Genomic DNA, 57,671 nt, shown 5'->3' on the forward strand with positions numbered 1-57,671 from the left:
AGCTATGAAAGACAACAAAGACTTCAAACAAGTATTAATTGATAATGATGTTTATAAATATATTTCAAAAGAAGATTTCGATAAATTATTTAATCCAAACTACTTCTTGAGAAATGTTGATGAAATGTATAAAAAAGTAAATAATTAATCGTTAAGCAACCTTGAAAAAGGTTGTTTTTCTTTGTAAATAACCAATTAGAAAATCACAAAGAAGTATAATTAACTTAACAAAGAAACGAGGTATTTTTTATGAATAAAAAATGAACCAAAGAAGAGTTAGACAACATCTGAGAAGCTTATGTTGGTAACGGAGATTACATGGCAGAAATTGATAGTCAATTTAGACTAGATTTAGGAAAATGACATTTCGCTACTGAAGCTCCATGTTCTTGATGTGGAGAAGCAATGCTAAAAAGCGCTTATGGAACTACAACTTCAGAACAAGAAGAACCTTGTGCTTGAGATGTTGATTACTATAATAATGATAAAGAAGATGACGAACTACCAAATCTTCAACCAATGCATCCTTGATGTATTAAAGAAAAAGAAAATAATTAATGATTAACCCAAACAACGTTAAATTAAAAAGAGCCTATGAACCAGCTGATAGTAGTGATGGTTTACGATTTTTAGTCGATAGATTATGACCCAGAGGGATTAGCAAAGAACGTGCTGATTTAACTGGTGGTTGATTAAAAGATATTGCGCCAAGTACTGAACTTAGAAAATGATTTAATCATCAACCAGATAGATGAGATCAATTCCAAGTTAAATACAAAGAAGAATTAAAAGGTAGTTTAGAACAACAAGCTTTAAATCAATTAAAAGAAGCTGCAGAAAAACAAGTTATTACTTTAGTTTATGGAGCTAAAGATGAAACTGAAAATGAAGCTGTAGTCATAAGAAATGTATTAATAGAAAAGTAGAGAATTAATTAATATGATTGCTAATTCAGCAGCTGGATTGATATTTTTTATTTCTGGAGATTTAGTCTATAATTTAGCACTTTTAGATGATATTAAAACTAAAAAAAGTGATGCCAAAGCTAAGGCTCGATTTCAAGATGCAATTGATGTGCCGATAGATTCACATGAGGAACTAATTTTAAATAGTATAAAATATGGCTTCAATATAATTAGTTCAGAAAAGCATGAATATCTTGATTGAGAATTTATCAAGTTCCTCAATTCTATAGTTGAAAGAGACGTTGTGAATTTATCAGAAGATAATGGAAGATATTTTATAGCAGTTAAATGAGGGAAGAACGACATTTCTCCTTTAGAAGAAAAAGAAGTTAAAACTAAAATAGATAATCTAAATAAAATTAAAGACCCAAAAATAAGAGCTATAGAATTCCTTTTATATTCATTAACATCTAAACTTTTTGGAGAAGGCAATAAAAGGATGTCTTTCTTAGTGACCAACTCAGTTTTAATTTCTAATAATATCGGAATTTTAAGTGTACAAAAAAAGAATATTAAAAAATTTAATACAGCTTTAAAAAAATATTCTAATGATAAGAACGAAATTAATAAAAACAAACTTTGAGAAATCTTGGATAGAAGCATTATCACCGCAGAGCATTCTGATTATTATGTGTACTAGATATAGTCAATTTTTAGCAAATAAAACCGCCTAATTTCTTTATTGGCTATTTTTGGTAAAATTATAACGTTTATATAAATAGGAGTGAAATAAAATGGGCAAAAAATACAGATTAAGATATGCACCAAGTCCTACAGGATATCTACATATCGGTAATACAAGAACTGCATTAATGGATTATTTATTTGCAAAACACTATGACGGAGATTTTATTGTAAGAATCGAAGACACAGATATAGCAAGAAATGTTGACGATGCAATTGAATCACAATTCAGTAACTTAATGTGATTAGGAATTATTCCAGATGAATCAATCGTTGAAGAACAATCACCAATTACAAAAGAACAATATAAAGAATTAAGTGATAAATATGGGCACTATCAACAATCAATGAAATTTGATCGTTATGTAGAATTAGCAGAAAAACTTATACACGAGAGAAAAGCTTATAAATGTTTCTGTACTACAGATGAATTAGAAAAAGATCGTGAAGAACAAGAAGCTAAAGGAAATCCTTCTCCACAATACAATTTAAAATGTTTTAAATTATCAAAAGAAGAAGTAAAAGCTAAAGAGGAAGCTGGAGTTCCTTATTCAATTAGATTCCATGTTCCAGAAAACAAAGAATACATTATTAACGATTTAGTTCGTGGTGAAGTTAAATTTGAATCTGAAAACATCGGAGACTTTGTAATTGTTAAACAAAACGGAATTGCAACTTACAACTTTGCTGTTGTTGTTGATGATCATGATATGGAAATCACAACTGTGGTTCGTGGAGAAGAACATATTTCTAATACCCCACGTCAATTAATGATTTATGATGCTTTTGGATGAAGTTATCCAGAGTTTGCTCACCTTTCATTAATTGTTGATGAAACACATAAAAAACTTTCAAAACGTAGTGGTAATGCTTTATTCTTCATTGAACAATACCGTAACCAAGGATATTTACCACAAGCAGTATTTAACTACATTGCTTTATTAGGATGATCACCTGTTGGTGAACAAGAAATTCTTTCAAAAGAAGAATTAATTGCTCAATTTGATGAAAAACGTTTCAGCAAATCTCCATCTACTTTTGACATGGTAAAAATGAAATGAATTAATTCACAATACATGAAATCAATTTCAGAAACTGAATATTTAACTTTCATTAAACCATTTATTGATAATTCAAGATTCAATCTTGAAAACGTTGATGAAAATTGATTAAACCAAGTTCTATTATTATTTAAAAAAGAAATTGAATTTGGATTACAAATCAACGATCACTTAGACTTATTCTTCAATGACATTAAGGTTAGTGAAGATGCTTTAAACCAATTAAAAGAAATTGGTGATTATGATAATTTAATTAACATCTTTGAAAACAACTTAACAAACATCACTGATTGAACTGTTGATAACATTCAACAAGTGATTAAAACTTCTGGTAAAGAAGCTGATAAAAAAGGAAAAGCTATGTTTATGCCAATCCGTATCTTTGCTACTAAATCAGAACATGGACCTAGTTTAGCTGAAGTAATTTACTTACTAGGAAAAGAAAAAGTATTAAACAATATTAAAGAAGTTAAAGGAACAATCAATGCAAAATAAAGAAATCAAAACTATTAGAGATGCGGTTCATGGAGATATTAAATTCTCAGACCCAATCTTCTTTGAATTAATTAACACACAAGAATTCCAAAGGCTGAGAAGAATTGCTCAACTTGGAGGAGCACAATTTGCTTATCCAAGTGCAACGCACACCAGATTCACTCACTCAATCGGGGTTTACTATGTCTTAAATCAATTTTTAGAAAATCCCTCAATTGCTAATGCTTTATCTGATGAAGATAAAACTTTAGTTTTAATGGCTGGATTATTACATGATATTGGTCATGGGCCTTTTTCTCACAGTTTTGAAAGAATCACAAACGGACATCATGAAGAATATTCTCAAGCAATCATTACTAATGAAAATGGAAACATTGCTAAGATTATTAAAGCTCATGGCTATAATCCAAGTGATGTTGCCAACATCATTAAAGGAACTTATAAAAACCCAATTGTAAATCTTTTAGTTAGTTCGCAACTTGATGCTGATAGATTAGATTATTTACAACGTGATTCTTATTTTGCTGGAGTTGACTATACATCTTTAGACACTCCTTGGTTAATTAATAACGCAAAGATTATTGATAATAAAATTGTTTTTAACAAAAAAGCAATTTATGCTGTTGAATCATATCTTCTTGGACGTTATCACATGTTTAGACAAGTTTATAATCATAAGATTTCATTAGCTTTTGATGCTATGATTCAAGTTTGATTTAAACGTTTAAAAGACTTATACAATAACAACTTTAATTTTAAAAGTGAACGTTTAAAATATTTCTTCTCAGACATCTTAGAAGGAAAAGATTTACCATTAGATAAATATCTTCAATTAGATGACTTTACAATGGATGATCTTTTTAAACAATCACAATTAGAAGATGACAAAATCTTAAATGATTTAGCAACAAAAATTTTAAATAGAAATTTCTTTGATGTTTATTTAATGGAAAACATTAATTTAGAAAAAGAAAAAGAAAATCTAGTTAAAAAAGGTTTAGATCCTAATTATTACTTATTAGAAGATAAACCAAAAAAACCTTATGTTTATCAAAACGGAATGGTTGATGGTAAAGATGAAAAGATTTATTTCTTTGACTCAAAAGACAACAAAATCCTTTCTTTATCTGACCTTTCAGAATTAGCTGAAGCCTTTGAAAATATTAATAAAGAAAAAACAAGAGAAATTGTTTTTATTTCAAAATAATTAGTGTAATATAAGTAAATGATTTTATATATTAAAAGGAGCTAAAAGAATGGCAAAATTATCAAATGTAGAAGTTGCTTACCAATTTTTACAAGATAAACCTAATGGAGCAGATTTTAATACTGTTTGAAATGAAGTTGCTTCAAACATTCATGCTGACAATGACGATAAATCAAAATTAATTGCTGATTTATACGCCGACATGGTGTTAGACAACCGTTTCGCTTTAACTAGCGATGGTAAATGAGCTTTAAAAAGTTCACAAAGTCTTGACGACTTAAAGAAAAAATATGACTTTGTTGAATCATTCGACTTCAACACTGATTTTGACGACATCGAAGATGACGCTAAAAGTGATGAAGACGAAGACGAAACTGAAGATGAGGAAGACGACGAAGACGAAAGCACAATGTTCGTTTCAGATGAAGACTCATACGACGACGAGGATAATTAAAAGTAGTTGTTAGATTAATTTTTAACGACTTCTTTTTTATTTTAAGGATTTAAAAGGAGATTAAATTTATGAAAAAGAATTCAAAATTTGTATTTGTAACTGGTGGAGTAGTTTCTGGATTAGGTAAAGGAATCACAGGTTCTTCACTAGGTTTATTATTAAAAAATAGTGGTTTAGATATTTTCATGCAAAAAATGGATCCATATCTAAATATCGATCCTGGAACTATGTCACCATTTGAACATGGTGAAGTTTATGTTACTAATGATGGTGGAGAAACTGATTTAGACTTAGGACACTATGAAAGATTTATTGATACTAACTTAACTAAACAATCATCAACTAGTGCTGGAAAAATTTATGCTGATGTTTTAGAAAAAGAACGTAAAGGTGAATGAGGTGGAAAAACTATTCAAGTTATTCCTCATATTACTGATGCAATTAAAGCAAAAATTTATGAAGGTGCAGAAACTTCAAATGCTGATGTTGTGATTACTGAAATCGGGGGAACTGTTGGAGATATTGAATCTCAACCTTTCATTGAAGCAATTAGACAAGTAAGAATGGAACAAGGAAAAGAAAATGTTTTATTCATCCATGTTGGTTTATTACCTTACTTATCAGCATCAAAAGAATATAAAACAAAACCAATCCAACATTCAGTTAAAGAATTATTAGGAATGGGAATTCAACCAGATGTAATTGTGACTCGTTCAGATAAACCAGTTGAACAAGATTTATTAAAGAAAATTTCATTATTTTGTAATATTCCAGAAAAGAATGTTATTCAAAATACTAATGCTGAAACTATTTATGAAGTTCCATTAGAATTAGAAAAACAAAACTTACAAGATATTGTAATTGACCAATTACAACTACAAGATCGTACTCATAAGTTAGACATGACTGATTGAAATAATTTTATTAAGAAAATTAAAAACTCAACAGAAGAAATTGAAGTTTCAATCGTTGGTAAATACATCGATTTACCAGATGCTTATCTTTCAGTAATTGAATCATTAAAAATTGCTGGTTATGACAATGACAGAAAAGTAAAAATTAAATGAGTTCAAGCAGAAGATATCACACCAGATAACGTTGATTCAATCTTAAAAGATTCTCAAGGAATTTTAGTTCCAGGAGGATTTGGATCACGTGGAGTTGAAGGAATGATTACAGCTGCTAGTTATGCTAGAAAAAATAATATTCCTTACTTAGGATTATGTTTAGGAATGCAAGTTGCGACTATTTCTATGGTTCGTGATTTATTAGGAAAAACTCAAGCGACTTCAACTGAATTTGATGCTCAAACTAGTGAACCTGTATTTGATTACATTCGTGGAGTTGATAAAGAAAACATTGGTGGAACTTTAAGATTAGGAAACCAACCAACTAAACTATTAAAAGGTAGTTTAGCAGAAGAACTTTATCAAGCAGATACTGCTCATGAACGTCACCGTCACCGTTATGAATTTAACGCTCCTAAATATCGTGAAGCATTAGAAGATAAAGGAGTTTTATTCTCAGGAATTTTTGAAGAAAAAGATTTATATGAAATTGTTGAAATTCCAGGACATAAATTCTTTATAGCTTCTCAATACCACCCAGAATTTACATCAAGACCAAACAAACCAAACCCATTATTCAACGGATTTGTTAAAGCTATTAAAGCTGATCAAGATGCTAAAAAATAATATATATTAAAGAGAATTCACAATTAGTGAATTCTTTTTTTAATTTTTCAAGTTTTTTAACTAGTCGCTTCCTTTAAAAAGAGGGGTGGATTGTATACAATATTAAAGTTATATTAGATTATGCAAATAGACTGGAGCACCAAACTAGGATGGAAATGCTACTAACACCTGAAGATCTTGAACGCCAGACCGATCAAGTTAATGAAGGTAAGAAAAAAGTAGAGAAAGTTGAAAAGAAGATGGCTTCTTGACAACAATCCCAAGTTGACGATTTACAAAGACAATACGACAAAGCTGTAAAAAAAGTTGAATATGCTCGTGACAAGAAAAAAGACAAAGTCGAACTTTCAAAAGCACGTAAACGTTCAAAAGAATCTTTAGCTGATGTTGATAAATACCAAGATAAAATCTTGAAAGTCAAAATCGATAACGAAAAAAGAATTCTTGATAAAGCTAAATACGAACATAAAGTTCAAATCGCTGATATTAAGAAAGCTGAAAAAACAAAATTAGATGAATTTAAAAATGCTCATGATAAAAAAGTAACAAGCATCAAAAATACAAAAGATGAAGCAACTGTTATTAATTTAATTGAACAAAAATTCGCTGAAGAAAACAAAAAAATTGAAACTCAAAAAAAAGTTAGATTAATTAATGCTGATAACTATCATGAACAACAATTAGCAAACGCTAAAAAAGTTAAATGTCATAAAACAAAATTAGCACAAAAAGAAAATCTTTCAGAAGTTGAGATGACTAAACGCTTAGGGGAAATTAAAACTAATTACTCTAAAAAAATTGCTCAAATTGAAGAAGACACTACTGCTCGTATCAGTAGAGCTGAACAAGAAGCTACTGAAAAACATGCAAGTGTTGAAAACAGAAAAGCAGATGCAATTCAAAAAGCAAAATCACGTTCTTATGGTGATTGCAAAGATTGTTTAGTAAACACAAACAGTGAGTATCAAACAAAAGTTGACAACATAAAAGCAAAAAGTGCGCATAAAACTGAAAAAGCTGATGCTACTTTAGCAAAAGCTCAAAGCAAATATGATGAAAACGTTTCAAAAATTGAAGCTAAACATCAAGAAAGTGCCAAAAAAGCACATGATAAATTTGCTGCTAAAAAACCTTTAAGTGCTGATAAATTAAAAGCTTTAAAACATAAAAATGACGTAATCATTGCTGGATTAACTTCTTATCAAAAAGATAGAGTTGCTGAATATGATCACGAAATTGATTTATTAACACAAAACCTTAACCAAGGGGTTATTGATATCAATGATGGAGCAAAATCAAACATTTCTCAAGCTGAGAAAACTAATGTTGATGCTGTTTCTAGAAAATATGATAAAAAGAACTTCAAATTAAACTTCAAAAAAGAAGCTCGTAAATTAATTTCTGAAGATGAATGAAATCATAAACAACATCATAAACTTGTTAGAAATCTTTACGATGAATCAAATAAAAACTATACACCAACATCAGTTATCTTTGCTGATTTCTTTGTTAATCAAAAAGATCATGCCGAAGATTAATGATTAAACACTCAAACTAAATTTGCTCGTTGTAGTGAATGAGGAATTAAAGAGTGATTAAACGTTAAAATTTGAAAAATGCCTATGTACATTTACATCGTATTATTAGGTATTGCTATCGCTGTTATTGCTACAGGATATGCACAAATGAACATGTTATACCCAATGTTTATTCTATTTACCATTGCGATTATTGGGGGAGAAATCTTCTCAAGAATTCCAATCTGAAATAAATATTTAGGTGGAGCTGTTATGGGATGTATGTTTATTGGTGCATTCCTTGTGTTCTTTAACGCAATTCCAAAAGATTGAATGGTTTATGACTCAATCAAAACTTGATTTAACGGACAAGGATTCTTAGACTTCTATATTTCTGTTATCTTAATCTGTTCTGTTTTAGTCGTACCAAGAAAAATCTTGATGAAAGCCTTAGGAGGATTCATTATTATTCTTGCTATCGGTTCTGTAGCTGGTGCTGGATTAGGAATCTTAGGAGGATTAATCGTTGGGGTTGATGCTAAATCAACAATTATTAACTATACTTTACCTATTCTTGGGGGAGGTAACGGAGCTGGAACTGTTCCAATGTCTCAAGTTATTTCTCAAAACTATGGAGATAAAGTTGGAGGAGATTGATACTCAGGAGCAGTTGCTATTACAGTTATTGCCAACATCTTCTCAATTCTATTTGCTGCTATCTTAGCAGGTGTAGGAAAATCTAAACCTGAACTTTCTGGTGGAGGAAACTTAACAAAAAGTAACATCCACGTAATTGAAGATAAAAAACCTTTAAACGATAGAAACATTGCAGCTTCTCTTGTTTTAACTTTAGGAATTTATGTTTTATCAACAATTATTTCAAACCAAATCTTAACAAAAGACGTTATTAAAATTAACTTACCAAACTACGTTTGAATGATCGTAATTTGTTTATTATTAAACGTTGCAGATATCTTACCAAGTGATATGAAACAAGGAATGGCAAAAATCCAAACTTTCATCTCTAAACAAACTACTTGATTAGTTATGTTAGCAATCGGTATTACAAGTATCGACTTATCTGCCTTTGTTAAAGCTTTAACAGGACAAACAATCTTTATTACATTATTAACTGTAATGGGATGTGTATTTGTGCCAATGTTATTAGCTAAAGCATTCCAATTCTACCCAATTGAAGCTGGAATCACCGCTGGATGCTGTATGACTGCACAAGGGGGAGCTGGAGTAATCGCAGTTCTTGGTGCTTCAAACAGAACCGAATTAATGCCTTACGGACAAATTTCTACTCGTATCGGAGGAGCTGTAGTCTTGATCGTTGCATCAGTCTTATTTGCTTCTTGAAACCCATCAATGTATATGATGTAGGTTGAAGATAGACAATTTGTAAAAGACTAAAAAGACATTGAAAAATGTTTTAAAATTAAAGTATACAAAGTGAGGAAAATACTAATGAAAATTACAAAAAAAGCTATGGCTGGTAGTGTTGAATCAGGAGATATCCTGGTTACTTTAGAACCATCAACCACTGATAAGCTAGATATTGTTTTAACTTCTACTTTTGATAAGCAATACCATAAAAATATTTTAGATGTAGCTGAACAACAATTAGCTGCTTTAAATATTACTTCTGGAAAAGTAATCTTAAATGATCAAGGTGCATTACCTGGTGCTATTCGCGCTAGAATAATCACTGCTGTTGATAGAATGGGAGATGCTCAATAATGAACGGTTGAAAAAGAACTACACCACGTAAAAGTATGTTATTCGTTCCTGCGAATAAACCTGCTAACTTCCGCGATTTACCAATCTACAAACCAGACACTGTAATGTTTGACTTAGAAGATGCTATTTCATTCTCAGAAAAAGATGCTACTCGTATCTTATTAAGAGAAATGTTAAAAGAAATCGACTATAACGATTATGGAATCGAAGTTTGTGTTCGTATTAACGGAATTGATACTCCATGATATGAACAAGATATTGCCGCTGTAATTGAAGGTGGAGTTGACATGATTCGTTTACCAAAAACTGAATCTGCTGATGACGTTTTAAAAACAGTTGCTTTATTAGAAAAATACGAAAAACAATTTAATAAAGGTAAAACTTTAATTGCTGCTGCAATTGAATCTGCACAAGGTGTTTTAAAAGCAGAAGAAATCGTTGCTGCTTCAGACCGTGTTCAAGTTTTAGCATTAGGAGGAGCCGACTATCTAGTCGATCTTCATGGTTCTAAAATTCCACCACACCGTACAGAATTACTATACGGACGTCAACATTTAATTCACGTAGCTCGTGCTGCTAAAATTGATGTTTTCGATGTTATTTATGGAAACACTGCTGATGAAGAAGGATTCAAAGAAGATGTTAAATACTCATTTGCTTTAGGATTCTCAGGAAAATCATGTATTCACCCTAACCAAGTTCGTTTAATTAACGATGTTATTAGACCAACTGCTGATGAAGTTGAATATGCAGTTGCTATGGTAAATGCCTTCAACGATTCTGTTAAAAAAGGATTAGGAGTATTCTTATTCCGTGGAACAATGGTTGATAAACCAATCGTTGAAAAACAACAAGAAGTTGTTGCTTTAGCAAAAGAATTTAATATGTTAAAAGGGGATGAAATCAATGAATAGTAAATACGTAAATTCAAAAAGAATGAACCAAGATATTCTTGATAAAATCAAAGGAATTGACTACCCACTAGTAGCCTTTAACCCTGATCAAGAACACATTAGTACAGTTACTACTGCTAAAAAAGAATTAGCTCACTATGGAGTACGTCGTACTAAAGTTTTAGCTGATTTAAAAACAGCTATTAAAGAAACTGGATTAGCTGATGGAATGACTATTTCTTTCCACCACCACTTGCGTGGAGGAGATATGGTTGTAGCTCAAGTTATGACTGCTATTAAAGAAATGGGAATTAAAGATTTAACCATTGCAGCCTCATCATTAACAGGAGCACACGACTTCTTAGTTGATTACATGAAAGATGGAACTGTTACAGGTATCCAAACTTCAGGTTTAAGAGACAAAATGGGAGAATACATTTCAGGTGGAAACTTAGCTAAACCTGTAATCATCCGTTCACACGGGGGACGTCCTCGTGCTATTGAATCAGGAGATTTAAAAATCGATGTTGCTTTCTTAGCAGCTTCATCTTCTGATGAAATGGGAAATGCCAATGGTTCTTTAGGTAAAGCACCATTTGGAAGTATTGGTTATGCATTAACTGATGCTCAATTTGCAAGAAAAACAGTTGTTATTACTGATACACTTGTACCTTTCCCAAACCCTGAAATTGCATTATCACAATCATATGTTGATTATGTTGTTGAAGTTGAATCAATCGGAGACCCTAGCAAAATTGCTGGAGGAGCTATTCGTTTAACCGCTTCACCAAAAGAAGAAATTATTGCCCAAAACATTGCTGGAGTAATTACTTCTTTACCTCAATTCAAAGAAGGATTCTCAATGCAAATGGGAACTGGAGGAGCTTCACTTTCAGCTATTACACCAATCCGTCAAGCCATGATTACTCGTGGAATTAAAGCTGGTTGATGTTTAGGTGGAATTACTTCTCACCAAGTTGACTTATTAAAAGAAGGATTAGTGTCAGAATTATTTGACGTTCAATCATTCGATGCTGGTGCTGGATTATCAGTTCATGAAAACCCATTACACCACCACGTAATCTCAGCTTCACAATATGCTAACGGACAAAACGATTCACCATTTGTTAACAAATTAGATTTCGTTATCCTATCAGCATTAGAAGTTGATGTTAACTTCAACGTTAACGTTATTACTGGTTCTGATGGAGTTATCCGTGGAGCTAGTGGAGGACACTCAGATACTGCAGCTGGAGCTGAAGTATCAATCGTAGCTGTACCAACTATTCGTGGTAGATTATCATCAATCGTTGATGAAGTTCAAACTATCATCACACCAGGGAACACTGTTGATATTGTTGTTACTGACTATGGAATTGCAATCAATCCATTACGTCAAGATTTAATCGACATTTTATCAAAAACAAGCTTACCAATTAAAACTTTAGAAGAAATGAAAGCATTCGCTGAAGGTATTGTTGGAAAAGCTGACGCAATCAAATATGATTACTCACACCCTGTAGCTTTAGTTGAATATCGCGACGGATCAATTAATGACATCATCTATAAAGCAATAAAAGATGATGATGAAGAAGCATAATTTAACCAAATCACAAAAAGAAACTACAAGAAATGCAATCTTAGATTCACGTGAGCTGAGATCACTTATATTAGACGACCAAATTAATACGAATAATTTAGTTGTAACCATGAGTTTAAATATTCCAGGTTATATCAAAGCAACTAAAGAAACTTCGGAATTCTTAAAAAAATTCTATTTTAATTTTTTAGGAGAATTAGGAAGTAAATATAATGTTTTAAATACTTTCTGTTTAGAAGACTTTGCTGGAGAAATTTATTTTATGATATTAGAATATTCTGATGCTTATAAAATAAAGAAACTATGTTTAGCTTATGAAGAAAAATATGGAACTCAAACCAAACTTTTAGACATCGATGTATATGAAACATTGACTCATAAAATCTCACGCACTGACGTTGGACCACATAGTCCGCGTCAGTGTTTCTTGTGTAATAACGAAGCTAAAGTTTGTGCTAATAGACAAACTCATAGCATCGAAGAATTAGATGCATTTATTGATGAACAAATTTCTAAACCAATACCATTTAAACTTTCTTTTGCTTATATTTATGATGACTTAGCATCAAAAATGCATTCTGGGGTTTTTCAAAGCGGTGAAAAACTTTTAGAAGATAACTTAGCAAAAGAATATGGAGTTTCAAGAACTTTAATTAGAACTGTAATTACTGAACTTAACTCTTTAGGAATGGTTGAAGTTAGAAAAAATGTTGGTGCGACTGTTGTTACTTTAAATAAAAAAAGTATTCTAGAAGCATCACAAACAAGAATGGCTATCGAACAAATGATTTATAGAAATATCTATGAACATTTAACTGATAGTAAAAGAACAATCTTAAGAAGATTAAAAGAAATCATGTTAAAAGTTGATCTTGATAATACTGATGATATGTTGAGAATAAATAAATTATTTAACACAATCATGCGTTCTTTATCAAACAACGAATTCATGAAAGGTATTTTTAAAAGGGTTAATGACGTTTTTAACTTAACTAACCCTAAACGATATCAAAAAGGGAATTTAAGAAAGGAATCATTTTCTGAACATATTGAATTAATTGATTCATTACTAAATGATGATGTTGAAGAAATGGAAGTTTTATTAAACCGCCATTTATTAAATGCTCAAGAAAATGCGGTGAAAGCTTATGAATAATGATTATTATTTAGATGTTGTTGATATTAACAACAAAAAGGCTATGCAAGAAGTTAGTGACTTTTTAAAAAAATTCGACTTAGAATTAGACTTTATTGATTATTGTATAACCTTAAGAAATGTTCAAACAAACGAAATCATGGCTACATGTTCAACCCAATTTAACTTAATTAAGTGTATTGCTGTTTGTTCTAAATTCGGTGGGCTAGGTTTATCAAATGTGATGGTTACTCACATGTTAGAAAGAATTTCTAACGAAGGTTATGATGAAGCATTCATCATTACTAAAGAAAAAAACCGTGACACATTTATGAAAATGGGGTTTGGAATGATTTATGAAAACGACACAATTGCGTTTTTAACTAATCGTCCTGATCGTGTAACTGATTATGAAAACTATTTAAAATCAGTTAACATTCCTGGAAACAACGGGGTTATTGTTATGAACGCAAATCCCTTTACTTATGGTCACCAATATTTAATTGAACAAGCTTCAAAACAAGTTGACACTTTATATGTTGTTCCTGTTTTAGAAAACATGAGTTTCTTTACTTATGATGAAAGAAAAGAAATGATTACTAAAGGATCAGAACAATTTAAAAACGTTAAAGTTTTAAATGGTTGTCCTTATATTATTTCTAAATCAGTTTTCCCAAGTTATTTCTTGAAATCTGATGATGAAGTTATCAAACAGCAAACAAATTTAGATGCCAACATCTTTGTTAAATTATTTAAAGAACCACTTGATGTTAAAAAACGTTTTGTGGGAACTGAACCATATTCAAAAACTACTGAAATGTATAACGAAGCCTTAGCAACTGTTATGAATGCTAATGGGATTGAATTAGTAGTAATTGATAGAAAAGATTTTGATGGAAAACCAATCTCAGCTTCAACAGCGAGATTAGACATCTTAAATCACAACGAAAAAGAACTTGAAGAAATTGTTCCAAAAACAACTCTTCAAGTTCTAAATAGCATAGATCTTGATACAAGATTAAAAACGGACAAAACAAAAATCTTTAAAGACAATTAAAAGTCTGAAAAGATTAATGTATCAACTAAAACAAGTAAATCAGCACAACCACCTGGTGAAATATTATTATTAATTGCTCAAGTGTTTAATTCATAAACTTCTTGTTCGCAACTACGATAATCTTTTTTCATAAAAGTTAATAGCTTTGCAAATTTAGCTTCAACATCCATATATTCTTTTAAACCAATCTTATTAATTAAGGTTGTATCTTGAATATGGATTAAAAGATAAATTAAGATAATGAAGTTATTTTCATTTTCTTTTAAGTGTTGTGGTTCTATAAATTGTTTATAAAAGTCATAGGCTTTAAAAACAATATCATAACCACTTAAAGCAGTTTGCCTAGCACCTGAAATCTTGTTTTGTTTATAGAGTTTCAAACCAATGCTGTTTGCAGGATTGTTTGCTAACTCATTTAATAAAGGTTTGCAAAATTCTTTAATTTCAGGAATTATTTCACTTTTCTTCTTATTCTTTAATAAAGAGTAGTAAAAGATTCCTAAACAAAAGATTAAACCTTTATGAGTATTAATATTATTGGTAGCTTTAAACATTTCTTGTTCATAGCGATAACCAATTTTTCTAAGATCATCAAATGAATGGATTTCATCTAGATTATTAGTGATATCTGTTAAGTATTTTGGAAAGATTTCATAACTCTTTTCAAAATCTTTAATTGACATATCGCTATGTGAACCACTATTTTGTTTGCTGACTAGACCTAAACTTGGATAACTGTCCATTTCACTTTTAACAGCTTTTAAAGCTGATTTATAATAGATAGACTTATTCATTAAAACATTCACCTCTTAATTCGTATTATAGAGCATATTAAGAGCGTAAAATGAAATTAACAAGGAGAAACATAATTATGACAAATATTGAAAAACACTTTAACGAATTTAAAAAACACAGACTTTCAACAATCGTAAGAACAAATGATTACGATCATGCAATGAAAATCATTGAAGGATCAATTGCAGGAGGAATTAACTTTATTGAATTAACTTTAACAATTCCTAATGTTTTTGAATTAATCAAAGAAGCTAGAAAACGTTTCCCAGATGCAAATATTGGAGCTGGAACAGTTTTAACAATTGATGATGCTAAGAAATCAATCGCTGCTGGAGCAACTTACTTAGTTGATCCTGTTTGTGATGTTGAATTATTAAAATGATGTAATGAACAAGATGTTCTTTTAATTGCATCAGGAGCAACTCCAACTGAAATGTATAACTTACAAATGGGTGGAGCTAAAATTATTAAATTCTTCCCAGCTATGATTGGTGGACCTGAAATGGTAAAACTTATTTTAAATCCATTCCCACAATTTAACTTATTAGCAACAGCTGGACCTAACCAATCAAACATGGATGAATACTTCAAAGCTGGAGTATTAGGATGTGGAATCACTGCTGATTTAGGTGGAGCACCAGTTGGTACTTCATTAGAAGAAATCACTGAAATTGCTAAAAAATATGTAGCAATTACTGCAAAATACTTATAATAATAAATTTATAAAAGGAGATTAGACTATGGCAAAAAAAACAGGTGCCCAATTAGTTATTGAAACATTAATTAATTATGGTGTTGATCATGTTTTCACAGTACCCGGCGCTAAAATCGATAAAATCTTAGATGCTTTTAACGATTATGATAATGCACCAAAACTTGTGGTAACAAGACATGAACAAAACGCTACTTTTATTGCTCAAGGAATGGGAAAACTTTCAGAAAAACCTGGTGTTGTTTTAGCAACATCTGGACCTGGGGTTTCTAACCTTGCAACTGGATTAGTTACTGCAACAGCAGAAAATGACCCAGTTTTAGCAATTGGGGGACAAGTTAATCGTAAAGACGAATTAAAACGTACCCACCAATCAATGAATAATGCAGCGTTGATGGAACCAATTACAAAATATTCTGTTGAAGTTGAATCAGCAAACGCTGTTTCTGAAGCAATTTCAAACGCAATGCGAATTGCAAACCAATCAAGAAAGGGAGCAACATTCCTTTCAATTCCAAACGATGTTCAAGGAGATATTGCTGATGTTGATCCATTAACACCAGTTCCTCATGATACTTTGGGACATGCTGATACTGGTAAAATTGCAGCTTTAGCTGAAGAAATTAAAAATGCTAAAATGCCTGTAATTATGCTTGGAATGAGAGCTCCTGAATATCGTGCGGTTAAAGAAATCCGTGCTTTCTTAGAAAAAACAAACATTCCTGTTGTTCAAACCTTCCAAGCAGCTGGAGTTATTTCAAGAGAATTAGAACCCAAATTATTCTTCGGACGTGTTGGTTTATTTAAAAACCAACCAGGAGATAGATTATTAGATGCTTCTGATCTAGTTATTACTATTGGATTTGATCCAATTGAATATGATACTGAAATTTGAAATGCTAACCGTGACAAAAAAATCTTCCATATTGACGAAACAATTGCTGAAATCGACAATCATTACCGTCCACATTCAGAATTAATCGGCGATATTGCCAGAACTGTGAGAAAATTAGCAGAGCTATCAGAGCCAAGACAAATTGGAGCTGATGCTGAAAAAATTATTGGACTTTATAAAGAAGAATTAAATAAACAACGCACTCAATATACTGAAGATAGTAATTTAGTACACCCATTACACTTTATTGACACTTTAAGAGGATTGTTAGACGATGCAAACTTCCCTGTTGTTGATGACCAAACTGTAATGTCAGTTGATATTGGTTCTTCTTATATCTGAATGGCTCGTAATATGAAAGTTTACGAACCTAAGAAACTATTATTTACCAACGGGATGCAAACTTTAGGAGTTGCTTTTCCATGAGCAATGGCCGCAAGTATTTTAAACCCAGGTAAAAAACAAATCTCAATTTCAGGAGATGGAGGATTTATGTTCTCATCACAAGAAATTGATACAGCTATCCGTGAAGGATTAAACATTACTCATTTCGTTTGAGATGACCACGCTTATAACATGGTCGAATTCCAAGAAGAAATGAAATATGGTCGTTCAACTGCAATCGAATTAGGAAAAATCGACTTTGCAAAATATGCTGAATCATTTGGGGCGAAAGGATTCACTGTTGAAAAACCAGAACAATTAGATGAAATCATGAAAGAAGCTTTAAGCTACAAAGGAGTTGCCGTTGTGCATATCCCAATTGATTATCGCGAAAACATCGATTTAGCTAAAAAAATGATTGATCCAACAGGAAGCAATTAGTAGAAAAGAAGGAAAAATTTATGGCGATTAAATTAACTTCTTATAGCAGTATTGCATCACTTTCATCAGGTGACTGAGATGGATACTTCTCATATAAAGAGATAAAAAAAACCGGTAACACCGGGGTTGGAACTTTTGATCAAGGAAATGGGGAAATGATTGCCATTGATGGTAATTATTACCAATTATTAAGTGATGGAAGTGTCAATGCTGTTCATGACGACTGGACAGCACCATATGCAGTTAATGTTAACTTCACACCTGAATTCGCTATTGAAATGGGTGAAGTTAGCCAAACTGAATATCTTAATAAAATGCTTGGTGAAATTGCAAAACATGGAAAACAATATATGTATGCAATTCGCATTACAGGAGAATGAAGTGAAATTACTTCAAGAACTGTTAGCACCATTCCAAAACCATATCCAACCATAAAAGAAATAAATAATATTCAACGTGTGAGAACCTTTGATAACATTAAAGGAAATATCGTTGGATTTTATACACCACCATACCTAAACACAGTAAGTGTTGATGGTTTCCATCAACACTTCATCAATGACACAAGAGATTGTGGTGGACATATCTTGGATTTCAAAGCTAAAAAAATGAAAATTGAATTTACGCGAGTAAATGATATTGAATTAAAAATTAATAATCATGATTTAAATTATCATGATAGTTTACAAGCTGAAATCGAAGCTGCTGAAAAAGCAAAATAATATCGATAAGTATTTTTATAAAACATAACTAAGTCTGCAAAAAGACTTAGTTTTTTTGTTATATACTTTTTTTAGAGAATAAAGGAGCTTTTATATGGCACAAAACCAAGAACCAATTGTTATTGTTAATAATGTTCATAAATCATATCCTAAAAAAGAAGTTTTAAAAGGGTTAAACTTAACTGTTAACCGTGGAGATAAAATTGCTGTTTTAGGAGCAAATGGTGCTGGAAAATCAACTTTGGTTGATATGATAGCTTTAACTTCAAAACCAACTAGTGGTGATATTCAAATTAATATTCCTGGTAGTGAAACTGAAGTTAAAAAAGAAATTGGAATTCAATTTCAACAAGGAGAATGACCAGCCGGAATTACTCCAAAAATTATGCTTAACTTTTATAAACAAGTCTTTCCAAGATTTACCGATGAAAGAGAAAAAGAATTAATTAAAGTTTTTGGAATTGAAGAATTCTATAAGCAACAAATTAAAAATTTATCTGGTGGACAAAAACAACGTTTTAATGCGATGATTTCTGATTTAAATAATCCGCAATTATTAATCTTAGATGAGTTAACAACTGGATTAGATATGAAATTACAATTCCAAATTATTAATTATTTTATTGCGACTGTTGAAAAAGAACATCAATCATTGATTATTGTTTCTCATAGACCTGATGAAGTTGAGGCTTTATGTAACCGTGCAATTATTATTCATGATGGAATTGTTTGATTTGATGATACAGTTGAAAACATTGATAAAAATTATGGAGGAGTTAAGCAATTGATGCAAAAGTACTTTGATGGTGATTTAAAAGCAGATCCAAAAGCAAATGCTCCAATCAAAGACTTTAACCCAAAACAAGGAACAAATAACGAAGGAGAACAAAGCAATGAAAAACACAAAAAAAGAAGCTGATTCAAAAAACACAAATAAGAATTATGGCTATGTTAAAAATCGCTTCGAACAAAAATGCCGTGATTTTAATTCAACCTTTGTTTTAATTGCTAAATCTTGAATTAAAGATCCAAGTGGAATTATTTCTTTATTTGTAATTCCAACCTTCTATTTTGTAATCTTTTACTTCTTATTAAGAAATAAATATTCACAATCATTAATTGGGTATTTAATGTTGCCTCCATTAACAGTGATTACAACTTTAGGAACTGGATTAATTAATTGAAAAAATTCTGTTTTCTTAAAAAGAATTGATACAACAGGAATTAGTAAAACAACCTTTTTATTATCCTTATGAACCTTTAACTTATTGGTTGGTTTATTAGGAGTATGTGTACAAATTATTGTTGGATTAATTATTGCTCAAGGTGATGCAGTTGACCAATATAATTCAATGAATTGAGGTTGATTTATCTTAGGAACAATCTTTATTTCCTTAATGTCTATTGGATTAGCAACCTTAATTGCTGGAATCTTTTCTTCACAAAGTATGGTTCAAGGAGTAACAATGATTATTTACTTCTTATCATTATTCTTATCTGGAATTATGATTCCTTATACTACTATTGGTAGTGTTAAAGCATTAAGAATTATTTCTTATTTCACACCTTATATGTATGGAAATGCTGTTACTTCAAAAAGTATTGAATCGGCATGACAAATGTTTGACGGACCAACTTATCAAGTGTTTACTGAAATCTGACAACCATGTGTTGCTAGTGCTGGAATTATCGTAGCCTTATTTGCAATCACAACCATGACTTTTAAATGAAGTTCTAATGATTAATAACAATAAGAAAACTAGCTTTTTAAAGCTAGTTTTTTACATTAGACAAATTGTTTAATTTCTCTTAGATTAGTTTATTTATCATAGCAAGATTAGTATAATAAAAGTGAACGAAAGAAAGAGGAAAATTTATTATGCCAAAATTATACAGCAATAGATTAGTAAACGCTCACAACATGGTTCATGATGCATTTGAAAACCACTACGCAATTGGTCACTTCAACATCAACAACCTAGAATGAACTAAAGCAGTTTTAGAAACTGCACAAAAAACAAATACCCCAATTATTGTAGCTACTTCAGAAGGAGCTATTAAATATATGGGTGGTATTCAAGTAGTAGTAGCAATGGTTGATGCTTTAATGGAAACATTAAACATCACTGTACCAGTTGCATTACACTTAGACCACGGTCAATCAGTAGAAATGGCTAAAGCATGTATCGACGCTGGTTACTCATCAGTAATGTTCGATGGATCACACTTACCATTCGAAGAAAACATTGAAAAAACTAAAGAAGTTGTTGCTTATGCAAAACCTCATGAAGTTTCAGTTGAAGCTGAAATTGGTTCAATCGGTGGAGAAGAAGACGGAGTTATCGGTGAAGGTGAATTAGGAGATCCAGCACAAGCTAAAACTATGGTTGCTACTGGAATTGATTTCTTAGCAGCTGGAATCGGAAACATTCATGGTCCTTACCCATCATGATGAAAATCATTAAACTTCGATCAATTAGCAAAAATTGAAGACGCAGTTCACTTCCCATTAGTAATGCACGGTGGATCAGGAGTTCCTCAAGATCAAGTTGAAAAAGCTATCTCAATGGGAGTTGCTAAAGTAAACATCAACACTGAATTACAATTAGCATTCGAAAAAGCTACTCGTGAATACGTAATGGCTGGTAAATCACAAGATATGAAAGCTAAAGGATTTGACCCACGTAAATTATTAAAACCTGGTTATGACGCAATTTGTGCAGAAATGACTAACTTAATTACTTGAATGGGATCAAAAGGAAAAGCTGACCAAATTCAAAAATAATTTGTTCAAATTTTCATAAACATTCGAATATAATATAAAAACAAATCGCTTCTAACAATCCGTTATTAGCGTTTGTTTTTTCTTTGCTAATTTTTCATTTTCTCATAGAAAAAAATTCAACGAAATAAGGGTTTTAGTTGTATAATAAAGTCTGGTATTTAAAATATTTAATTAACAAGAGAGTATTTTATATCTAGAATGAAAACATAGTCAAAGGAGACAAGATCTATGCCAAAAAAAGATATACATCCACAATACTTTGATGATGCTAAATTCGTATGTACAACTTGTGCAAACGAATTTACATGTGGAACTACTAGAGGAGAAGAAGTGAGAGTTGATATTTGTTCAAACTGTCACCCATTCTACACAGGAAACCAAAAATTCGCAAACAATCAAGGTCGTGTTGAACAATTCAAAAACAAATTTGCTAAACGTGATGCTACAAATGCAGCAGCTAAAGCAGATTCAGAAGCAAAAAAAGCTACAAACGCTAAAAAAGAAAAAGCTTCAAAATAATAAAAATGAGAACCTTTGTGGTTCTTTTTTTTTCGCCAAAAAATCTAATTGACCCTTGGTGAAACTTTTTAATATCATTAGTTGATATTATTAAGTTATATAAAAAATAAACCTTAAAGGAGGTTAGGAATTTGAGTTACAAAATTACAAAAGCAAGATTCCTTAACCAAAAAATTAAAATTAATGACTTTAACTTTGATAGCGAAAATAATGCTATTAACCAAGTCTTATTACAAAACCAAGCTGACAAAAAAACAATTACTAGAATTTTAAAAGGAAAAGAACAAATTCAAGATGGCCGTTTCTTAGTTGATGGTCTTGATTTAGTGAACCCAAAATTTGTTAAGAAAACTTCTTCATTTATCTATACTGATACTTATATTGAACGTTTTATTCCTTCAAAAATGATTTTGGTGCTTTCATCATTATTTAATCCAAACTTCTTTAGAAATGCTCGTATTAATTACTTAAGAACTAAATATGATTATTTAGCTTTTAATTCTTCAAAAGAAAACATTACTGAATTTCACTTAAAACAAGCTATGGATAAATCAATTTCAGAATTTATTCAATCAGAAACAAGAGCTGAAGAAAAAACTTTAACTGAATGACAAGAACAAATGAGTAAATTTAATATTAACCAATCAAATAAGATTTTTGGAAACCATAACTCTGTTTTAAAAGTTGTTGCTCGTTCTTATTACAAAGAATTAGCTAAGTTACAAGCATATAATTTAACTTTAACTTTCTATCAAGCTTTATGAGATGATGTTTATAAATTTAACTCTTTAAGAAACTCATGCACTTGTGAATACAACGCTAAAAAATCTTCTAATAAAGAAGTTAGAAAAATGAAACATCAGTTAAATTACAACCAAACTAAGTATGTTGTAAAAAAACAACTAAAGTATATTTCAATTCGTATTACTGAACATAGAACTTTAATTTATCGCCAAAAATTATTAGTTAAACAATTAAAAAAACAATTTAACTTAGAGTTAAAGAAGTTTTATACTCTTCAAGAACTTACAAAAGATCAACAATCTGTTTTTAACAAACAATTAAATAACTGAAGAAAATTAAATCAAGATACAACTGATATCTTTGTTAAAAACCAACAACATTACTTTTTCAAAACTCTACAAAAGAACGCTCAGTACATTGCAAAAGTTCTAGTTGTACAAATTCACCATTATCATGAAAAAGTTCTTTCTAAAGCCTTAAAATACTCAACTAAGGGTGAATACAAGATTAAGAAAAAGAATTATAAAAATAAAATTGTTGGAGTTGTGAAACAAGCAATTGAATATAACAAAGAACAAATGGAAAAATACGGAATTAACTTGGATTGATTCTTGAAGTCTACTTTCAAACTTTCATCATTAAACATTTTGTTTGTTAAAATCCTTAGAAGTATTAACTTAAATCGTGAAAATATTTTCTTCATGGACTTTGTGCACTTACTATCTGCAAATGACTTTGATAAATTTATTGAAACTTTAAATAATATTAAAAAAGATAACCCGAGATTCTGTTTTACAATTCTAGATTCACATGCTAATAAGTTCCCATATTTAGATCAAAAAATTTATTCTGAATATGAAGAACATTTTAACAGTGTAAAACTTGTTGATTTAATTAATCAATATCCAAAAGAATACAGAACTGAATTATTTGGAACTAAAAACTTATTTAGATATCAATATAAAAATAATCATTTAAAAATTTATAACAAAAAAGAACCTTATCACCAAGAAGGTTTACCAGAAAAAGGGTATGCTTTTATTAACCCATTTGAAATGAAATATGAACCAACAAGTTCTAAAACAGCACAAGACAAAATCGCTGTAATTACAGATATTAAAAAAGCACCTTACTACAATGATCCAAATATGTATTATTGTCGTAATCAAAAGGGATATAAATTCTTTTTCTATGATAATGACCATTTAGATTTAAAAAATGTTGGTCGTGGTATTATCACTTTTGATTTAGATTCTATTTCTGAATTCATTGAAACAAGATAAAAGACTAAAAAGCGGGAGAAAATATTATGAAAGAATTGAAAAAAACTGAAATTGATAAAGAACTAAATGAAATGATTGAGAAGTTTCATACTATTATCATTGCAAAACACGTAGTACCTGACTGAGATGCTCAAGGTAGTGCAATTGGTTTAGCAAATATTATTGCTGATAATTATAAAGATAAAGAGGTTATTGTTGTTGGAACAAGATTAGATAATGATAATTCTTTTTCTGATAAAAATTTAACTGATGAACAAATCAAAGAAGCATTAGTAATTGTTGTTGATACAGCAAACATTCCAAGAATTGATTTTCCAAAATGACAAGAAGCTAAATGTGTTTTTAAAATTGACCACCATTTAATTGTTGATCAATATGGTGACTATAACATGGTTGTAGAATCTGCTATAGCTTGTGCTCAAGTAGTTACCCTATGAGCTAAAAAAATGAAATTAGCTATCTCAAAAGTTGCTGCTATGAACTTATACAAAGGAATTGTGACCGATAGTGGCAGATTCTTATTTGATCAAACTGATGATGAAACATTTATTGCTGCTTCAACTTTAATGGATGCTGGAGTTGATTTAAATCAAATCCAAAAAGACTTATATCTAAGTGATTTAAATGTTCAAAAATGAAGAATGCATGCTTTTAGTGAAATGCAATTAACACCAGATGGAGTTGGCTATATTATTGCTAAAAAAGCTGACTACGAAGCTTATAAAGTTCCTGAAACTAGAGCTGTAGCGTGTCTATCAACTTTATCTGGAATTAAAGAAATTAAAATTTGATTTACAGTCATTGAGTACACAGATTTCATTGGAGTAGAACTACGAAGTAGGGACTATGCAATTAATTCTATAGCCAGAGATTTTAACGGTGGAGGACATAAACTTGCTAGTGGATGTAAACTACAATCATTTGAGGAAGTTCCAAAATTAGTTAAAGCATGTCAAGACTTAATTAAACAAGGTTAAGAATAAGGGAGATTTAAAATAATGAAAAATGAACATCATTTAGACAATAAATTAAATAATTTAATTAAAAAATATAATACTATTATTATTGCAAAGCATACCAATCCAGATTGGGATGCTCAAGGTAGCGCCATTGGTTTAGCAAACATTATTCAAGACAATTACAAAAATAAAACTGTTTATGTAGTTGGTGAACGCTTGAATGATGATGAATCATTTTCAGATGATTTACTAACTAATGAAGCTGCCAGAAAAGCATTATTAATTACCGTTGATACTGCTAATGTTGAAAGAGTTGATTATGATCAATTTTCAACTTGTAAAGAAGTATTTAAAATCGATCACCATCTTGTTGTTGATGAGTATGGTACCTATAATATGGTCGATGAATCTGCCATTGCTTGCGCTCAAGTAGTTACACTTTGAGCCGCAAGAATGGGTTTAGAAATTTCTAAAACTGCTGCAATGAATCTCTACAAAGGAATTGTGACAGATAGCGGAAGGTTTCTATTTGATAAAACTGATGCTGACACTTTTGATGCAGCAGCAATTTTATTAGAAGCTGGTGTTGATTTAAACCAGGTTCAAAAAGAACTTTATCTTTCAGATTTAAAAATGAAAGAATGACAAGCAAAAGCTTTCAATACTGTTGAAATTACAGAATCTGGAATTGCTCACATCGTTGCTAAGAAAAAAGATTATGAAGAATTTAATTTAGATTATCCACAAGTTAAAAGTGCTTTAGGAACAATGAGTGGAATTAAACAAATTCCCATTTGATTTACAGTTATTGAATGAGATAACGAATGAAAAGTTTCTTTAAGAAGTCGTGAATACGATGTTAATAAAGTTGCAAAAATGTTCAATGGTGGAGGACATAAATTAGCTAGTGGAGCTAAATTAACTACATTAGATGAAATTCCTAAACTAATTGAAAGTTTAGAAAAATTATTAGGTGAAAAATAAAATATAAAAAATAAGGGATTAAACAATATGACAAATACAATAAAAAATACACAATCTCAACCAAAAATGGGTTGAATTGAATTAATTACTGGATGTATGTTCGCAGGTAAAACTGAAGAATTCATCAGAAGATTAAGAAAACACTATTATGGAAAAAGAAATGTTTTAGCATTTAAACCATCAATCGATGATCGTTATGATGCTGAAAACATTGCAACTCACTCAGGTGATGTTTTTCCATCATTTCCAGTAAAAGACTCTAAACAAATTAGAGAAATTTACAAAAGAGAATTAGAAAAACAAGGACACATTGATGTTGTTGGAATTGATGAAGTTCAATTCTTAGATACTGATGTTGTTCAACTAATTAACGATTTAGCTGATGAAGGCGTAATTGTTATCGTAACTGGATTAGATAAAGACTTTAAATTAGGTCCTTTCCAAAACGTTGATAAATTATTATATCAAGCTGAATATGTTGATAAATTACATGCTGTTTGTTCAATTTGTGGTGCTAATGCTAACCGTTCACAAAGAATGGTAAATGGTCAACCAGCTAAGAAAACTGATCCAATTATTCTAGTTTCAGGTAAAGAAAGTTATGAAGCAAGATGTCGCTTTTGCTATATTCCTGCTAAGTAGGTAAAATATATTAGTTAATTATCAAGAAGAAGAGAAGAGGGAATATATGAACCCAAAAACATATGAAGCCTTAACAGTTATGGAAAACAGATTAAATCAAATTGATGAAGATTTAATGAAGCCAGAAACTTTAAGTAATGTTAAAAAATTAACTGATTTAAATAAAGAACGTTCAGATTTAGATTCTAAAGTTTCTAAGTTTTTAGAATACAAACAAAACGAAGAAACAATTCAGGATTCTAAAAAAATGCTAACTAGTGAAAAAGATCCTGATATGGTTGAATTCTTAAAAGCTGAACTTGAAGAAGCTCAAAGTAAAAAACAAACTTTAGTAGATCAATTACAAGCCTTATTAATTCCAAAGGACCCAAACGATGATAAAAATACCATCGTTGAAATCCGTGGAGCTGCTGGAGGAGATGAAGCAAATATTTTTGCTGGTGATTTATTCAGAATGTATTCACGTTATGCCGAAGATAACAATTTAAAAATTGAGATCTTAGAAGCAATGCCTGGAGATGCTGGAGGATACTCACAAATTTCTTTCATGGTTAAAGGTGATGGAGCTTATTCAAAATTAAAATATGAATCTGGGGCTCACCGTGTACAACGTGTGCCAAAAACAGAATCAAAAGGAAGAATCCAAACTTCAACAGCAACTGTTGCTGTTCTTCCTGAAATTTCAGAAGTTGAAATTGATATTAAACCAGCTGATTTAAGAATTGATACTTATCGTGCTTCTGGAGCTGGTGGACAACACGTTAATACTACTGACTCTGCTGTTCGTATTACTCATATTCCAACAGGAATTGTAGCTTCATCACAAGATGGTCGTTCACAATTCCAAAATAAAGATATCGCTATGGCTCGTTTACGTGCTGAAGTTTATGAAGCAGAACAAGAAAAACAAAATGCCGAAGTTCATGCAGCTAGAAAACTAGCCGTTGGAACTGGTGCTAGATCTGAAAAAATCAGAACTTATAACTACCCTCAAAACCGTGTTACAGATCATAGAATTGGTTTAACTATTAATAAGTTAGACCAAATTATGGATGGACACTTTGATGAAATCGTTAATGCCTTACAACAAGAAGACGAAAGAGAAAAAGTTCAAGAACATTTAGAAAATGAAAACAATTAGAGATTATTTTCAATTTGTTAATCAGAACTTTGAAAACCGTTTAACTAAATCTGATGTTTATGAACTATTAGAACAAACTTTAAAAAGAAGTTATGCTGATATTGTTTTAAACATGGATGATAAATTAAAGGCTGAAGAAATTCAAAAGCTAGATGATGCAATTAGTTTATTAAAAACTGATTATCCTTTAGCTTATATTACAAAAAGACAATATTTTTATAAAAACTATTTTTATGTTAATTCAGATGTTCTAATTCCTAGAACCGAAACTGAATTAATGGTTGAAAATAGTTTTAACTTTATCCAAGAAAATTATTTAGATAAAGACCTTGTTTGTTATGACATCTGTACTGGTTCTGGAGTAGTTGGGCTATCTTTAAAAAATCTTGATAATCAAATTGATTTATATTTAAGTGATATTTCTTCAAAAGCATTATTAGTAGCAAAAGAAAATTCCGTTTTATTACATGAAGATAATGTTAAATTTATTCAAGGAGATTTTCTTAACCCATTTTTAAAAGACCAAAAAATCCCAAGAGCCAATTTAATTACTATTAACCCACCATACATTGATATCAACGATCCTTTCGTCGAAGAAAGTGTCAGAAAATATGAACCTCATTTAGCTTTATTTGCTGATGATAATGGTTTGATCTTCTATGAAAAAGTTGCTAAAAACTATGAAAAATTAGTTAACTTAAAAGAAAAATGAATGATTATGATGGAATTTGGTTGAAAACAAAAAGAACAAATCGAAGCTATCTTCAAACAAAACATTAAAGAAAATATTAAAATAGATTTTATAAAAGACAATTCTAATAATTGAAGATTTGTAAAAATTCATAATTAGAAAGAGGTAATTAATGTCAACTCGCGATAGGTTTAAACAAAGATTTAACTTTGAATTTAGAAATAAAGACAAAGAAATTCAAGCACGTAACTATAGTATTTTTTGAGCTGCAATTAAAAACATTATTATTTTGATTTTAATTATGACTCCAATCTTTGTTTATACGTACATTCTTTATCACAATATCAATTCAATAAGATACGTTGAATACCGTTATGATGGAAAACCTATTTGAGATTACTTAACTTTACCTAATGGAAATCAATTTAAATCACTTCTTTGAAGTGGTTATGCTTTCTTCTTTATAGATATTATTGCCTTATTCTTTTTAAAATCTTTTGTAACTGGTAAAAATACCAGATTACAAAAGTTCTTCTTTATCTATAGCGTAGCTTTAATCGGGTTTATTTCAATCTTTTTATTTGCGCTATCACAATATCAATATTCGCGTTTTCATGACTTTTATGTCTATGAAGCTTTGACTATGAATGATTCAAAGTTCGAATTTGTTCAAGACCTAAACGAGTTCTACGCATCTAATTATCTAGATCAAAAAAGTTTCTATAACTGAGAATCAACTGTTGTTGTTTGATGAGTTATGATTGGTCAACTAATTGTAATTTTTGCTTGTGCGATTATGTTACAAAATGCAATCTTTGGAAAAACTATTGATTCAGATGTTGACTATAAAGCAAAAATTACTAATGAAGATTCACTACCAATTGGAAATAAACTAGCAAGAAGTTTTGCTAAGATTTTTAGAAACACTGATAAGAATATTGCTGCATTTGTTTTAATTGCAACTTTAATAATTATTATTCCTAACTTAGTTTACTCAATTTTATCTACAACAAGAGGGACTAATTTAACTGCTTTAATTACTTGATCATATAAAATGCCAAGATATTTAGCTGATTTAAAAGATGGAACAAGCGTTGTTGCTATTGATGAATTAGCCTCATTGTATTATGGACATTTATTCTTAATTGCTTCATTACCATTAATCTCAATGGGATTAACCATTGCTTCATTGTTCTTCTTCTTTGCGATTCTAGTTCGTGGTGAAAGTATTTCAAATAAGATTTTTATCTTTGAAATTAGTACTTTATTTGTTGAAGTATTATTAATGATAACTTTCATGTTAGTTTCAAAAATCTATATGTCTAGACTTGAAGATTATTGAAATTATAAGTTAGCTTCCGGAACAAGAGCGTTTGAATTCTTTGAAGACTTAAAGAAAATATTAAATAATAATGAACGAAAAGATGATGTCTTTACTAGTTTAACTAACAGTTTTAAAACTGGAAAAATGATGAATAAAGATGGATTTAATATTGAATGATTTAACCGCTATGGAATCATAGCTGAAGGAATTATTTCATACGCCTTCTTGTTTGGAACTTATTCAATTTCTGGCTATGACATTTACAAACTTACAAGAAGCGAACAAAATTAAGATAAAGGGGTGTTGATTATGACAAATGATAAACAATTAAACGCTGAAAGAATTTGACAAGCTCAAGCTGAATTAAAAAATGATCAAATCATTATCTTACCAACTGATACTATTTATGGTTTGAGCGCTAGAGTTCATGGTGATAATGAAGAAAGAATTAACGAATTAAAAAATGCTGATATTTGAAAACCATTAATCATTCTAGTTTCTAATTTAGATATGGCTAAAAATATGGTCGAAGGTAGTGAGGATGATTTTAAAAAATTAGAATCAGCTGAACCAACAACTGTTATTTTTAAAGAAAAAAATGGTCCTGATACTTTAGCAATTCGCTTAGTTAAAAGAGATGATTTAATAAAAATCATCGATCAAATTGGACCAATCTATTCAACTTCAGTTAACACTCATGGCGAAGAACCAATTACTGATGTTGATAAATTAGAAAATTGAAATCGTAAAGTTGAATTATTTTCTGTTGGTGAACTACCAATTAGAAAACCTTCAAAAATCTATAACTCAATTAAGAAAGAATATATCCGCTAATGGCTAAGGCTAAGTTACACGATATAACTGATTTTATTTATTATGACTATAAGAATTTTTCTTACAAATTAATTGGTGAGTTTGAAGACTTACCTTATTATTTACAAGAATTATTACAAGGAAAAATTAAAAATGATAAAACTATCGATATGCCAAGTATCGATGTTTTATTGCAAAAGGTTTATCCCTTTATTGATTCACCTTCAAAAGAAGTTATAAATAAAATCATTGAGAGAAATCGTAGGGTGAGAGAACTTGTTAAAGCCTCAATTGATAATAAAAAGTCTGAAAAACTAGAATTCGATCAGGGTTTAGAAAAAGATCGTTTTGTAATTCAGTTAGCAAAAGAATTTGTTTTTGATTTAAATAAAGCAATTTATAAATATGAGTTAACTGATTTTTATGCTTATAAAACTTTTATTAATGCTGATATTAATCATCCGTTCATTGGAACAATTGATGTTCTTGCAAGAAACAAAGATAATGAATGATTCTTATTCTTATTAAAAACAAGTCGTACAAATTACACAGAAAAGTATTTTGCAGAAAGTTTTTTACAAAAAACTTTATTTGAAAATAATACAAAATTCAAAATAAAAGAGGCGTTTATTTTAAATCCAAGACAAGACAGATATCTGCTTGAAGTTAAAGAAATTTCAACTGGAGAAAAGTTTGAATTGTTGAACTAAAAAAATATTTTTAAAAGACCTATCTTAAATGGGTCTTTTTTCATATAATAAGTGTTAACAACTTAACAAAAGTCGTTAACAAGAAATTATAAATATTATTAGAACAAGAAATAACACTTATTAATTTTCTAAAAATGAGACTGTTAGAAAAGAAAATAGTTGAGTTTTGAAATTATTAAGTTAAAATTGTTTAAGTAAAAACTAAATAGAAGGAAGTGCCAATAGGTGAATTATGAATTAATCGGGGACTTTAAGAGTATTAGACATCACTACTTAGAGTTCTTAAATTTAATCAAAAAAGGAAATGACAAAATGTCATTTGAAAAATGAATGGTACATAGCAAGTGGGATGATAACTATGTTCCTTTCGCACTGATTGATGAAGGTGGAACAATGCAAGCTGCCATCGGTGTCCACAGAACAATCATGATTGTGGAAAAGAAAAAGTTAAACGCCGTTCAACTTGGAAAGGTCTATACAAGAGATGATTGCAGCCAAATGATGCAAGATTATTTGGAAAATGAATTACTATCTAGAATTATTTCTAAATATGAACATATTGCTGATGTAATTTATTCATTTGGAAATGATACAGATCCTAAATTTATGAAGGATTATGGATTTGAAGAAGTTCCAGATTGCAGTTGTTCAATGAATTGAAGTCCAATTCAAAATGGTACAAACTCAGTTGTTAAGAGAGTCAACTTAGATAAACCAAGTGAATTTGCTTCATTAGTAGCAGAAATTAAACACTCATCAAGAATGTCAAACGTTATGAACACTAGCGGAGACGCCTTAGTAAAAGCATTTAATATCATGAAATATTATCCGAGAAACGTATTTCATGTTCCATTGATGGATACAACAATCGTATCAATGGTTGAGGGCAAAACCTTTTACTTAGCAGCAGTCTTCTCTAAGAATGAATGTGACTTAAAACGTTTATTAGAGCTTGTTGTACCTAATAATGTTGATCGCATTGAGTTTGGATTTATTCCCATGAGTTCAAACTACAAGCTAGAAAAGAAAAAAGTTTCTAAAGTAAACGGATTAGAAATTCCAACACCTCTATATGTGAAAACAATTTCAGTTGGAATGACTTTAGATAACATTAAACTATCAATGTTAGCTTCACAAAAATAACAATCTAATGTTTTAAAATACACCTTTTTTAAACTCGGTGTATTTTTTTTGTTGCAAAATGATAGAATTAAATGCAAGGAGGGGATTGTTGTGCTCACCCCACAAGATGTAATGTCTTACCTCCACGAAATACGTAATGATGACGAATTAAAAATCGTTACTCAAGGTTTAGAAGAACCAGCGTTTGTTATCTTTTCTGACTGATACAAACAACCATATTCTCCTAAACAAGGCCGTACTCTACAAATATCAATTTCTTATTGACCCGATGCTTTATTGTTAGATTTATGAAACCCAGAAACTACTCATAACTCTAAAGGAATCATCGTTGGGATTGAAAGAGTTGATGCTATTTTGCATTTACAATCTTTTGAAAAGAACTTAAGAAGATATGGAATTCCATTAAAAACTTTTGTAATTGAACAAGAAGATGCTCAATTCTTTAGTAAACAAAACAGACCAGCCAAAGAAGTTGATCCTGAACGTTTATTAGAACTTGAAGAAAAACGCAAGGCCATTGAAGAGCGAAACAAACGTTTCGATCATGAAATTAGTGGAAACCAAGACAAATATGATTTAGTCTTTAGTTATTTAGCCTATATGGCATCACTCTTTTTACAAAAAGTGGTTTTTACTAACCCTAAACTAGAACAAAAATTTAAGAATATTGAAGATATCAACATTCAAAAATATATTTTTGAAAACTTGATGTGAATCTTTTTAAACGATAAATCATCAATTGCTAAAACCTTGAACATTGATTTATCAAGTAACAAGGTAAAATATATTTATGATGAATACTTATTTAGTTATACGCAAAATTATTTTGAAAATAACTATAAAATAGTATTTGATAAAAATCTACCAAACTTTAACGAACAAAGACGATTGATGTTGATGCTACATCGTTATAGCGAATATTTTGATGACGAAATTTTAAAACAAGGACTAGCTCCAGATTTAGAAGAATTCTTCACAGGAATTGATGATTATATCAAAGCTATAAATGATAGTGATGAGAAATTTAACGTCGAAAACGACGCAAAACTTGTCCCAACTGCTAAAGCAATTGAAAGAACCGCTACTAAAGATGTCGTTGCTAACTTACAATACTTTATCAAAGGATTTGCTTTCCAAGCTTCAGATATTCTTTCAGCCTATAACTTAAGCGTTAAACACAGTAAGAAAAAGTAGATTTTTTCTAATTTTTAATATTGGAGAATTAACGAAAAGTGAAAGACAAAAAACCTAAGAAACTAAAAGTAGTTTCAAAGATTAATAAGAGATTAAAAAAACAACGTGTTGAACGTCGTGTGACAGAAATTATTAAAATTGCTGATAAAAAAAATATCTTTTTAGAAATCTTTAAAACATTATTAGATGACAAAGACTTAGATTGAAGAGAGTATCAAGAACTATTTGCAGTAATTAAATTATTACAAGTCAAAATGTACTTAAAACTTTTTGAAATTGATGAACCAGAAGTTGTCGATTTAATTAAAACCACCCTAGATAAATATAAAAAAATAACTAAACAAATAAGCAAAAATACTAATTGAGAAGCTATGATAGCTGATGAACATTTTTTAAAAGGTCAAGATTTATACCTTTTTAAAAATGATGACACTTATCATATGATAGCTTCTATTTTTGCTATGCCTTTTAAAATATTTGAACATGATCAATACTACTATGATTTAGGATATTTCCTATCAATGTACATTACTTTAGAAGTCTTTGTAAATAAATATAATATTCCAAAAAATTATGAAATTTACTTAGCTAAATTAGATGTTCAATTAAGAATGATTAGAACATTTTCAAATATCGCCCCAAAGACTTTTAACATTTCAATTAAAGCTTTAAATAAATGATTTGATAAAGTTGAAAAGAAAGAAGAAATCTTCAAAACTAAGAAAAAAGGAGAACAAAAATAATGAAAAAGAATCTAGCTACATTCCTATCTTTAATCTTTATGTTCTCAGCAATTATTGCTGGGATTGTTTGTTTAGCAATTTTTGCTTCAACTAAATGACTTTACTTATTATTAGGATTATTCTTAGCATCATTAATAACTTCAATTATTATTAGTTTTCAAGATAGAAGATTAGATGTTAAAATTCGTTGAATTGCTTTTATTATGTTAGTTCCTGTCATTGGACTATTCTCATATATCTTTTTTGGAAGACCATATAAATACTCAGTTGATGATAAATATAAATATCTAAACTTTAAAAAATATAACAAAAAAGAACGTACTTTATTAGTCGATAGAGCAGAAGAAGAATTAGAAAAAAATGCTTCAAACATGAAAAGAGCTTTCATGATTTCAGCAAATGAACAAGGGGATTTACCATATATTAATTCTCACGCTGATTTACAATTTAATGCTAGTGAAGCTTGAATCAACATCTTAAGAGATATTGATGCAGCACAAGAATACATCTTAATTGATTATTATATTGTTGAAGAAAACGAAGTTTATAAAAACTTAGCAAATCTTTTAATGAAAAAAGCAAAACAAGGAGTAAAGATTTATTTCTTATTTGACTTTATAGGTTCTTATGGAAAATTTACTTATCTTGAGCAATTAAGATTATCAAAAACTGGGATAAGATTAGCAGCTTATCAAAAACTACCTTTACCTTTATTAAGTTGAAAAGCTAACTATAGAACTCATAGAAAAGATATTTCGATTGATGGAAAAGTTGGTTATATTGGTGGTTCAAATATTTCAGATGAATACACTAACCGTTTTGCAAAATTCGGATTTTGACATGATGAACAAGTGCGTATTACTGGAGCTGCTGTACAAGGAATTGAAAAGATTTTCAATTCTGATTGAATCTATACAACAGGTGATGACTTAACTTTAGAAATTCCACACCTTGGTGAAATCTACGTTTCTGATAAAGATAAAAATTCAAATGATATTATTCAACTTCCAGCCTGCGGACCTAATCATGCAAACTCATCTCATCTAGATATCTTGCTACAGATTATAGCTTCAGCTAAAAAAAGAATCTGATTATCAACACCATACTTTGTTCCGCCAACTGAACTTATAGCTACAATTGCTGCAGCTGCCCGTGCTGGAATTGATGTGAGATTGGTCTTACCTGGAATGACTGATAAACCATTCTTATTAGATGTTTCTAAAAAGCATACCGACCTTTTATTTGATTCAGGAGTTAAAATTTATTCAACAAGTAATATTTTCAACCATACTAAAGCTTATTTAGTTGATGATGATATTTCTTTTATCGGATCAACTAATTTAGATTACCGTGCTTTATTTTCAGATCAACAAACTATGGGATTGATTTATAGTAAAGACTTTAATCATCAACTAGAAGAACGCTTTAAATGAGACTTTAAAGTTTCAAATCTTTATAGTAAAAAGCCTTCAAAAGAACATAATTTCCTAGTTCGTGGGTTAATTCTATTAATTAATTGAGCAAGTCCGTTATTATAATAGTAAGGAAACATTTTAAAACAGTTGGGGATTGTTATAAAAGTTAATAACTGTTTTTAAAAGAAGGGAAGCTTATAAAATATATGAAAAATGATAACCAAGTTCTAAAAGAGTTATACGCTAACGGTTGAAAACCAAAACGTAAAAACACTTTTGTCTTTGAAAAATTAATGCCAACTATCGCTCCAATGATGAGTAGTGATGAAAAAGCATTAACAGCCTTATGAGGACATGAATTAAATCATGAAGGCGAAAGAACAGCTACAATTGACTTAATTGTTGTAACTAATAAACAAATTATTTCCTCAAAACAAAATCCAGAATGAACTGATCAAACACCAAAAACAATGGCTAAACCATTAACTGATGTTCATAAGGTTTTAATTCAAGATTCACCATCACATGATTCTAAAAAACGTGTTGATGTAATTTTAATTATGGATGATGCTACTTGAAGTGTTGATGTTGAAGATGATTTAACAGCTCACTTTGAACAACAAGTAAACCAATTATTCTCTCAACACTTAGTTGATGATGAAACTTTTACAACTACTGCAAAACCGGAAACTATTAACTTTAGTAAAAAGCCAAAACCAGTTAAAAAAACTGATAAGGCTAAAGAAAAAATTAAAAAATTAATGCCTAAAAAAGGATTTTTCCATAATTTAAAAGCATTAAATATTGTGACTTTAGTTTTAGCTGTTGGGTTATTAGTAACTTCTTCAATTTACACAGGATCATTTGATCCAAGCAAAACAACTTATATTACTGATGGAGTATTCCATATTATCTTCGGGTTATTAGGAATGTGTGTCATGGTTGTTGTATGTATGAACTTATGAGATAACGACCGTTTCTCAACTGAGTTATACATTGGATTATTAAAATTATTAATATTCTTAATTTCATTTGCCTTCGGATTTGTAATTGTAACTAATGCAAATAGTGGTGGAGCAATTAGTGCAATTAACATCGTCTTAGCTACATTATTAATTTTTGATTCAGGTTATGAAATAGTAAAACAAAACTTAGATAAATAGTTGGTAAAAACCAACTATTTTTTATTTCTGTAAAGAAACTTTAATTTAAAGTCTTGGTAATTCTTAAGATTAATACATTCTTTTGTTTTTATTTTTTATTGAAGTAAAATAGATTAATAAAAGGAAAATAGGTTAAATCAAAGTTAAATAATGGAATTAAACTACGGACAAATTTTTAGAAAAGAACTTAATCAAATCTACAAAGAAATGAAAAGAAGTAAAGATTATCCTTACAATCTTGATGAATTGAAATTCTTGAAAACTTATGCTGATTTAACAAACTATTATGAATTAGAATTGTTTGATCAAATTCTTAATAGAGTTAATAATAGTTTAAATGCTGATTATTCAATTTATGCTAATGAAACTCATTACTTCTTTAATGATTCTTATTTGAATTATCAAGGAACATACCAAGTATTATTAAAACTTCAACACCAGTTAAAAAGACCAGTGATTGATTATTCAGTTGAAGATCAAACAATCTTAAGTTTGTTAATTACTAAACAAGTTGATGATTCAATTGGTTATTTAAATTACAAATATAAAGAACTCTTTTTACAATTAAAAAACTATAAATTAATCAGAATGATTCAAGATGAATTTAAAGAAGTTTTAACAGAGAAACATTCATTTGCTGAGTTAATTACTTTGATGTGTGAATTTAACATTGAAACATCAAAGTTTTATGAAGAAATAAAAACAAAAACTAATAATGATAAAAGATTAAGTAATTTTTTATATGATTTAAAAAAGACTTTTTATCTTTTTAAACCATTTTTATCAATTTATTTTAAATTGAGTATAATAAATCATTGTGATGATGATATTATTGTGAAATATTCATCAAGTTATATTACGAAATAAGGGAAAAATTATGAAGACAACAACAAATCAAAAGAGCGACTTTACTCGTTCATGTAGTTACTGTATTAATCTTGTTTTAAAGAAAAGACATTTACAAAACAAAAGAAAAACTAATAAAGCTTTAGAAGATAACTTAAACTGTTATAAAAACTTTATTATCCAATCTTTTAATAACTTAGATATTAAAAATATCTCTTTAAAACACTATCTTTCTTTATTACCAGATGAAGTATTAGAAAACGAAGATCGTTTAATTAATGCTTTATGAGATTTAAACGAAGGAAAATATATCTTTTTAAGAAAAGACTTATTTAGATATGTTTTAACTAATAATGATAAAAACTGAAACGAACTTCCTTGTGGAAACGTTAAAGAAGATTATTCTGAATTATTAAAACAAGATAATTCATTAAAGATTAATCGTGAAATTAATGAAATTGATGATCCTCGTGACCAATTAAGATTCGATGAAAAAGAAGCTGAATTTGAAGAACTAAAACCAAGTCAAGCTCAAGAAATCGAACAAATGAGAATTGTGCAAAATATTATGTTAGGACTTTTTGTTAAAGCTTATCTTAAAAAAGAAAAAGATAATTTATCAAAATGTCAAAGAAAAAACCTTGAAGAAATTAGAAGTTTTAACCGTTGAGTCTTAAAACAAAAACAAAAACAATTTGAAGCCTTAGCAAAAGAAACTGATCATGAAGAAATTGTTTCTAAATATTTTGATGAAGCAATTCGTGATGATATCAAACAAGCAATTTTTGATCCAGAACATTACAGTGCTAATATCAACTACTTTGATAAAGAATTAAATAAACGTATTGAAAAAATTGCAGCACAAACTATGGATGATGAAGCTTGAAACAAATTGAAAAAATCTGTGTTTGAACATTATGATGGAATCTTTTCAGTCTTTAAAAAACCTTTAGACTGTAATACAAAAGTAATTATTAAAGAAGGAGCAGATAGTGATGATTCAAGAATCATGCATTAATTGAGGACAATACGGATGTAAATACTTTAACGTTCGTGATTGAAAATGAGCTGATGGGTCAACTATCTATCTTGTAAAAGAAAAAGACAACGACGAAGCTCATACTACAAGAGAATTTACAGACGTTTATTATTATCTTTGTGAAGATGATTACAACGCGATTATTAAAGATGCACCAGACTTCTTTTCTGATGTTGAAAAAATCGTTTATCATGATGGGATGAATTTAGATGAAAATCCTAAATTCAAATCAACTTCAGATCGTTATGTAAAATTAAGAGAAGAAAAAAAGGTTATTGATGAAAACTTAAAAACCTTAAGATTCAATGTTGATGATTTAAAAAAACAATTAGAATATCTTCAAAATATTTCTGATGAAGATTTTAACCGTATGTATCGTGAATTCAATGAAGAACCAATGCATCAAAGAACCTTAAAAGCACCAGAAATCAGTAAAAATAAAAGAATTGAACTACTAGAAACTTTGATTGAAAAAATCAGTTAAATAGTTCTTTTCTTTTTTAATTTTTTTCGGTATAATTTTGTTTGTGTGAGTTCGATACACACGGCAATGTGAAAGGGGGAAATACAATGCCAACAATTAACCAATTAGTAAAACACAACCGTCAAAAGAAAACTTGAAAAACTAAAGCACCTGCTTTAAACAGAGGAGTTAATACTCTAAAGAAAAAAGTTACTCATGAACCATCACCACAAAAACGTGGAGTATGTACTCGTGTTGCTACTATGACACCTAAAAAACCCAACTCTGCGTTACGTAAATACGCACGTGTTAGATTAACAAACGGTATGGAAGTTAATGCTTACATTCCAGGAGAAGGACATAACCTACAAGAACACTCAGTTGTTTTAATTCGTGGGGGAAGAGTTAAAGACTTACCTGGGGTACGTTACCACGTTATTCGTGGAGCATTAGATACTCAAGCTGTAAATGGAAGAAAACAATCACGTTCTAAATATGGAGCAAAACGCCCTAAATAGTACTAGTAGATTAGATTCTAAAATTATCAAATAAATGACTATTGTCGTGGAAAGACCACAAATAGATCTTTTAATAAATCAAATAATTATTTAAAGAAAGAAAAAAGGAGGGAAATTTAAATGCGTAAAAATAGAGCTGAAAAGAGAGATGTTCTTCCAGATCCAGTGTACAACTCAAAAATGGTTACACGTGCTATCAACAAAATTATGTTAGATGGTAAAAGAGGAACTGCTCAAACAATTTTATACACTGCCTTTGACACAATCAAAGAAAAAACTGGTGAAGAACCAATCGATGTATTCAACAAAGCAATCGAAAACATTGAGCCTCACTTAGAATTAAAAGTTCGTCGTATTGGAGGAGCTAACTATCAAGTACCTGTTGAAGTTTCTGATGAAAGAAAAGTTACTTTAGCATTACGTTGATTAGTAAACTATGCTCGTTTAAGAAACGAAAGAGAAATGACTGACCGTTTAGCAAATGAAATCATTGATGCTTCAAAAGGTATTGGTGGATCAGTTAAAAAACGTGAAGACACTCACAAAATGGCAGAAGCTAACAAAGCTTTCGCACACTACCGTTGATAATCATCAACGATTTTGTCATATCTATAAACGATTTAGTGGATATGAACTATTAAAAATAAATGGAGGATACAAATATGGCAAGAGAATACGCTTTAAAAGATTACCGTAACTTCGGAATCATGGCGCACATCGATGCTGGTAAAACTACTACAACTGAACGTATCTTATTCCACACAGGAAAAATTCATAAAATTGGAGAAACTCATGAAGGGGCTTCTCAAATGGACTGAATGGCTCAAGAACAAGAACGTGGTATTACTATTACCTCAGCTGCAACTACTGCATTCTGAAAAGGCCACCGTTTCAACATCATTGATACACCAGGTCACGTTGACTTCACAGTTGAAGTTGAACGTTCACTACGTGTTTTAGATGGTGCTGTAGCTGTTCTGGATGGACAATCAGGAGTAGAACCTCAAACAGAAACTGTTTGAAGACAAGCAACAACTTATAAAGTTCCACGTATTGTTTTTGTAAACAAAATGGACAAAACTGGAGCAGATTTTGATTACTCAGTTAAATCAATTGGAGATCGTTTAGGAGCACATGCAGTTGCTATTCAATTACCAATTGGAGCTGAAGATGATTTCTCAGGAATCATTGACTTAGTTGAAATGAAAGCTTACCACTATGATGGTGAAGCTGATGAAACAGCAGTTGAAATTGAAATCCCTGCAGACTTAAAAGACAAAGCTGAATTAATGCGTCAAGAATTAGTCGAAAACGCAGTTGAATATGATGAAGAATTAATGATGAAATTCTTAGATGGTGAAGAAATTACTATCCCTGAATTAAAATCAGCAATCCGTAAAGGAGTTATTTCAGCAAACTTCTTCCCAGTATTAGCTGGATCAGCATTCAAAAACAAAGGTGTTAAATTATTATTAGACGCTGTTACTGATTATTTACCATCACCTTTAGACGTTCCTGCAATTAAAGGAACATTACCAGATGGAACTGAAGCTACAAGACCTGCTAGTGATGACGAACCATTCGCTGCGTTAGCATTCAAGGTTATGACAGACCCATTCGTTGGTAAATTAACTTTCTTCCGTGTGTATTCAGGTACATTAGAAAAAGGAAGTTACGTATTAAACGCAACTAAAGACAATAAAGAACGTGTTGGACGTATTTTACAAATGCACGCCAACCACCGTACTGAAATTGATGAAGTTTATGCTGGAGATATCGCAGCAGCTGTTGGGTTAAAAAACACAACAACTGGAGATTCATTAACTGATGAAGCAAACCCAATCATTCTTGAATCAATGGAATTCCCAGAACCAGTTATTCAATTAGCTTTAGAACCAAAAACTAAAGCTGACCAAGAAAAAATGGGATTAGCTTTATCTAAATTAGCTGAAGAAGATCCTACTTTCAGAACTTATACTGATGAAGAAACTGGACAAACAATTATCGCAGGAATGGGAGAATTACACTTAGACATCATTGTTGACCGTATGAAACGTGAATTCAAAGTTGAAACTAATGTTGGTGCTCCTCAAGTTTCATACCGTGAAACTATTAAAAACCCTGCAAAAGCTGAAGGTAAATATGTTAAACAATCTGGAGGATGTGGATCATATGGTCACGTTGTGATTGAATTCGAACCAAACCCTGACAAAGGATTTGAATGAGTTGACAAAATTACTGGAGGACGTGTTTCTAAAGAATACATCAACGCTGCACGTGTTGGTTTAGAAAACGCTTTACAAAACGGAATTATCGCTGGATACCCAATGATTGATGTTAAAGCAACAATCGTTGATGGATCTATGCATGATGTCGACTCAAACGAAATGGCATATAAAATTGCTGCTTCAATGGCTTTAAAAGAAGCATGTAAAAAAATGAACCCTGTTCTATTAGAACCAATCATGAATGTTGAAGTAACAATTCCTGATGAATACTACGGAGATGTAATGGGAAACATTTCATCTAAACGTGGATTAATCGAAGGTTCAGAACAAAGAGGAAACGCACAAACTGTTAAAGCAAAAGTTCCTCTAACAGAAATGTTCGGGTACGCAACTGAATTACGTTCATTTACACAAGGACGTGGAAACTACACAATGTTATTCTCACATTATCAAGAAGCTCCAAAATCAGTTGCTGAAGAAATTATTAAGAAAAACACTAAATAGTTATCATTAAAAATAACTAGTTGTTTTTCGGATAATTTATAATAAAATAGAGATAATTATAAAAAACCTGCTCGCCCCAGAAGGGGCGGTAGAGACTTACAACAAGTAAGAAAGATATTAAGAGAAAATTCTCTTAGCTATCGTTTAAGGAAAGGAAATATAAATATGGCAAAAGAAGCATTCGACCGTAGTTTACCTCACGTTAACATTGGTACTATTGGACACGTTGACCACGGTAAAACTACTTTAACTGCTGCTATTACTAAAGTTTTAGCTGCAGATGGTGGTGCAGAATTTAAAGATTACGCAAACATCGATAATGCACCAGAAGAAAGAGAACGTGGAATTACAATTAATACTTCACACGTTGAATACAAAACTAAAAACAGACACTACGCACACGTTGACTGTCCAGGACACGCCGACTACGTTAAAAACATGATTACAGGGGCTGCTCAAATGGATGGAGCTATCTTAGTTGTAGCTGCAACTGATGGACCAATGCCTCAAACTCGTGAACACATCTTATTATCACGTCAAGTTGGAGTACCTCGTATCGTTGTATTCTTAAACAAATGTGATATGGTTGACGATGATGAATTAGTTGACTTAGTTGAAATGGAAGTTCGTGACTTATTAACAGAATACGACTTCGATGGAGATAACGCACCAGTTATCCGTGGATCAGCTTTAGGAGCTTTAAACGGAGAAGACAAATGAGTGGACGCTATCCACCAATTAATGGACGCTGTAGATGAATACATCCCAACTCCAGAAAGAGATAACGCTAAACCATTCTTAATGCCAATTGAAGACGTTTTCACAATCACAGGTCGTGGAACTGTTGCAACTGGAAGAATTGAACGTGGACAAGTTAAAGTTAACGAAGAAGTTGAAATCGTTGGATTAACAGAAGCACCTAAAAAAACAGTTGTTACTGGATTAGAAATGTTCAGAAAATTATTAGATTACGCTGAAGCAGGAGATAACGTTGGAGCATTACTACGTGGTGTTGACCGTACTCAAATTGAACGTGGACAAGTTTTAGCAAAACCTGGAACTATTCACCCACATACAAAATTAAAAGCATCAGTTTATGCATTAACTCAAGAAGAAGGTGGACGTCACAAACCATTCTTTAACAAATACCGTCCTCAATTCTACTTCCGTACTACTGACGTAACTGGAGAAGTTGAACTACCACAAGGAACAGACATGGTTATGCCTGGAGACAACGTGGAAATGGAAATCGAATTAATCAAACCTGTTGCTGTTGAACAAGGAACTAAATTCTCAATCCGTGAAGGTGGAAGAACTATTGGTGCCGGAACAGTTATTGAAGTTGAAAAATAGTATTTATTACTAATATTTGATTTTAAAGACTTAAAAACACAATATAAGAAAACAACTACTTTACGTAGTTGTTTTTTTTCGGTTAAAATAGGAAGTAAGAAACTTATTAGTTTATTTATTTGGAGGTATTATGCGATTTAGACTTATTTTTAAACAATCAATTCGCGATTTTAAGTCTAAAGCATTGCTATATACCGCCTTTTTTCTTTTCACTTTTGTAATTCTTTCTTTAATTTTAGGGATGTTCTCATTTAACTTTGCCTTTCAAAGTAACGTTAATGCTTCTTTTAGTGCAAGTAAGGCTGTTAATTCCTATGAAGCTAGATTTAAATATGTTGACAAAGAAGCGCAAAATGAAGCTGATAAATATAGTCCTTCACAACGTTTCGTTGTAGATAGTGAAGGTATTTTACAAAAATACGCTGAAGACTTATTAATGAACAATGAAGGTAATGTAACTTTATTTAATGGAGATCAATACAAACTATCTAAATTTGAACAAAGTGATATTGATAGATTAAATAATAATAAAATTTCAGCTGGAGACCCCAACTTTTATTTCAATGTAATGGGAAACACTGGTGATGATTCATTATATATGTCAAACGTAATTGACTTAGGAACCAGAACCACTACTAATCTAAGTAACATAAGAAGTGAAAACAAAGATATTGGTTCAGGAGAAAATAAAAAGAAATCTTATGATTTAAAAGATGCTTCTGGACTTAAGGAATCTGATTTAAACCTGGCTGCTTTGATGAAACTATATTGTCTTTTAGCTTCTCCAAGTATTGAAGAAAACCACAAAGGTTATTTATATAAACAAAACTTTTTAGTTAAATACTATACTGAAAAAATCTTACCTGAAATTAATTATTCAGAAGATGATTATGGATTTTTAAACTGAGGAATTGATGAACGAGTTTATTCTGATGCAACCAAAGAATATGCACATATGGAATTTGGTGTTATGCCTTCTCGTACTAATTACACTAAAGAAGAAACTGATTTAAATCCAGAACAAAACAATCAGTTCTATGACAATGGAATGAATGGATTACACATTGTTAAAGAATTAGATAAATCTGAAATCGGGAAAGAATATTTAGACAATTTAAATTATGGTTATCTTTCACCATCATTTATGGTTGCAAATAAAATTAAAATTGGAGATATTATTCCTTTAACTTTTAAAGGAGTAACTTTAGCGCCAATGAAAATTGTTGGTGCAGCAATTACACAAATGGGATTCTTTGACCGTTCTACACATTCATATCTATATGTCGATCCTTACTATTTAGTTAAGAATTTTGGATATTCTGGTTCTAATAGAATTAATTTCCATGTTCCTGGAGTTGGTTTAAATTATCAAGATGCTAACAAATGAATGAAAGAAAATGTGTTAAAAGGAATAAATACTAGTACTCTTTTAAATGGTAAAGATATTGATGTTTTTCAACCGTTATTCAATTCTAAATACACAGAAATTGTGCCAATTAAATTAATGTACAGTATTTTAGCTTATGGAATTGGAGTTTTTGCTTTAATTCTATTATTCGTTGTTTTCTTCTTTATTGCAAATGAAGGAATTAAGCTACAAAAACAAACCCTTTGATTCTTAAAAGCAATCGGAGAAAAACCAATTGTTCTTGCTTTAATGACTACAATTAATATCATGGTTCCATATACTCTGGCAGCTATCTTTGCTATCTTTGGATCCGTCATTGTTGGGAATATCATGAAATCAGCCATAGGTTCTACTTATGCTTTCTATATTCCTGGTTGAAACTTTGGTTGATTAACATTTGCTGCTTGAGCAATTGCTCTGGTTATTTCATTATTTGTATTCCTTGGAATTGATGCCATTATTTTAAATGGGGACGCTTTAACAATGGAAGGGCAAAGAAAAGTTGGTTGAGTTACTCAACTTTATATGAAGACAGCTCATATTTACAGCTGAATGCCTTCACAAGTTCAAATTGGAATATCCTTTATTGTTCAGAATATCTTTAAAAATATCATTACAGCTATTCTATTATTACTATCGTTTGCAATTGTATTATTTGCAATTGAATTTAACTCTGCTTCTAAAACATCAGCTCAATCTTATGAAAAATTAAATAAACCATATAAATCGTTAATGTTAAATAAAATAAATACAAATGACACAATTACATTAAATCAAGGATTCTTTAACAATTATGGAGTTCCTATTAAAGGAAGAGAAACAGTTGTTGATGACGAAGGAGATTCTCCAAAAGACCAACCAAAACTACCAACAATTAACGAATTATTAGCAGCTGATTTTGCTATGTCTTCAAACTATGACACTATTGTTGTTAACTCAACTAAATTGAGTGAAATCTCTGATGAACTTGCAAATAGAAAAAATGGAATGAAACCTATCAAAGAAGCTACTGGAAAACCTGACAGTTTCCATGGGTTATTATTCAATCAACTTCTTGATATTGGAAAAAGATTTTATGAACTAAGTCAAGTTTATCCAAACGTTAATGAACTTGATGGAATGACTAAAGCAGGATTCTATGATACTTTAACTAACCCAATGACAGACCATTTCATGGATTATACTTTAGTAAAAAGTATTCTAACTGAAGATACCCCTTATTCTTGATCTTCAAAAATGGTTGGTTTAAATGAAGAAGAACAAAAAACTATCGTTAATGGAATTGAAAAAGGTAGTGATTATTTAGCAAAAATCATTGTTAAATTCCACTTTAATGATTGAAGCGAAGAAGACTGACAAAAAACTATTAACGGAAACGCTGCTAGATGATTAAAGACTTTAAATGAAGATAACATTAAATCTTTTGCAGACATTATTACTAATGTTCGTGAAGCTGCTATCCAAGTTAAAAATAACATTTCATCATTTGATAACAACATTAACCTTTACTTTAATAAAGCAGTTGTTACAAATGAAGAATTAAGTTCTTCTGTTTTTGCTAACAAATGATATCGTGAAGGAACTGAAATTAATGGATTTGGATTAGATGCAGAATCTTTAGATTCATATAACCCTTTATTAAAATTAAATAAAACATTATTAACTCCTGATAAACGCTTTAATCAAGCAACTGATTATAAAGATATGAAGGTATCAACATCAATTAAAAACGGAGATAAAGTTAACATTAGAGATGTTGATACAAGAGTTCATTATATTAACGCGAATGTTTCAGGACTTTACGCTCAACGTCATAAAGTTTCAAGAGGAGATATTATTAAATTAACAAACGGAACTTTTGCTTTATCAAATTCTCGTTTACCAGTCGTCTATGTTAAAGTTAATGACATTATCGAACAATCCTCTGCTTATAATGAAGTCTTCTTTGAAAAGAATGACTTATTAAATTATCTTTCAGCTTCAATTGAAAATGGATGAAATGGCAATGGATTAGATCCTAGTTCAACACCAGTTTTAAATAACAAAACTGAAACTCCTATTTCAATAGAACAAAGATTATTAAATATTAATACTCCAGAATATCGTTTATTAAACGGTGATATGACTTATGTTGATGAAACATCAAAAGCTAAAGTTAAAAAAGTAGTTTCAAGAAAAAGCTCTGATAAAGTTTCAAGTGCTTATAGTTGAAACTATTCTCCCATTCCTGGTGATCCAATTGATCCTAAATCATGCGAATATACTCCTGGGTTAATTCAAAAACTAGCAGGGTATTCACCAGATGATACCAAAATTAGTGGTGATTCAATTCAACAAGAAGTTAAACCAGAAGACAATTACATTCCCGATAATAAATACTTCTTAAATAACTCAACTTATGGTTTAAGTGAAGTTCCATTTACACTTCAAAACTTAACTTTAAATGCCAAAACTGGAGTTGGTTATTCAATGTTTGATTATCTAGGTTTACCAACATTTAATTATGCTAATACAAGTTATTCAAATTCTAATGGAGGATTTGACACTAATTCTTATGTATCTGGTATTTATTTATACAATGTTATTACCAACCAGTTAATGGCTGCAGTTTATCCCATTACAGTTACAATTAATCGCTTTATTGTTATCTTATTAACAATTACAGCCATGGTTGCTTTAATCTTAATTACTTTAATTATTTTAGAAAATAGAAATACAATTCTTCTATTTAAAGCAATGGGTTACAAGAAACGAGAAATTAATATTTACTTAACTGGTGGATATATTATTGCTGCCATCTTTGCTTTAATCTTTGGAGCATTAGTTTCCTATTTTATCTTAAAAGTTGCTGCAAAAATGATCTTACAACAAGTCCAACTTTCAGTTTACTTTGTTTGATCATGACAATTTATTGTCACTGGATTATCAATGACTGCTGTCTTTATAATTCTGGTTCTATCAACAGTTACTTTATATACAAACCGTTTGAAACCACGTGATGCTTTCAACGCTTTATAAAACCTAAATTAAAGTATCTCGATATGAGATACTTTTTCTTATCTCACTTTTTAGGGTTTAAAAAGATATAAAATAAAATAAAAAAAGGAGTTAATGGTTTGAGATTTCACTTAATTTTTAAACAAGCAATTAAAGATTTTAAATCTAAAGCGATGCTATATATTTCGTTTGCTCTTTTTACTTTTATAGTTCTCTCAATTGTTTTAGGATTATTTGCTTTTAACTATGCTTATAGTGGAAGTATTAATGCTATTTTTAAAGACATTGCTCAACCTAACTTTTTTCCAAGTCGTTTTAATTTTGTGAGAAAAGACACAAAAGAAGATAGTGGTTGAGACTATAGTAATAAGTATGTCATTGATGAAAATAATGTCCTTTTAAACTATAGCTATAGTCTTTTAACAGATGAATATTTAAAACTACCAAAATCTGAATTACAACCAACAACAATGGTTCAAGAATTTGAATCTTTACAAAAATATGAATTACCAAAATGAAGTTCTGATGATGTTAAAAGATTAGATGATAGCTTTGAAAGAATGAATCAAAATTTTTCTTCTTCATTTAGTTCATTTTTTAATTTCCTTGGTCATGCTAGTGGGGGTGTCACAAGTGAAAATTTAGATTGAATGAATCAAATGGCTGGACATGGTCATGATAACAATTGACTGTATACCACAAAAGATGATGTGAGAGTCATGAAATCACCATCCATTGACGGCACTAATTGAACTGATGGAGAATTAAATACTGCAGCTTTTGCAAAGGTTGCTAAAATATTAGCTTCCCCAAGTATTCATCCACAATTTGAAAGATATTTATATTACAAAAACTTTTTGTCTAAATATTGAACTGAAGAATGTCAAAAGCAGACTAATGTTTGAGGTTCAATTCCTTATGGAATCGGTGCAAAGATGCATGCGGATAATATTAATCCGAAAGCAACTTTTGATATTGGAGCTATGCCAACTCAAGAATGAATGATTCGTCCAGGCGATGAAAAGAAATTTTCAAATCAAAGTACTCCAAACGAAATGGTTAAAATTAACATTATTGACCAACTACCAAAAGAAGAAATTGGTGAAGATGTCTTAAACAATTATAATTATGGTTATGTTGCTCCTTCGTTTTTTAAATATAATAAATTAAAACTTGGGGATTATCTTGAAGGAACTTATAGTAATCATCATGTTAAAGTGAAAATCATTGGAACTGCGACTTCTCGTGGAGGTTATTGAAATAATAAATACAATACAATTATTTGAACTCCAGAAGCTTATATGAGAAGTCCGGCTATCCAATGATGAGGACCTGGCTGAATTGATGTTGACTATAAGCAAGCTGGGAAAAACTTCGATAAATCAAACGCTTTAGGTAGAGAAGATTTTTTTAAAGATATCGACACAACAAAATTATTAGGTGGTTATCCTGTTGATGTCTTCCCATATTTCAGTAAAGAAACAGATTGATCTGAAAAAGGGCAACAAAATAAAGAAATCATTTCTTTAATTTGTAACGCTTTAAGTATTATTGCTTTGATTTTATTCTTTGCTGTTTTCTTCTATATTGCTAAAGAAAGTATTGTTTTACAAAAACAAACGCTTTGATTCTTAAAAGCAATGGGAGAAAAAACTTCGACTTTAGCTTTAATGGTAACAATTAATATTATGGTTCCATTTTTAATTGGAGCTATATTAGCAATCTTTGGTTCTGTTGGGGTTTCTAACATGATGAGAGCTCCAATTGAATATAATTATTGTTTCTACATTTCATCATTTAACTTTACTTGATGATCATTAGCAATTTTAGGAGTAGTAATTGGTCTTTCAATCTTAATCTTTATGATTATGAATATTTGTATTTTAAATAGTTCAGCTTTAACCTTACACGGTCAAAGCAAGATTGGATGATTTACAAAACTATATATTAAATCTAAATGACTATACTCATGATGAAGTTCTCCTGCAAGAATAGGTTTATCCTTTGTTGTACAAAACATTGGTAAGAACGTCATTACCTTTATTTTACTAGCCTTATCTTTTACAGCAACTCTGTTTGGAGTTGAATTTAACAACACAACTCATTATGCAGCAAGTACTTTTGAAAGAGAAAATGCTCCTTATAAAACTGTTACATATAATGAAATGAATATTAATGATAACGTTTATTGAAATAAAGATTATTTTAAAAAGTTTCCATCACCAAATAATAAAACTGGAAATAGTGTTAATGATGCTTTAACAGATGATTTAAAAACATCAAAACCATATGATACTTTAGTTTTAGATAATGTTAAGGATAAAAATATTAAAAAAGAATTAGCTAATCAAGGTTTAACCAAAATTACTAATGCTAATGAATTTAAAACCTTATGAAAACAACAACTTGTTGAAGTTAATAAAGTTATTGGGGATGTTTGAACTAAGAATCCAAACTTATTAAATAATGGTTTAACAAAAGAAACTTTTACTAACTTATTAAATGAAAAACTTAATATGGACAATTATTATTTAGAAGATAATTTTGTTAAACAAGTTTTAACAACTAATACTTCTGATTATTGAGCTAATCAAATTGTTGGTTTAAATGATAGCGAACAAGAAACAATGGCTCAATTCTTAAAAGATAATTCAATGATGATTTCTAAACTACTTGCTCAATTACTAAACAAACCAAGTGCCCAAACAATAATTTATAGCTTATTAAAAGTTGGTGCTAATGGCATTGTTAAAGATTTAAATAAGCAAATGATTGATGGTTTAACTAAAACAATCAATCAAGCTAGAAATCAAACTGGTGAAATTAAAAAGAATATTAAGCAGTTTAATTACAAAATGAATATCTTCTTTAATAAAGCAATTGTTTCTAATAGCAAAACAGAAACTAGTGTTTTTGCTGGAAACTGAAGTTATCTTGGCAAACAAATTAATGCGATTGGTTTATCTGAAAAACAAATGAATTCTTATACTCAATTGCTAAAACAAAATGAAGATATCTTAACTAATAAAGATTTAAAATATGACAAGAATAAGAAAATTAATTTTTCAAATCAAGAACCAAGCGTGTCTTATTTAAATGTTAATGTTTCTCAAAAATTTGGTAAAACTTATCGTTTAAAAGAAGGAGATATGTTTGTACCACAAATCAATTCATTTGTCAGACCAAACCACATCCCATCAGAACCAGTTGAACTTTATTTAAAAATAAATAAAGTCATTGAAGATTCTGAAGTTTATAGTGAAATTTATTTTGATAAACAAGACTTCTTACAATTTACTTCTGATAGTGTTGCTAACGGTTGAAGAAGTAATGGTTATAGATCTTCACAATATGGAACTGATGCAACTAATGAACAAAAAGAAATGAACTATAATTCACCTTTATATCGTTTATTAAATGGTGATAAGGTTTATCAAGATAATGATGGTTTAACCAGAGTTGTTAAAAGAGATTCAAATGGTTTATTTGTTCAAGATGGAACGTATAAACCAGGATTAATTCAACAACTTGAAGATAATCCTTATGTTTTAAATAACTCTGTTTATTCTAAAAATAAGGTTCCATTTAACCTTTCAAACTTTAGTATGAATGCTAAAACCGGAATAGGTTATTCATTGTTTGATTATATTAACCTACCATTCTTTAACTATGGAAGTACAAATCAATCAAACCGTTTTAAAAACAGTACTTATATTTATCAAAAGATAACTGAACTTGGATTACAAAGTGCAAAACAAATTACAACAACAGTTAATTATTTAATTGTTCTATTATTACTAGTAACCTTTACAGTTTCTTTAATCTTAATTACTTTAATTATTTTAGAAAATAGAAATACAATTCTATTATTTAAAGCAATGGGATATCGTAAATGAGAAGTTAACTTTTACTTAACTTCTGGCTATATTGTAGCTGCAATTTTTGCTTGAGTTATTGGTTCAATCCTTTCATTTTTAGTCTTGAAACTTGGAGCTAAATTATGATTAGAAGCTACTAAATTAGAAGTAACCTTTATTTGATCATGACAATTCATCGTTATTGGTTTAGGAATGTTAATTGGTTTTATTTTCCTAGTTTTATTAACAACTTCTTTATATACAAATAAATTAAAACCAAAAGATGCATTCTCTAGTTTATAAAAACCCTTAAAACTACTAATAGCTTAGTAGTTTTTTCTTTATTCTAATAACCAATTGTTATAAAACGTGTGAGATAATTCATTTAAATATAATCTTTTAAAAAAATAGTTTATTAAAACACAACAATAATGGAGCAGGATCAGGATAAATGAGTTTTAAATTACTAGTTAAACAAGCTTTTAAAAACATTTCTAATAAATTTCGACTATATATTTCCTTAGTCCTTTTTTTAATCGTTTCTTTTTCTATTGTTAATGGCTTAACAACCTTTATGGCTAAGTTTGGAGTCAATATGTTAGATATTGTTAATAAATATAACCAAACAAATTCTCAATATTCTGCTTTTGCTTTTTTAGATAAAGACAGTGAAGATAATCCAGAATATTTATATAAATTAAGTGATTCTGGACAAGAAGAATTTGAAAATTATCTTGCTATGGGAATTAATGAAATGAATTCTAGCTATAGTGTTGATGATGCTAAAAAATTCTTAATCGATAATAAAGTAATTCAAAAACTTGGTGAAAACCAAGGTGATGTTTCTTTATTAAATACTTTTGAACCTTACTATAAAGAATTAAATGATTGATCTAGATATTATTCACATAACCTTTTATTACAATTCTTATCAGAAAAATATTTCCCAGAAAATATCAAAGGTTTTGAATCAGGATTTTTGGGAACTGAAATGATGACTGCAAATGACTATGATAATCCAGGGATTCAAGTTTCACTTGGTGTAAGTGAACAATTCGATGAATCTTTACCAAATCCTTTTAGAAAAGAAACTAATACTAAACGTTTTAATAACTTATATCATTTCAAGCAAAATGATATTTCTAAAAAGAAAGATATTAATAAATCATTACCGCAATTTTATGTAACATCAAACTATTTCCGTTTGGCTAAAAAACATATTGGGGATGAAATGGAAATTAATATCAACTCTAAAATTATTAAAGGCCAAATTGCTGGAGCTGCTACTAGTAATACGTCTGCAATTATGGCAAACGGAATAGTTGATGTTTATGTTCCGCAAACCGTTTTTTCAGATATTGTTGGTAGTCAATATATTAGTGATTTAACACTTAGTGCTTGAGTTCCAATTGAAGGTTCAACTGGAGTTTATAACAATCTTAATGAGTTAATAACTGCTTCAAATATTTTAAATAAGACTTTATTAGGGGAACAAAAATATGCGCTTGATAATGATGTTAAACAACCTTTATTCTTAAGAACAAGTGGAAATGGTCAGAACGGATTAGCAATTCAAAATCCAATTCGTGCGATTGATCAATCTACTTTTCCTTTTGCAAAATATCACACTCCATTAAAGATTTATAAATCAACAACTATTTTTATTGATATTGCTTTATTAGTATTAACTTTATTAGTAGCTGTCTTTATTATTCAAGAAGCAATTTCTTCTGAAAAGAAAACTCTTTGATTCTTAAAAGCAATGGGAGAAAACAATGCAATTCTTTCATTAGTGAATGCTTTTTCAGTTTTTGTTCCATTACTTGTAGCACTTGGTGCATCTGTAGCTGGAACGATGTTAATGATGTGGTTCTTAGAAGAAGCATTATTATCCCAATATGCTTTTACAATTAATTGATATCAATTAACGTGAGTAACTTTTGGAATTTTAATTTTATTCTTAGTTGGAACTCTATTTGTTTTCTTTTTAATTAACTTTGCGATAGTTTCTGGAAAAGGATTAAGTCTACAAAGTTCTGGAAATGAAATGTCTAAGTTCCAAATTTTCTTAGCAAAAGTTACTGACCCTTTAACAAAACATGCTTCACCACAATTTAGAATAGGGTTTGCTTTTGTTCGCCAGAACTTTGCAAAAAACGTTGTAACCTTTATTTTATTCACGATTCTATTTACCGTAACCTTGTTTGGGGTTCAATTTAACCACTCAATTTCAATGCAAAAAGATAGTTATGCAAAATGAATGGGAAGTTATCAATCTACCTCAACTATGTATCCTAAAAACGTCTTAAACATTGATAAGACAAGTACAAGCTATGAAACGATTGATGCTAATAAGTTTAAATCTAATCAAGATGAAGAAAAGAAACAAATTAATGATGAACATTCTAATGAATCAGTCTATGACTATGACTTGTTCTATTACTTTGTTGACACAATTATTGGGACAAATACTATTAAAGGAAGAACTAATCTCGACAATGATGGTTTCTTAATTGACCCAGTAACACATGAAGTTGTTAGTGTTCCAAAAACAAGACAAGAAATCCTAGCTATAGCCGGTAAGGTTGCTGTTTCTTTAGCTGGAAAATGATCTGAAGAAGATATTGTAAAATTCAATCAAGAAGTTATTGCTACAAATGGAATTATCAAACCTGTTAATTTAGACTTGATTCACAAAATCCATAATCAAAAATTAACAAGTGCTAACTTAGCACAATGATATTTCCGTGAACTTCATAATTTAAAAAACTGACAAATTTATGGAACTTATTTTTCAAGTTTATTTGAAAGAATTGATAAATCAGGGGAAGGAAATCTTCAAGCTTTATTTGATAATGCTGAAAAATACATTAATGAATTAAAGAAAAAAGATCCAAACAATGACTTTATTACTATTGCTTCAACAATCTTTAATTTATATCAAGCTCAACACCAAACTTTTGGAATTAAATATCCATCTCTTTCACTTTACTTTGGAAACATTGTCATTAATCCAAAAGAACAAATTAGTGCTTTACAAATTAATGGATTAGCTGATAGTGGCAAGATTTCAATGTATGGAGTTGATAAGAAATTTAATCAACAACCTTTTACTAATCCAATTAGTAATTTAGGTGAACATTTCTATTCAGATAAAATTGATGGTTTAGAATATCAAGTTCTTGATGCTTCTGTTTCTTCTTTAGCAAAAAACCAAATGCAAATTAAGACAGGCGATGTCATTAAGATTGATTTATCAACCTTTGGATTAAAAGGAAACTTCGGATTCAAGATTAAAGAATATGTTGATGATGATAGTGTTCTTAATGAAGGATTCTTCAATAAACAAGCTTTATATGACTTATTAACAGAATCTAAAAACCAAACAAACAAACTCTTTATTGATAAGAACTTAGATAATACAATTTATTCAAAAAGTGATATTCCATACTTTGTTCAAAACATTAATATTCCTCATAGAATAAATGATGGTGGATATGTTGATGATTATCTTTATAAAGCAGATTCATATAACTTTGAACAAAAAACTGTTGCTTTAGTTAGTGCTGTTTTTGCAAGAACTGTTAATGAATACAAAACCTTAGTAACAAGATTAATTTGATTATTAATTATTCTTTGCTTAGCTTTATCATTAATTATTATTACGTTAATCTTGTTTGAAAATAAAAAGACAATTCTTTTATTTAAAGCAATGGGATATCGTAAAAGAGATATTATTTGATATCTAATTTCTGGATATCTAATTGCAGCAATTATGGCTTTCTTAATTTCAATTGGATTAAGTGCTTTATTAATTCACCAATTAGCACCAGCAGCAGAAGAAAATATTTTCTTACAATTACATTTCTCTTCTTACTGGTTGTTCTACTTAATTGGTATTTTTGAAACCTTATTCTTTATGGCTATGGTAATTATTTCTGTTGTAACTTACACAAGATTCTTAAAACCAAAAGATGCCTTTGCTACGCTTTAAAAAAGAATGAATCAACAAGTTTGAAACTTGCTAGATTCATTCTTTTTTCATGAGATTATTGGTGCTATAATCTAAAACAAAAAGAAAAGGGGAAATTTAAAAATGATTAAATTAAACTCAAAAGATAAAAACGATTTTAAAGTTGTTTTTGCTTCAAACGACTTAGTTGAAACAAACAACTTTTTAAAAGATACTAAAGGAAATATTTTCTTAAGTACAAAAGACAATACCATTTATGTAAAATTAAATAGTAAAACTGATGATAAAAGAAGAGAATTCATTAAAGCTTTTACTAGTTTAGTAAAACAAAACATTAGTAATGTTGATATTGAATTTGATACTTTTGTGAAAGGATATGCTGATGTTGATTTCACAGAAGAATTAATGTTCAACGCTTTAGTTGAAACATTAAGTTATGTTTCACATCAACCATTTACTTTTAAAAAAGAAGAAGTTAAACCAACTGATTTTGAATACAACATTGTTACAAGTAATAAAAAATTAGATGATGAATTCATAAAAGAAGTTATTAAAACTGACTTTACAAACTATGCTAGAGATCTTCAAGATACTCCACCAAACATTGCAACAAGTGAATGAATTGCAAAAACAATTGAACAAGATGCTAAAAACTTTAAAAATGTTAAATTAAAAGTTTTAGGAATTCATGAAGCAGAAAAACTAGGAATGGGATTATTCTTAGCTGTTAATGCTGGTTCTGAAATTGAACCAAAAGTAGTTGTTGCTGAATATAATGGCGCACCTGAAAAACAAAAAACTGTTTTAGTTGGAAAAGGAATTACTTTCGATTCTGGAGGATATAACTTAAAACCTTCATCAGCAATGGTTGGAATGAAATTCGATATGAGTGGGGCTGCAATTATGCTTTCAACTGTTTTTGCTCTTGCAAAAGCAAATGCCAAAGTTAATGTTGCTGCTGTTGGAATGTTTACTGATAACAGAATTGGTGGACATGCAACTTTAACTGAATCAGTTGTTAAATCAATGAACGGATTAACTGTGCAAATTGATAACACTGATGCAGAAGGAAGATTAGTTTTAGCTGATGGTATGACTTATGCTGTTAGAGAATTACAAGCTGACAGAATTATTGAAGCTTCAACTTTAACTGGAGCTATGGTTGTTGCTTTAGGACACTTAGCAACTGGTGGATTTACTAAATCAGAAGAACTTTGAAAAGAAATGGATGCTGCTCAAGCATACACTGGTGAAAGAGTTTGAAGAATGCCAATCTACAATGAACACCTAGAATTAATGCAAGCAACTCCAATTGCCGATTTAACTAATACTGGAAGTAGAGCAGCTGGTGCTGGATCATCAACTGCAGCAGCTTTCTTAAATGAATTTGCTGAAGGAAAACCATTCATGCACTTAGATATCGCTGGAACTGCTGATAATGGTGAACGTGGAACTGGTGTTATGGTTAAAACACTATTTGAAATGCTAAATAAATAATAATTATTGAATGAACTTGTAACTTACAAGTTCATTTTTTATTTAAGTTAAAAAGTATGATACTTCAATCGCTTTCATAATTAATAACATTTAATATTGTTTATAATTTATAATTTATTTTATAAAAGGGATTGATAAAAATGTTTGAAATTGAGAATAGAAGATACACTGGTAATAAACAAAAATTAATGCCAAAAATATCTGAAATTATTAAAGACAATTGTGAAGGTGAAATCTTTTGTGACATATTTGCAGGAACTGGAGCAGTATCGAACTACCTT

General features: G+C 29.9%; 49 protein-coding genes (2 of these 49 cut by a window edge). 48 read left to right on the plus strand and 1 reads right to left on the minus strand.

The features are described 5' to 3' along the window. From purB to CP520_RS03365, 15 genes are all read left to right on the plus strand, one after another. Positions 1-148: the final stretch of an adenylosuccinate lyase gene (gene purB / locus CP520_RS03295; RefSeq protein WP_096863023.1), read on the plus strand. Its footprint begins 1,145 nt before the window's first position; 148 of the gene's 1,293 nt are visible here — the last part of the coding sequence; its start codon lies off the left edge, out of view; its stop codon occupies positions 146-148. 101 nt (positions 149-249) lie between these two features. Then, on the plus strand, positions 250-558 hold the full coding sequence (locus CP520_RS03300; protein WP_096863024.1) for a hypothetical protein: 309 nt from the start codon (positions 250-252) through the stop codon (positions 556-558). Further along, entirely contained in the window at positions 558-926 is a 369-nt protein-coding gene (locus CP520_RS03305) for a DUF488 domain-containing protein (RefSeq protein ID WP_096863025.1), read from the plus strand. Before CP520_RS03300 ends, CP520_RS03305 begins: the two co-directional genes overlap by 1 nt. Positions 927-939: 13 nt before the next feature. Continuing rightward, positions 940-1,605 carry a hypothetical protein gene (locus tag CP520_RS03310; protein ID WP_096863026.1) on the plus strand — a complete coding sequence of 222 codons (666 nt, stop codon included), beginning with the start codon at positions 940-942 and terminating at the stop codon, positions 1,603-1,605. Between the two features lie 94 nt (positions 1,606-1,699). Beyond that, positions 1,700-3,205: a glutamate--tRNA ligase gene (gene gltX / locus CP520_RS03315; protein WP_096863027.1), complete on the plus strand. Its 1,506-nt coding sequence runs from the start codon at positions 1,700-1,702 to the stop codon at positions 3,203-3,205. Beyond that, positions 3,195-4,412 (plus strand): HD domain-containing protein, encoded by a 1,218-nt coding sequence (locus CP520_RS03320; RefSeq protein WP_096863028.1) that lies wholly within the window; start codon positions 3,195-3,197, stop codon positions 4,410-4,412. Before gltX ends, CP520_RS03320 begins: the two co-directional genes overlap by 11 nt. A gap of 49 nt (positions 4,413-4,461) precedes the next feature. Further along, positions 4,462-4,866: a DNA-directed RNA polymerase subunit delta gene (rpoE, locus tag CP520_RS03325; protein WP_096863029.1), complete on the plus strand. Its 405-nt coding sequence runs from the start codon at positions 4,462-4,464 to the stop codon at positions 4,864-4,866. Between the two features lie 68 nt (positions 4,867-4,934). Further along, complete coding sequence (locus tag CP520_RS03330; RefSeq protein ID WP_096863030.1) at positions 4,935-6,560, plus strand: CTP synthase; 1,626 nt, start codon at positions 4,935-4,937, stop codon at positions 6,558-6,560. 149 nt (positions 6,561-6,709) lie between these two features. After that, positions 6,710-8,098: a hypothetical protein gene (locus CP520_RS03335; protein WP_096863031.1), complete on the plus strand. Its 1,389-nt coding sequence runs from the start codon at positions 6,710-6,712 to the stop codon at positions 8,096-8,098. A gap of 78 nt (positions 8,099-8,176) precedes the next feature. After that, positions 8,177-9,463, plus strand: coding sequence for a 2-hydroxycarboxylate transporter family protein (locus CP520_RS03340; RefSeq protein ID WP_096863032.1), 1,287 nt, complete (start codon positions 8,177-8,179; stop codon positions 9,461-9,463). Positions 9,464-9,547: 84 nt separating this feature from the next. Beyond that, a complete protein-coding gene (gene citD / locus CP520_RS03345) occupies positions 9,548-9,820 on the plus strand; it encodes a citrate lyase acyl carrier protein (RefSeq protein WP_096863033.1) in 273 nt (90 codons plus the stop codon). Next, positions 9,820-10,734, plus strand: a complete 915-nt coding sequence (locus CP520_RS03350; RefSeq protein WP_096863034.1) for an HpcH/HpaI aldolase/citrate lyase family protein — start codon at positions 9,820-9,822, stop codon at positions 10,732-10,734. The genes citD and CP520_RS03350 overlap by 1 nt, the downstream gene beginning before the upstream one ends. 22 nt (positions 10,735-10,756) lie before the next feature. Beyond that, a complete protein-coding gene (gene citF / locus CP520_RS03355) occupies positions 10,757-12,313 on the plus strand; it encodes a citrate lyase subunit alpha (protein ID WP_284070278.1) in 1,557 nt (518 codons plus the stop codon). Next, positions 12,294-13,469, plus strand: a complete 1,176-nt coding sequence (locus CP520_RS03360) for a citrate lyase holo-[acyl-carrier protein] synthase (protein WP_096863036.1) — start codon at positions 12,294-12,296, stop codon at positions 13,467-13,469. Before citF ends, CP520_RS03360 begins: the two co-directional genes overlap by 20 nt. Beyond that, the gene (locus CP520_RS03365; protein WP_157755783.1) at positions 13,462-14,505 is read left to right on the plus strand and encodes an adenylyltransferase/cytidyltransferase family protein; all 1,044 of its coding nucleotides are present in this window, start codon (positions 13,462-13,464) and stop codon (positions 14,503-14,505) included. The genes CP520_RS03360 and CP520_RS03365 overlap by 8 nt, the downstream gene beginning before the upstream one ends. On the opposite strand, the gene CP520_RS03370 is transcribed toward CP520_RS03365, so the two are convergent. Continuing rightward, positions 14,502-15,299 (minus strand): triphosphoribosyl-dephospho-CoA synthase, encoded by a 798-nt coding sequence (locus tag CP520_RS03370; protein WP_096863038.1) that lies wholly within the window; start codon positions 15,297-15,299, stop codon positions 14,502-14,504. The genes CP520_RS03365 and CP520_RS03370 overlap by 4 nt on opposite strands. 77 nt (positions 15,300-15,376) lie before the next feature. Here CP520_RS03370 and CP520_RS03375 point away from each other — a divergent pair, with 77 nt between their 5' ends. The 33 genes from CP520_RS03375 to CP520_RS03535 all read left to right on the plus strand — a co-directional run. Further along, the gene (locus tag CP520_RS03375) at positions 15,377-16,012 is read left to right on the plus strand and encodes a bifunctional 4-hydroxy-2-oxoglutarate aldolase/2-dehydro-3-deoxy-phosphogluconate aldolase (protein ID WP_169835711.1); all 636 of its coding nucleotides are present in this window, start codon (positions 15,377-15,379) and stop codon (positions 16,010-16,012) included. Between the two features lie 28 nt (positions 16,013-16,040). Further along, on the plus strand, positions 16,041-17,732 hold the full coding sequence (gene alsS, locus CP520_RS03380) for an acetolactate synthase AlsS (RefSeq protein ID WP_096863041.1): 1,692 nt from the start codon (positions 16,041-16,043) through the stop codon (positions 17,730-17,732). A 20-nt stretch (positions 17,733-17,752) separates the two neighbouring features. After that, positions 17,753-18,454 carry an acetolactate decarboxylase gene (gene budA, locus CP520_RS03385; RefSeq protein WP_096863043.1) on the plus strand — a complete coding sequence of 234 codons (702 nt, stop codon included), beginning with the start codon at positions 17,753-17,755 and terminating at the stop codon, positions 18,452-18,454. 94 nt (positions 18,455-18,548) lie between these two features. Beyond that, positions 18,549-19,391 (plus strand): ABC transporter ATP-binding protein, encoded by an 843-nt coding sequence (locus tag CP520_RS03390; RefSeq protein ID WP_096863044.1) that lies wholly within the window; start codon positions 18,549-18,551, stop codon positions 19,389-19,391. After that, a complete protein-coding gene (locus tag CP520_RS03395) occupies positions 19,348-20,199 on the plus strand; it encodes an ABC transporter permease (RefSeq protein ID WP_157755784.1) in 852 nt (283 codons plus the stop codon). The genes CP520_RS03390 and CP520_RS03395 overlap by 44 nt, the downstream gene beginning before the upstream one ends. A gap of 134 nt (positions 20,200-20,333) precedes the next feature. After that, a complete protein-coding gene (fba, locus tag CP520_RS03400; protein WP_096863047.1) occupies positions 20,334-21,239 on the plus strand; it encodes a class II fructose-1,6-bisphosphate aldolase in 906 nt (301 codons plus the stop codon). A 228-nt stretch (positions 21,240-21,467) separates the two neighbouring features. Beyond that, the gene (gene rpmE, locus CP520_RS03405; protein ID WP_096863048.1) at positions 21,468-21,758 is read left to right on the plus strand and encodes a 50S ribosomal protein L31; all 291 of its coding nucleotides are present in this window, start codon (positions 21,468-21,470) and stop codon (positions 21,756-21,758) included. A 131-nt stretch (positions 21,759-21,889) separates the two neighbouring features. Beyond that, positions 21,890-23,785, plus strand: a complete 1,896-nt coding sequence (locus tag CP520_RS03410; protein ID WP_096863049.1) for a hypothetical protein — start codon at positions 21,890-21,892, stop codon at positions 23,783-23,785. Between the two features lie 26 nt (positions 23,786-23,811). Further along, positions 23,812-24,762 carry a DHH family phosphoesterase gene (locus CP520_RS03415; protein WP_096863051.1) on the plus strand — a complete coding sequence of 317 codons (951 nt, stop codon included), beginning with the start codon at positions 23,812-23,814 and terminating at the stop codon, positions 24,760-24,762. A gap of 21 nt (positions 24,763-24,783) precedes the next feature. Then, a complete protein-coding gene (locus CP520_RS03420; protein WP_096863053.1) occupies positions 24,784-25,728 on the plus strand; it encodes a DHH family phosphoesterase in 945 nt (314 codons plus the stop codon). 27 nt (positions 25,729-25,755) lie between these two features. Then, entirely contained in the window at positions 25,756-26,370 is a 615-nt protein-coding gene (locus tag CP520_RS03425) for a thymidine kinase (protein ID WP_096863054.1), read from the plus strand. A 46-nt stretch (positions 26,371-26,416) separates the two neighbouring features. Continuing rightward, positions 26,417-27,511, plus strand: coding sequence for a peptide chain release factor 1 (gene prfA, locus CP520_RS03430; protein ID WP_096863055.1), 1,095 nt, complete (start codon positions 26,417-26,419; stop codon positions 27,509-27,511). Continuing rightward, positions 27,498-28,361: a peptide chain release factor N(5)-glutamine methyltransferase gene (gene prmC, locus CP520_RS03435; protein WP_096863057.1), complete on the plus strand. Its 864-nt coding sequence runs from the start codon at positions 27,498-27,500 to the stop codon at positions 28,359-28,361. The genes prfA and prmC overlap by 14 nt, the downstream gene beginning before the upstream one ends. Positions 28,362-28,374: 13 nt before the next feature. Then, positions 28,375-29,817 carry a hypothetical protein gene (locus tag CP520_RS03440; protein ID WP_096863059.1) on the plus strand — a complete coding sequence of 481 codons (1,443 nt, stop codon included), beginning with the start codon at positions 28,375-28,377 and terminating at the stop codon, positions 29,815-29,817. Between the two features lie 18 nt (positions 29,818-29,835). Continuing rightward, the gene (locus CP520_RS03445; protein WP_096863060.1) at positions 29,836-30,360 is read left to right on the plus strand and encodes an L-threonylcarbamoyladenylate synthase; all 525 of its coding nucleotides are present in this window, start codon (positions 29,836-29,838) and stop codon (positions 30,358-30,360) included. Next, the gene (locus CP520_RS03450) at positions 30,360-31,049 is read left to right on the plus strand and encodes a hypothetical protein (protein ID WP_096863061.1); all 690 of its coding nucleotides are present in this window, start codon (positions 30,360-30,362) and stop codon (positions 31,047-31,049) included. The genes CP520_RS03445 and CP520_RS03450 overlap by 1 nt, the downstream gene beginning before the upstream one ends. A 225-nt stretch (positions 31,050-31,274) precedes the next feature. Then, a complete protein-coding gene (locus CP520_RS03455; RefSeq protein WP_096863062.1) occupies positions 31,275-32,192 on the plus strand; it encodes a hypothetical protein in 918 nt (305 codons plus the stop codon). A gap of 90 nt (positions 32,193-32,282) precedes the next feature. After that, a complete protein-coding gene (locus CP520_RS03460) occupies positions 32,283-33,386 on the plus strand; it encodes a hypothetical protein (RefSeq protein WP_157755785.1) in 1,104 nt (367 codons plus the stop codon). A gap of 38 nt (positions 33,387-33,424) precedes the next feature. Beyond that, positions 33,425-34,129 carry a hypothetical protein gene (locus CP520_RS03465; RefSeq protein ID WP_096863065.1) on the plus strand — a complete coding sequence of 235 codons (705 nt, stop codon included), beginning with the start codon at positions 33,425-33,427 and terminating at the stop codon, positions 34,127-34,129. Continuing rightward, on the plus strand, positions 34,129-35,667 hold the full coding sequence (gene cls, locus CP520_RS03470) for a cardiolipin synthase (RefSeq protein WP_096863066.1): 1,539 nt from the start codon (positions 34,129-34,131) through the stop codon (positions 35,665-35,667). Before CP520_RS03465 ends, cls begins: the two co-directional genes overlap by 1 nt. 83 nt (positions 35,668-35,750) lie before the next feature. Then, the gene (locus tag CP520_RS03475; protein WP_096863068.1) at positions 35,751-36,707 is read left to right on the plus strand and encodes a hypothetical protein; all 957 of its coding nucleotides are present in this window, start codon (positions 35,751-35,753) and stop codon (positions 36,705-36,707) included. A gap of 150 nt (positions 36,708-36,857) precedes the next feature. Beyond that, complete coding sequence (locus CP520_RS03480) at positions 36,858-37,574, plus strand: hypothetical protein (protein ID WP_096863069.1); 717 nt, start codon at positions 36,858-36,860, stop codon at positions 37,572-37,574. A gap of 10 nt (positions 37,575-37,584) precedes the next feature. Continuing rightward, positions 37,585-38,571: a hypothetical protein gene (locus tag CP520_RS03485; RefSeq protein ID WP_096863071.1), complete on the plus strand. Its 987-nt coding sequence runs from the start codon at positions 37,585-37,587 to the stop codon at positions 38,569-38,571. Further along, positions 38,546-39,076 carry a hypothetical protein gene (locus CP520_RS03490; protein WP_157755786.1) on the plus strand — a complete coding sequence of 177 codons (531 nt, stop codon included), beginning with the start codon at positions 38,546-38,548 and terminating at the stop codon, positions 39,074-39,076. The genes CP520_RS03485 and CP520_RS03490 overlap by 26 nt, the downstream gene beginning before the upstream one ends. 86 nt (positions 39,077-39,162) lie before the next feature. Continuing rightward, a complete protein-coding gene (rpsL, locus tag CP520_RS03495) occupies positions 39,163-39,573 on the plus strand; it encodes a 30S ribosomal protein S12 (protein WP_096863074.1) in 411 nt (136 codons plus the stop codon). Between the two features lie 120 nt (positions 39,574-39,693). After that, positions 39,694-40,161, plus strand: a complete 468-nt coding sequence (gene rpsG / locus CP520_RS03500) for a 30S ribosomal protein S7 (protein WP_096863075.1) — start codon at positions 39,694-39,696, stop codon at positions 40,159-40,161. 74 nt (positions 40,162-40,235) lie between these two features. Then, a complete protein-coding gene (fusA, locus tag CP520_RS03505) occupies positions 40,236-42,305 on the plus strand; it encodes an elongation factor G (protein ID WP_096863076.1) in 2,070 nt (689 codons plus the stop codon). Positions 42,306-42,470: 165 nt separating this feature from the next. Further along, the gene (gene tuf, locus CP520_RS03510) at positions 42,471-43,658 is read left to right on the plus strand and encodes an elongation factor Tu (RefSeq protein WP_096863078.1); all 1,188 of its coding nucleotides are present in this window, start codon (positions 42,471-42,473) and stop codon (positions 43,656-43,658) included. A 130-nt stretch (positions 43,659-43,788) separates the two neighbouring features. Next, a complete protein-coding gene (locus tag CP520_RS03515) occupies positions 43,789-48,084 on the plus strand; it encodes an ABC transporter permease (protein ID WP_096863079.1) in 4,296 nt (1,431 codons plus the stop codon). Between the two features lie 98 nt (positions 48,085-48,182). Next, complete coding sequence (locus tag CP520_RS03520; protein WP_096863081.1) at positions 48,183-52,223, plus strand: ABC transporter permease; 4,041 nt, start codon at positions 48,183-48,185, stop codon at positions 52,221-52,223. Positions 52,224-52,371: 148 nt separating this feature from the next. Next, positions 52,372-55,914 carry an ABC transporter permease gene (locus CP520_RS03525; RefSeq protein ID WP_096863082.1) on the plus strand — a complete coding sequence of 1,181 codons (3,543 nt, stop codon included), beginning with the start codon at positions 52,372-52,374 and terminating at the stop codon, positions 55,912-55,914. 102 nt (positions 55,915-56,016) lie between these two features. Then, positions 56,017-57,390, plus strand: a complete 1,374-nt coding sequence (locus tag CP520_RS03530; RefSeq protein ID WP_096863084.1) for a M17 family metallopeptidase — start codon at positions 56,017-56,019, stop codon at positions 57,388-57,390. Positions 57,391-57,530: 140 nt separating this feature from the next. Beyond that, positions 57,531-57,671, plus strand: partial view of a DNA adenine methylase gene (locus tag CP520_RS03535; protein WP_096863086.1) — the 5' portion only. The gene runs 879 nt beyond the window's last position; the window shows 141 of its 1,020 coding nt (coding positions 1-141); the start codon lies at positions 57,531-57,533; the stop codon falls past the right edge of the window.

Source organism: Mesoplasma lactucae ATCC 49193 (assembly GCF_002441935.1).
Lineage (GTDB): Bacteria > Bacillota_I > Bacilli_A > Mycoplasmatales > Mycoplasmataceae > Edwardiiplasma > Edwardiiplasma lactucae.